Source organism: Shinella sp. GW821-FHT10F02 (genome assembly GCF_058809275.1).
In genome coordinates this window covers 1-57,671 of record NZ_JBXASL010000002.1, presented here as the reverse complement: position 1 = coordinate 57,671, position 57,671 = coordinate 1, and the positions used below count along the sequence as shown (strand labels likewise).

General features: G+C 63.9%; 50 protein-coding genes (1 of these 50 running past the window's edge). 30 read left to right on the top strand and 20 right to left on the bottom strand.

What is annotated here, in order from left to right; translation table 11 throughout:
* A protein-coding gene (locus tag AC1RWL_RS06245) for a glycerol dehydrogenase (protein ID WP_493093913.1) crosses the window boundary here: on the top strand, positions 1–983 show its 3' portion. 106 nt of this gene lie to the left of the window's left edge; the window shows 983 of its 1,089 coding nt (coding positions 107–1,089); the start codon falls outside the window, past its left edge; it ends in the stop codon at positions 981–983.
* Positions 984–1,049: 66 nt separating this feature from the next.
* Here AC1RWL_RS06245 and AC1RWL_RS06240 read toward each other — a convergent pair whose 3' ends face one another.
* The 15 genes from AC1RWL_RS06240 to AC1RWL_RS06170 form a co-directional block, all read right to left on the bottom strand.
* Positions 1,050–1,808 (bottom strand): SDR family NAD(P)-dependent oxidoreductase, encoded by a 759-nt coding sequence (locus AC1RWL_RS06240; RefSeq protein WP_493093912.1) that lies wholly within the window; start codon positions 1,806–1,808, stop codon positions 1,050–1,052.
* 24 nt (positions 1,809–1,832) lie between these two features.
* A complete protein-coding gene (locus tag AC1RWL_RS06235; RefSeq protein ID WP_493093911.1) occupies positions 1,833–3,362 on the bottom strand; it encodes a xylulokinase in 1,530 nt (509 codons plus the stop codon).
* Entirely contained in the window at positions 3,359–4,906 is a 1,548-nt protein-coding gene (locus tag AC1RWL_RS06230; protein ID WP_493093910.1) for a xylulokinase, read from the bottom strand. Before AC1RWL_RS06230 ends, AC1RWL_RS06235 begins: the two co-directional genes overlap by 4 nt.
* Positions 4,907–4,910: 4 nt before the next feature.
* Positions 4,911–5,657: a deoxyribose-phosphate aldolase gene (gene deoC / locus AC1RWL_RS06225; protein WP_439615593.1), complete on the bottom strand. Its 747-nt coding sequence runs from the start codon at positions 5,655–5,657 to the stop codon at positions 4,911–4,913.
* Between the two features lie 2 nt (positions 5,658–5,659).
* Positions 5,660–6,553 carry an SIS domain-containing protein gene (locus AC1RWL_RS06220; RefSeq protein ID WP_256116639.1) on the bottom strand — a complete coding sequence of 298 codons (894 nt, stop codon included), beginning with the start codon at positions 6,551–6,553 and terminating at the stop codon, positions 5,660–5,662.
* A gap of 13 nt (positions 6,554–6,566) precedes the next feature.
* The gene (locus AC1RWL_RS06215; protein WP_493093909.1) at positions 6,567–7,427 is read right to left on the bottom strand and encodes an MBL fold metallo-hydrolase; all 861 of its coding nucleotides are present in this window, start codon (positions 7,425–7,427) and stop codon (positions 6,567–6,569) included.
* A complete protein-coding gene (locus AC1RWL_RS06210; protein WP_493093908.1) occupies positions 7,424–8,359 on the bottom strand; it encodes a phosphoglycerate dehydrogenase in 936 nt (311 codons plus the stop codon). The genes AC1RWL_RS06215 and AC1RWL_RS06210 overlap by 4 nt, the downstream gene beginning before the upstream one ends.
* Positions 8,360–8,363: 4 nt before the next feature.
* The gene (locus tag AC1RWL_RS06205) at positions 8,364–9,317 is read right to left on the bottom strand and encodes a shikimate dehydrogenase family protein (RefSeq protein WP_493093907.1); all 954 of its coding nucleotides are present in this window, start codon (positions 9,315–9,317) and stop codon (positions 8,364–8,366) included.
* Positions 9,314–9,967 (bottom strand): bifunctional 4-hydroxy-2-oxoglutarate aldolase/2-dehydro-3-deoxy-phosphogluconate aldolase, encoded by a 654-nt coding sequence (eda, locus tag AC1RWL_RS06200; RefSeq protein ID WP_493093906.1) that lies wholly within the window; start codon positions 9,965–9,967, stop codon positions 9,314–9,316. Before eda ends, AC1RWL_RS06205 begins: the two co-directional genes overlap by 4 nt.
* A complete protein-coding gene (locus tag AC1RWL_RS06195) occupies positions 9,964–10,608 on the bottom strand; it encodes a glucose-6-phosphate isomerase (RefSeq protein WP_493093905.1) in 645 nt (214 codons plus the stop codon). The genes eda and AC1RWL_RS06195 overlap by 4 nt, the downstream gene beginning before the upstream one ends.
* 31 nt (positions 10,609–10,639) lie before the next feature.
* Positions 10,640–11,404 (bottom strand): SDR family oxidoreductase, encoded by a 765-nt coding sequence (locus AC1RWL_RS06190; protein WP_493093904.1) that lies wholly within the window; start codon positions 11,402–11,404, stop codon positions 10,640–10,642.
* A 1-nt stretch (position 11,405) separates the two neighbouring features.
* On the bottom strand, positions 11,406–12,134 hold the full coding sequence (locus AC1RWL_RS06185; RefSeq protein WP_493093903.1) for an SDR family oxidoreductase: 729 nt from the start codon (positions 12,132–12,134) through the stop codon (positions 11,406–11,408).
* A gap of 16 nt (positions 12,135–12,150) precedes the next feature.
* A complete protein-coding gene (locus AC1RWL_RS06180; protein WP_493093902.1) occupies positions 12,151–13,245 on the bottom strand; it encodes a glycerol dehydrogenase in 1,095 nt (364 codons plus the stop codon).
* 32 nt (positions 13,246–13,277) lie between these two features.
* Positions 13,278–14,048 carry an SDR family NAD(P)-dependent oxidoreductase gene (locus AC1RWL_RS06175; protein ID WP_493093901.1) on the bottom strand — a complete coding sequence of 257 codons (771 nt, stop codon included), beginning with the start codon at positions 14,046–14,048 and terminating at the stop codon, positions 13,278–13,280.
* 237 nt (positions 14,049–14,285) lie between these two features.
* On the bottom strand, positions 14,286–14,996 hold the full coding sequence (locus AC1RWL_RS06170) for a GntR family transcriptional regulator (RefSeq protein ID WP_493093900.1): 711 nt from the start codon (positions 14,994–14,996) through the stop codon (positions 14,286–14,288).
* 121 nt (positions 14,997–15,117) lie between these two features.
* Here AC1RWL_RS06170 and AC1RWL_RS06165 point away from each other — a divergent pair, with 121 nt between their 5' ends.
* The 18 genes from AC1RWL_RS06165 (at position 15,118) to AC1RWL_RS06080 (ending at position 34,504) form a co-directional block, all read left to right on the top strand.
* Positions 15,118–16,197, top strand: a complete 1,080-nt coding sequence (locus tag AC1RWL_RS06165; protein ID WP_493093899.1) for an Ldh family oxidoreductase — start codon at positions 15,118–15,120, stop codon at positions 16,195–16,197.
* Positions 16,198–16,258: 61 nt separating this feature from the next.
* The gene (locus tag AC1RWL_RS06160; protein ID WP_493158282.1) at positions 16,259–17,605 is read left to right on the top strand and encodes an ABC transporter substrate-binding protein; all 1,347 of its coding nucleotides are present in this window, start codon (positions 16,259–16,261) and stop codon (positions 17,603–17,605) included.
* A 145-nt stretch (positions 17,606–17,750) separates the two neighbouring features.
* A complete protein-coding gene (locus AC1RWL_RS06155) occupies positions 17,751–18,650 on the top strand; it encodes a carbohydrate ABC transporter permease (RefSeq protein ID WP_256116659.1) in 900 nt (299 codons plus the stop codon).
* A gap of 10 nt (positions 18,651–18,660) precedes the next feature.
* The gene (locus AC1RWL_RS06150; RefSeq protein ID WP_256116660.1) at positions 18,661–19,521 is read left to right on the top strand and encodes a carbohydrate ABC transporter permease; all 861 of its coding nucleotides are present in this window, start codon (positions 18,661–18,663) and stop codon (positions 19,519–19,521) included.
* A 4-nt stretch (positions 19,522–19,525) separates the two neighbouring features.
* Positions 19,526–19,768, top strand: coding sequence for a hypothetical protein (locus AC1RWL_RS06145; RefSeq protein ID WP_493093897.1), 243 nt, complete (start codon positions 19,526–19,528; stop codon positions 19,766–19,768).
* The gene (locus AC1RWL_RS06140; protein WP_493093896.1) at positions 19,768–20,877 is read left to right on the top strand and encodes an ABC transporter ATP-binding protein; all 1,110 of its coding nucleotides are present in this window, start codon (positions 19,768–19,770) and stop codon (positions 20,875–20,877) included. The genes AC1RWL_RS06145 and AC1RWL_RS06140 overlap by 1 nt, the downstream gene beginning before the upstream one ends.
* Positions 20,878–20,880: 3 nt before the next feature.
* On the top strand, positions 20,881–21,975 hold the full coding sequence (locus AC1RWL_RS06135; protein WP_493093895.1) for an ABC transporter ATP-binding protein: 1,095 nt from the start codon (positions 20,881–20,883) through the stop codon (positions 21,973–21,975).
* The gene (locus AC1RWL_RS06130; RefSeq protein ID WP_493093894.1) at positions 21,972–23,633 is read left to right on the top strand and encodes a GMC family oxidoreductase; all 1,662 of its coding nucleotides are present in this window, start codon (positions 21,972–21,974) and stop codon (positions 23,631–23,633) included. The genes AC1RWL_RS06135 and AC1RWL_RS06130 overlap by 4 nt, the downstream gene beginning before the upstream one ends.
* A gap of 11 nt (positions 23,634–23,644) precedes the next feature.
* On the top strand, positions 23,645–24,172 hold the full coding sequence (locus AC1RWL_RS06125; RefSeq protein ID WP_256116666.1) for a 2,4'-dihydroxyacetophenone dioxygenase family protein: 528 nt from the start codon (positions 23,645–23,647) through the stop codon (positions 24,170–24,172).
* Complete coding sequence (locus AC1RWL_RS06120; protein WP_493093893.1) at positions 24,150–24,941, top strand: SDR family NAD(P)-dependent oxidoreductase; 792 nt, start codon at positions 24,150–24,152, stop codon at positions 24,939–24,941. The genes AC1RWL_RS06125 and AC1RWL_RS06120 overlap by 23 nt, the downstream gene beginning before the upstream one ends.
* A gap of 8 nt (positions 24,942–24,949) precedes the next feature.
* Positions 24,950–25,945 (top strand): zinc-binding dehydrogenase, encoded by a 996-nt coding sequence (locus AC1RWL_RS06115; RefSeq protein WP_493093892.1) that lies wholly within the window; start codon positions 24,950–24,952, stop codon positions 25,943–25,945.
* Between the two features lie 29 nt (positions 25,946–25,974).
* Positions 25,975–27,411, top strand: coding sequence for an aldehyde dehydrogenase (gene aldA / locus AC1RWL_RS06110; protein WP_493093891.1), 1,437 nt, complete (start codon positions 25,975–25,977; stop codon positions 27,409–27,411).
* Between the two features lie 48 nt (positions 27,412–27,459).
* The gene (locus AC1RWL_RS06105) at positions 27,460–28,233 is read left to right on the top strand and encodes an SDR family NAD(P)-dependent oxidoreductase (protein WP_435265568.1); all 774 of its coding nucleotides are present in this window, start codon (positions 27,460–27,462) and stop codon (positions 28,231–28,233) included.
* A gap of 433 nt (positions 28,234–28,666) precedes the next feature.
* Complete coding sequence (locus AC1RWL_RS06100) at positions 28,667–29,854, top strand: sugar ABC transporter substrate-binding protein (RefSeq protein WP_493093890.1); 1,188 nt, start codon at positions 28,667–28,669, stop codon at positions 29,852–29,854.
* A 131-nt stretch (positions 29,855–29,985) separates the two neighbouring features.
* The gene (locus AC1RWL_RS06095; RefSeq protein ID WP_493093889.1) at positions 29,986–31,470 is read left to right on the top strand and encodes a sugar ABC transporter ATP-binding protein; all 1,485 of its coding nucleotides are present in this window, start codon (positions 29,986–29,988) and stop codon (positions 31,468–31,470) included.
* Positions 31,471–31,485: 15 nt separating this feature from the next.
* Positions 31,486–32,529, top strand: coding sequence for an ABC transporter permease (locus AC1RWL_RS06090; RefSeq protein WP_435265565.1), 1,044 nt, complete (start codon positions 31,486–31,488; stop codon positions 32,527–32,529).
* Positions 32,530–32,542: 13 nt separating this feature from the next.
* Positions 32,543–33,436 carry a sugar phosphate isomerase/epimerase family protein gene (locus AC1RWL_RS06085; RefSeq protein ID WP_493093888.1) on the top strand — a complete coding sequence of 298 codons (894 nt, stop codon included), beginning with the start codon at positions 32,543–32,545 and terminating at the stop codon, positions 33,434–33,436.
* Between the two features lie 126 nt (positions 33,437–33,562).
* Positions 33,563–34,504 (top strand): GNAT family N-acetyltransferase, encoded by a 942-nt coding sequence (locus AC1RWL_RS06080; RefSeq protein WP_493093887.1) that lies wholly within the window; start codon positions 33,563–33,565, stop codon positions 34,502–34,504.
* A 75-nt stretch (positions 34,505–34,579) separates the two neighbouring features.
* On the opposite strand, the gene AC1RWL_RS06075 is transcribed toward AC1RWL_RS06080, so the two are convergent.
* The 3 genes from AC1RWL_RS06075 to AC1RWL_RS06065 all read right to left on the bottom strand — a co-directional run bounded on the left by AC1RWL_RS06075 (position 34,580) and on the right by AC1RWL_RS06065 (position 41,461).
* Complete coding sequence (locus AC1RWL_RS06075) at positions 34,580–37,663, bottom strand: efflux RND transporter permease subunit (RefSeq protein WP_493093886.1); 3,084 nt, start codon at positions 37,661–37,663, stop codon at positions 34,580–34,582.
* Entirely contained in the window at positions 37,660–38,736 is a 1,077-nt protein-coding gene (locus AC1RWL_RS06070; RefSeq protein WP_493093885.1) for an efflux RND transporter periplasmic adaptor subunit, read from the bottom strand. The genes AC1RWL_RS06075 and AC1RWL_RS06070 overlap by 4 nt, the downstream gene beginning before the upstream one ends.
* 88 nt (positions 38,737–38,824) lie before the next feature.
* Positions 38,825–41,461, bottom strand: a complete 2,637-nt coding sequence (locus AC1RWL_RS06065) for a glycosyltransferase family 39 protein (protein WP_493093884.1) — start codon at positions 41,459–41,461, stop codon at positions 38,825–38,827.
* Positions 41,462–41,714: 253 nt separating this feature from the next.
* On the opposite strand from AC1RWL_RS06065, the gene AC1RWL_RS06060 reads away from it, so the two are divergent.
* From AC1RWL_RS06060 to AC1RWL_RS06020, 9 genes are all read left to right on the top strand, one after another.
* Positions 41,715–42,554, top strand: a complete 840-nt coding sequence (locus tag AC1RWL_RS06060; protein ID WP_493158279.1) for a MipA/OmpV family protein — start codon at positions 41,715–41,717, stop codon at positions 42,552–42,554.
* Between the two features lie 99 nt (positions 42,555–42,653).
* On the top strand, positions 42,654–43,409 hold the full coding sequence (locus AC1RWL_RS06055; protein WP_493093882.1) for a response regulator: 756 nt from the start codon (positions 42,654–42,656) through the stop codon (positions 43,407–43,409).
* Complete coding sequence (locus AC1RWL_RS06050; RefSeq protein WP_493093881.1) at positions 43,406–44,794, top strand: sensor histidine kinase; 1,389 nt, start codon at positions 43,406–43,408, stop codon at positions 44,792–44,794. The genes AC1RWL_RS06055 and AC1RWL_RS06050 overlap by 4 nt, the downstream gene beginning before the upstream one ends.
* Before the next feature lie 514 nt (positions 44,795–45,308).
* A complete protein-coding gene (locus tag AC1RWL_RS06045; protein ID WP_493094461.1) occupies positions 45,309–46,457 on the top strand; it encodes a patatin-like phospholipase family protein in 1,149 nt (382 codons plus the stop codon).
* 47 nt (positions 46,458–46,504) lie between these two features.
* Entirely contained in the window at positions 46,505–47,359 is an 855-nt protein-coding gene (locus AC1RWL_RS06040) for a DUF3313 domain-containing protein (protein ID WP_493093880.1), read from the top strand.
* 121 nt (positions 47,360–47,480) lie between these two features.
* Positions 47,481–48,707, top strand: a complete 1,227-nt coding sequence (locus AC1RWL_RS06035) for an efflux RND transporter periplasmic adaptor subunit (RefSeq protein WP_493093879.1) — start codon at positions 47,481–47,483, stop codon at positions 48,705–48,707.
* Positions 48,707–51,772 (top strand): efflux RND transporter permease subunit, encoded by a 3,066-nt coding sequence (locus AC1RWL_RS06030; RefSeq protein ID WP_493093878.1) that lies wholly within the window; start codon positions 48,707–48,709, stop codon positions 51,770–51,772. The genes AC1RWL_RS06035 and AC1RWL_RS06030 overlap by 1 nt, the downstream gene beginning before the upstream one ends.
* 173 nt (positions 51,773–51,945) lie before the next feature.
* Complete coding sequence (locus AC1RWL_RS06025; RefSeq protein WP_493093877.1) at positions 51,946–52,563, top strand: methyltransferase family protein; 618 nt, start codon at positions 51,946–51,948, stop codon at positions 52,561–52,563.
* Between the two features lie 108 nt (positions 52,564–52,671).
* Positions 52,672–53,394, top strand: a complete 723-nt coding sequence (locus tag AC1RWL_RS06020) for a response regulator transcription factor (protein ID WP_435265551.1) — start codon at positions 52,672–52,674, stop codon at positions 53,392–53,394.
* A 119-nt stretch (positions 53,395–53,513) separates the two neighbouring features.
* On the opposite strand, the gene AC1RWL_RS06015 is transcribed toward AC1RWL_RS06020, so the two are convergent.
* Positions 53,514–54,362 (bottom strand): MipA/OmpV family protein, encoded by an 849-nt coding sequence (locus AC1RWL_RS06015; RefSeq protein WP_493093876.1) that lies wholly within the window; start codon positions 54,360–54,362, stop codon positions 53,514–53,516.
* 183 nt (positions 54,363–54,545) lie between these two features.
* Between AC1RWL_RS06015 and AC1RWL_RS06010 the strand changes: the two genes are divergently transcribed.
* Together AC1RWL_RS06010 and AC1RWL_RS06005 are read left to right on the top strand one after the other, a co-directional pair.
* Positions 54,546–55,961 (top strand): ATP-binding protein, encoded by a 1,416-nt coding sequence (locus tag AC1RWL_RS06010; protein WP_493093875.1) that lies wholly within the window; start codon positions 54,546–54,548, stop codon positions 55,959–55,961.
* Positions 55,962–56,008: 47 nt separating this feature from the next.
* Entirely contained in the window at positions 56,009–56,401 is a 393-nt protein-coding gene (locus AC1RWL_RS06005; protein ID WP_493093874.1) for a ribosomal maturation YjgA family protein, read from the top strand.
* Between the two features lie 88 nt (positions 56,402–56,489).
* Here AC1RWL_RS06005 and AC1RWL_RS06000 read toward each other — a convergent pair.
* Positions 56,490–57,671, bottom strand: a 1,182-nt coding sequence (locus tag AC1RWL_RS06000) for an NADP-dependent isocitrate dehydrogenase (RefSeq protein ID WP_493093873.1), incomplete at its 5' end; no start/stop codon positions are given.

The window sequence follows — 57,671 nt, the reverse complement described above, 5'->3', positions numbered from 1 at the left end:
TCGACGCCTTCCTCTTCGAGCGTTACGCGGAAACGCTCGGCGCGAACCTGAAGGACGGCTTCGACACCCGCTTCGAAAAATTCGGCGGCGAGTGCAGCGACCGCGAGATCGCGCGCGTGACGGCGATCACGGCCGAACACGGCGCGGATGTCGTCGTCGGTATCGGCGGCGGCAAGACGCTCGACACCGCCAAGATGGCCGCGCACAGGACCAATGCGCGCATGCTGGCCGTGCCCACCATCGCCTCCACCGATGCGCCGACAAGCGCCGTGGTGGTCGTCTATTCCGATGAGGGCGTCTTGCAGGAGGCGCACAACCTGCCGCGCAATCCCGATCTCGTGCTGGTCGATCCGGAGGTCATCGTCGCGGCACCCGTGCGCTTCCTTGTTGCCGGCATGGGGGATGCGCTCTCCACCTGGTACGAGGCCCGCGCCAATATCGAGGCCGGCACGTTCAACTACATTTCCGGCGGTTTCCCGGCCACCCGCGCCGCCATCGCCATTGCCCGCGAATGCCATGCGGTGATCATGGAACAGGCGGTGAAGGCCAAGCTTGCGGCGGAAGCTGGCGTCGTCACGCAGGCGGTCGAGGATATCATCGAGGCGAATACGCTGCTCTCCGGCCTCGGCTTCGAGAATTGCGGTGTCTCCGCCGCGCACGGCATCCATGACGCGCTGACCGTGCTGCCGGAAATCCACGGCCTCCTGCATGGCGAGAAGGTCGCCTTCGGCGTGCTCTGCCTGCTCGTGCTGGAAAACCGTCCGCAAAGCGAGATCGACGAGACCATCCGCTTCTGCCGCACCCTCGGCCTGCCGACCACGCTGGCGGAGCTGAACATCACCGAGGACGTGCCGGCCAAGGTGCGCAAGGTCGCCGAGGCCGCCGTCAAAGGCAACATCACGCACGCTACTCGCGCACCCGTGGGCGTACAGGAAATCGAAGCGGCTATTCTCGCCGCCGACGCACTCGGGCGGGCGACCTGAGCAGCTTCCATACTGCAAACTAAATCGAGACCCCGGCCGAGAGGCCGGGGTTTCTTATTTGTCGCTTTAGAAACCGCCGACGACGAAACCGCCATCGACAGGCAGGTCCGCACCGGTGATGAAGACGGCGGCGGGGGACGCGAGGAAGAGCGCGGTGCCGACGAGGTCGTCCACCGTGCCCCAGCGCTTCAGCGCCGAGCGCTGGGCAATCTTTTCGGCCGGCACGGGGTCGGTCCACAGGCCCTTGGTCATGTCGGTCTTGTGGTAGCCGGGGGAGATCGCGTTGACGCGGATGCCGTCCGGGCCGAAGGCATGGGCGAGGTGGCGGGTGAGGCCGAGCACGCCGGACTTGCTGGCGCCATAGGCCGGCACGAGCGGGTCGCTGACATAGCTGAGCATCGAGGCCGTGTTGAGGATGACGCCCTTCGAGGCCTTCAGCAGCGGCAGAACGGCCATGGCAAAGCGCATCTGGCTGTTCAGGTTGACGTCCATCACCTCCATATAGGTAATATCCTCGAATTCGGCTTCAGGACGGGCGATGCCCGCGCCGTTGACGAGAACATCGAGCTTGGAAAGCGTCTTGGCGAAAGCCTTAATAGCCTCCGGGTCGCGCACGTCGACGCGCTCGAAGCGGATGCCCTTGTTCTCCGCGTCCGCCGCTGCCGCCTTCAGCTTCGTCTCCGAGCTGCCGAGCGCAACAACCGAACCGCCGAGCCGGGCAAAACCCTGGGCAATGGCAAGGCCGATGCCGGACGAGCCGCCGGTGACCAGGATGTCCTTGCCGGCAAACAGGTCCGGGCGAAACGTGTCGATGATGTCCTTCATGATTTCCTCCTCCAATGGGGTGATTCAGGGCCGAGCGCCGGCCGAGCGGATCTGGGCGGCAAGCGCGTCCATGTCGTCGTAGAGCGCCTTGCTGTGATGGTAGAGCCGGTCGAACACCGGCTGGACATGGCTGTAGACCTCGACCCAGGCAGGATCGGGCGCGATTTCATCCGCATAACGGACATAGGCTTCCGCCGCATCCTCCGGCCGGGAAAAGCGGCCCGTCGCGGTCGCCGCCATCGCCGCGCAGCCGACAAGGCCGCATTCCGGCTCCTGCGGCACGAGCACTGGCGTGTCGAAGACGCTCGCCTTGATCTTCAGCCAGAGTTTCGTGCGCGCGCCGCCGCCGGCGGCGATCATGCGCTCCAGCCGCTTGCCGGAGCTCGCTTCCATGATGCGGATATGGCGGGCCATGGCAAAGGCGATGCCTTCAAGGATCGCCCGGTGCAGGTGCTCCATGCCGTGCACCGCGCCAAGCCCGAAGAACTGCGCGCGCGCGTTGCGATGCTGGCCGAGACGCTCGCCGGTCAGGAAGGGCATGAACAGCAACGCTTCGGAACCGGGCGGTGCTTTTTCGGCCCGCTCGACGATATCGCTGTAGCTGAGCGCGCCATCATGGAAGGCGCGGCGCGCCCAGCGCATGCCGTCGCCGCCAGTTTCGAGCAACACGAAGGGCGCCCAATTGCCCTCGATCGTTGCGACGTTTGAGATTTCGGGATCGAGCAGCGGTTTTTCCGCGATCATCGTCACGATCGCGCCGGTGCCTGTGCTGTCCGAGCCGAGGCCGGGCCGGCAGGCGCCCGAGCCGAGCAGTGCCATCGGATAGTCCGCCCCGCCCACCATGACGGGCGTGCCGGCGGCAAGCCCGGTCGCAAGTGCCGCTTCCTCCGTGACATGGCCGATGATGTCGAGCGGATTGCGGATCGGCGGTAGCAGCCGGGCGTCCAGCCCCATGCGCTCGATCATCACCGGCGACCACGCGACCGTCTCCGGATTCATCAGGAAGCTGCACGAAGCATCGCCGGTATCCATGGCAATCTCGCCGGTCAGCCGGAAGTTGATGTAGTCCTTCGGCATGATGGCGACGGCGCTGCGCTTGTAGGCTTCCGGGTCGGCATCGCGCACCCATTGCAGCTTGAAGCCCGGCCAGGCCGGTGTCGGCGTGTTGCCGCTCTCGCCGAGATAGCTTTCGGGTGTGTTCTCGGCCTCGAATTTTCGCACAAGGTTGAGCGTGCGCTTGTCGTTCCAGAGCGGCGCGGTATCGCGGGTCAGTTGGCCCGCATCGTCGAGCAGCACGAGGCCGTGCATCTGGCCGCAGATGGCGACGATGGAGATACGCTCGCGCGCGCCCTCGCTCTTGTCCAGCACGGCGCGAACCGCGGTGCAGGCGCCCTCCCACCAGTCGAGCGGGCGCTGTTCCGCCCAGCCGAATTGCGGAACGATCTGGTCGTGCTCGCGCGCCGCGATCTCGACGATCCGGCCCACGGTGTCGATAAGCGCCGCCCGCACGCTGCCGGTGCCGACGTCGATGGCGAGAAAGAGATCCCCGGTCACGATGCAACCTCCCTGAGCGCGGCGAGTGCGCCCGACAATGCCTGCTGTTGATCGGCGGTCTGACGATAGGCGACAAGCGCGGCCTGGTAGACGGCGCGCGTTTCCGCTGCGGGTTCGCTGCGGCCTTCCGCGACATGCAATGCGCGGATCGGCAGGAAATCCGTCCAGAGCCCCATGCCGACGAACGCCAAGGCTGCTGCGCCGAGTGCGGCGGCCTGCTGGTCGATCTTCGTCTTGACGATCGTGCAGTCAAAGACGTCGGAAAAGACCTGCCGCCAGAAGGCGCTGCGCGCACCGCCGCCCACGATGATCATCTCCGAGCCGATCGCAGTCATGCGGCGCAACTCGTCGAGCGCGACGCGCAGACCGAGCGCCACGCCCTCCAGCGTCGCGCGCAGAATGTCAGCGCGGCCGTGCTGGAGGTCCAGCCCGATGAAGCCGCCGCGCACCGCGGGGCCGCCCTCGAAGCTCGTGCCGCCGCCAAGCGTGGGCACGAAGATCAGGCCGCGTGCGCCGGCTGGCGCTTCGCCGGCAAGGCGGAACAGTTCATCATGGACGTCAAGGCCGGCAGCCTTGGCCGCCTGTTTGACGTCCGGCAGCAGCGTGTCGGTCACCCAGTTGACGCTGGTGCCGGAGGAGAAGATGGAGGTCGCCGAAATGAACATGCCCGGCACCACATGGGCGAAGACGAAGGGGCGCACCCGGTCGTCGAGCAGCGGCTCGGAAGAGGAAACGGTGATCCAGCTGGAGGAACCCATCGAGGCGTAGGCGTCACCCTCCAGGAAGGTGCGGCCGCCGAGCGCCATGCAACTGTTGTCCACGCCACCCGCGACCACCTTGACGCCCGGCGGCAGGCCAAGTTGCTTCGCGACATCGGGCAGGACGTCGCCAAGAATCTCGGTAGAGGCGACGATTGCGGGGAAGAGATCTGGGCTGAGAGCCGCCGCTTCGATCAGCTCCGGTGCATAGCGTCCGGCCGTCAGATCATAGACGCCGGTGCCCGAGGCATAGGATGGGTCGGTGGCGATGCGGCCGGTGAGCCGCAGGTTGATATAGTCCTTGGTGCCGATGATCGTTCTTGTCCGGGCAAAAATGTCGGGCGCATTCCGGCGCAGCCAGATCGCCTTGAACACGGTGTAGAGCGGGGCCGGGAAGCCGTTGCCGGTCTTGCGGTACCATGCGTCCGGATCGACCCGCGTGAAGAAGTCCTCCGCCTCAGCAACGGCGCGGCCGTCCGACCAGAGCGGCACGAACTCCTGCAACAGGGCGCCAGTCTTATCGAGCGGAATGCAGCCGAGGCTGTGGCCGGAGATGGCGATGGCGCGGATGGAGCCGGCATCCACGGCGGGATTGCCGAGCAGCGTCTTCAGGCTCGCGCAAATGGCATCCCACCAGTCCTCCGGGCGCTGCTCGTGGTGCGAGGAGGAGGGGTAGAACGTCTTGTAGGACACGACCTCTTCCGCAATGCAGGTGCCGTCCGGGCGGAAGATCGCCGCCTTGACGCCCCCGGTGCCGAGGTCGAATGCTGCAACGGTATCGGCCATGGTCTCAGCCCGCCATGCCGGTTACGTCGAGGCGGCCGCCGGGCAGGGCGGCGCATTGGCGCACCAGATCAACCGCGACCTTCGTGTTGATACCAAAGCGGGTGACGCCGAGGCGCACCATGGCGGCAATGCTTTCCAGCGAGCGGATGCCGCCCGAGGCTTTCACCTCGACCGCGCCGTCGACGGTGTCGATGATGAGCTTCAGCTTTTCCGGCGTCGTGGCGCTCGGCGTCCAGCCGGTGCCGGTCTTGACGAAGGCGGCGCCGCTTTCGGCGACAATGGCTGAGGCGGTGCGGATTTCGTCGTCCGTCAGATGTGCGAGTTCGAGGATGACCTTCAGTGGCACCGGCGCGATGGCCTCCACCACGGCGCGGATATCGCTGCGCACATAGTCGAGATCGCCGGATTTGAGGCGGCCGACATTGATCATCATGTCGAGTTCCTGCGCGCCGTTTCCGGCAAGCTCCGTGGCCTCCGCCACCTTGGTGCGGGTCGTATGCCCGCCGGACGGGAAGCCGACCGGGCCACCGACGAGCGTCAGCCCGCCTGTAGGCACCAGGCTGCGCAGCAGTGGCACGAAATTCGGCAGCACATGGGCGGCGATGAAACCTTCGGCCACGGCGATGTCCGCCAGCTCCCGCACGTCCGCCTCGGTATGGAAGGCCTGGACGGCGCTGATGTCGATCAGGGCGGCGAGTTCGCGGGGTGAGAGCGATGCCGGCGTCGGGGAGCGGTGGCGGGTGTTGTGCATCTCTATGTCTCGTTGCTCATTCTCAGATAGCGGAGGTTGCGCTTCATGCCGGTGAAGAGTTCGACATGTTCGGCGCCGCGGCGCAGCGCCACGCTGGTGGAAAGGATGTCGATCACCGTCAGCGCGGCGATGCGGGATATGGTGGGCGTGTAGATATTGGTGTTTTCCAGCGTCTCGACCTTCAAAACGAGATCGCAGAACTCGACGAGCGGCCCATCCGCACCGACGATGCCGATGATCTGGCAGCCGTTCTCGCGCGCCCGGCGTGCGGTCTCGATGATCGCCAGCGTCGCCCCCGTATTGGAGATGACGACGGCGACGTCGCCCGGCTTCAGCATGGAGACGACCATGATCTGCTGGTGCGCGTCGGTCTCCGCGCCGCAGGGCACGCCGAACAGCGGGAATTTCTGCTGCGCATCGCGGGCGACGATGCCCGAGGCGCCGAAGCCGAAGAAGTCGATACGGTTCGCCTTGGCGAGCATGTCGACGACCTGGCCGACCTTGACCGGGTCAAGATGGTTGCGCACCCAGTCGAGGCTGGTGATCGTGTAGTCGAAGATCTTCTCCGAGACCTGGGCCGGCGTGTCGTTGCCGTCGATGACCGAATGGGTCGCGGACACGCCGAGCGCCAGGCTTTGCGCGAGGCGCAGCTTGAAATCCTGGTAGCCCTGGCAGCCGACCGAGGCGCAGAAGCGGATGACCGTCGGTTGGCTGACATCCGCCCATTCGGCGGCCTCCGCGATGGTCGCGTTGATGACACGCTTCGGATCGGCGAGCACGAGTTCCGCCACCTTGCGGTCCGACTTGCGGAGCTCTCCGCGCTTCATGCGGATGACCTCCAATATGTTGTTATTGTTGCCGCCAATCGGTTTGGGCTGGAGCGCGCTGGTTGACATGGAGACCCCCGGTTCACTTAGACAATCGGTATTCAACCGACAGCTTTGCCCGATGGAGCCGCGCCCTGCAATCAGCCGCCGCCGATTTGGCATCGATCGTTGCAGGGTCCTCGGTGTTGAAGGCGAACATGCCGTAGTGGTGCGCGATCATGTCCGCCGCGCCGATCCGGTCCGAGAGCGCACAGGCTTCGTCCAGCGTCAGGTTGCCGGCGATGCCGGCTTGCGTGAGCTCAGGCCGGCGGCCATTGACCGGCAGCAGCGCGAGATCGGCCTTGAAGGGCGCGACCTCGTCGACGAGCCCTTCGAAGGGGATCGTATCGCCGGAATGGTAGAGGCGAACGCCGTCGCTCTCGACCACATAGCCCAGAAATTTGTGCCAGCCTTCCGGCGAGCGCTCCAACGTCTCGTGTGCGGCGCGGATGGCGGTGATGGCGAGGCCGGGTAGGGATTCGATACGTTCGCCGGCATCGACCGTGATGAGGCGTTCCAGCCCGACGCCAATACGCTCCTTCGCGGCCTCGATCGCGGCGCGGGGCACGACGAAGCGACAATCCGGATTGGCCGTGGCGATCGGCGTGAGGGTCTGCTGGTCCATGTGGTCGGTATGGTAATGCGTCACCAGCACGAGATCGACCGGGCCGATTTCGGACGGCTGGATGGGGGCGGCCATCAGGCGGTCGTGCTCGAAGCGCTTACCCTGGTATTTCTCCGCGAGGCTATCGGAAAGATAGGGATCGATGACGATACGATAGCGGCTGGTCGCGATGACGAAGCCGGCCTGCCCGAGCCAGTAGAGCCGGACGTCCTCGGCCGGAGGCGTGGAGAGCCGCATGGCGAGCGATTCCGAAAATGGCACGGGCGAAAGCGACGTCATGCTGCGTCCTCCCTGACCAGCGCGGCGAGAAGGTTTTCTACGGCGATGGTCGTCGCCTTGCTGACGCTCTCGTCGGTCAATCCGCCGATATGGCTGGTGGCGATGACGCGGGGATGGCTGGCAAGCGAGCCGGGGGCGGGCGGTTCCTCGACGAAGACGTCGGTGGCATAGGTCTGCAACCGGCCCTTATCGAGTGCGGCGCGCACCGCATCCTCGTCCACCAGCGTTGCGCGGGCCGTGTTGATGAGGATGGCGTTGGGCGGCATGATCGCAAGACGGGCCGCATTGACGATCGGCTTGCCGTCTGCGGGCGCCGGGCAATGTAGCGAGACGATGTCAGCCTCCGCGAAAACCTCGTCTAGGCTCGCCCATTTGAACGGCCCATAGACTTCGACATTCGGGCGGAAGGGATCGTGGGCGACGACATTGGCCCGCATCGACGAGACGGCGCGCGCGACGCGCTTGCCGATCGCGCCGCAGCCGATGATGCCGACGGTGCGTTCGGCGATTTCCTTGCCGCGCGAACGCGGCCAGCCGCCGGCCCTTATGCCGGCCGTCTCGGTGGGGATGTGGCGGAGGGAGGCGAGGATGAGGCCCATCGCGAGCTCCGCCACGCCAACGGCATTGGCGCCTTCGGCCTTGAGCACGCGGATGCCCCGGCCCTTCAGTAGCGACAGCGGAAGGTTGTCGATGCCGGTGCCGTTGCGGCTGATGGCGCGCAGGCTATCGGCGGCGGCAATCACCCGGTCGGAGACCGGCTCCACACCGGCGAGCCAGCCGACGCAGCCGGGCACGAGGTCGAGAAGTTCGGCCTCGCCGGGCATGCGGCCGGGCGTCGGGAACACAAGGTCGAAACCGGCCTGGCGCAGCGGTTCGAGTTCCGGCGGCGGATCGAGCGAGAGCGAACGGGGTGTGACGAGAATACGCTTCACCACATCACCCCTTCGCCGCTTCGATGGCGATGCGCGAAATCTCGTCGAAGGACGGGCCGGAGGTCGGGATGTCGATGTCGAACACTTCGGCGATGACCTGCGTCCAGCCATGCAGGAAATAGGTCCAGCCATCCTCGACCTGCAACCCGCGCGCCGCTTGCTGGTGCCGTGCCTGGTCGAGAAAGACGAGATCGCCGCGGTAGTTCAGGTCCCAGGCGATCGCCCGCTCGGGGAAGAGGCCCGCATCGGTGATCGGCGAGCCCGGCGCGTCCTTGCCGAGGCCGGTGGCGTTGATCACCAGTGAACCGGGTTTCAGCGCGGCCATGGCGGCATCGTTCAGTTCCGGCCGGTCGGCCAGCACGTAGTCGATCTTTACGCGGGCGTTCATGTCCTGGTGAATGCGCCGCAGCTCGTCGAGACGCGGCTGCGACCGGTTGGTGACGACGATGCGGGACGGCACGTCGGCTCCACGGCTTGCCTGCATGAGGTGCCAGGTGATGGCGATGGTGGAGCCGCCGGCACCCATGGAGAGAACCTCCGCGCCAGTGTCGGCAAAGTGGCTGGCCGGCACGAAACCGTCGATCGCCAGGCCCGAGGAAATGGGGTCCTTGGCGTGGCAGATGAGCTTGCCGTTACGTTTCGATAGGCAGCTCGTCTCATGCATCAGCAGCGCATGCGGATCGATCACGTCGAACATGTCGCGTGCCGCATTGAACAGGTCGATCTTGTGCGTGGTGACCAGCGCGCCGAGCGACAGCGGGTCCGTCTTGATGAAGGCGACGGCCTCGCGATAGGCGGCCGGGTCGGCGTGCAGCGGAAAGTCGATGCCCGTCAGCACCGCGTCCTTCAGCCCGAGATGGCGCGCCCAGGCGGGGAAAACCCGCATGATCGAGCTCTTCGCCGTCGTCACGCCGATGAAGTAGAAGGTCGGCTGGATCGCGGGTTGATAGCGGCTCATCGGTTTGCCTCGCGTGCCTCTTTGGCCTTTGCCACCGCGGCGCGCGCCTTAGCCGTGATATCGGCCCAACGGCCTTCGCTGATATCGGCCTTGGTCGCGATCCATGTGCCGCCAACGGCTGCCACCGCGCCGAGCTTCAGCCATTCGTGCATGTTGTCGAGGCTGACGCCGCCGGTCGGTACGAAACGGGTGCCGAGATGCGCGAAGGGCGTGCTGATCGCCTCCAGCATGGCGGGGCCGCCGGCGGCCTTCGCCGGGAAGAATTTTGCCAGTTTCAGGCCGTGGCGGGTGACGGCGGTCAAGTCGGAGGGGGTCATGATGCCGGGCGCGAAGGGAAAGCCCTTGCCGTTTGCGGCCGCAACGATCTCGGCGTCGAAACCGGGCGCAAGGCCGAAGCGGGCGCCGGCGTTGATTGCCGCGTCAAGCGCTTCCGGCGTCAGGATCGTACCGGCGCCGACCAGCAGTTCCGGCCGTTTGTCGGCCATGATGGCGATGACTTCGGCCGCCGCTTCGGTGCGGAAGGTGATCTCGGCTAGCGGCAGCCCGCCTTCGAGAAGCGCATCGGCGAGCGCGACGGCATCGGATGCGCGCTCGATGGCGATGACCGGCACGACGCCAAGCTTGGCGGCCTGATCGAATGGGGCACTCATGCGGTTTCTTCCTTCTCCTGATGGCCATAGAGGGCGGCGATCGTCGCCGCGTCCCGCATCCGCCAGCCGGCATTGTCGACCTGTTTCCAGCCGCCCTTGCCATCGTCCATGATGCGGGCGCGCATGCCGCCGGCTTTGGCGATGCAGTCATAGTCCTGGCCGGAATCAGCGGGGTAGCAGAACAGCATCACCAGTTCCTCGTCGCCGACATTGACGGAGCGGTGGATCCAGTAGGGCGGCACGTAGCAGACCGTCTGGGCGTCGATTTCGACGATGCGGATCTCGCCGTCCGGCGATTCCATCAGCATGAGGCCGCGGCCCTTCTGGCCGTAATAGATTTCCGGCCGGTCCGCCTGCCGGTGGATATGGCCGCGGGTGACGAAATATTCCTGGCCTACCTTGCCCGGCAGCATGCGGGTGACGCCGAAGATAAGGTCGCCAGAGCGTTCGTTGGGGCGAAATTCCGAGACTTCGTAGACGACCGTGTCGTTCCACTCGGCCTGCATGGCGGAGAAGGCATCCGCATCCGCATAGAGACCCTCAAGGTCGCGGAAACGCTTCTGGTAATCGCCCGTGGCATCGCTCATGGCGCCGGTCTGAAGATCGACCTTGCACCCGACGGGCTCGAATAGCTGTGTCAAAACTGGGTCCTCGTCTCTGTCAATTTTTCGATCAAACGATGGTGTAACCGCCGTCGATCATCAGGTTTGCGCCGTTCACCATCGCGGCCGCGCCGCTGGCGAGGTAGAGCACCGAGGCGGCGATCTCCCACGGCTTGGCGAAGCGTCGCGTCGGGATGGCGGCGCGGGCGCGCTCGCCCTTTTCGCCGGCCCAGCCGGTGAGGCCGAGTTCGGTCTCCACCACGGTCGGCGACAGCGCGTTGACGGTGACGCCGCGCGGTCCCCATTCCAGCGCCATGCAGTTCGTCATGCCGATGATGCCCGCCTTGCTGGCGCAATAGGCGACATGGCCCTCGATGCCGATCACGGCGGCCTGCGAGGCCATGTTGACGATGCGGCCGGCTTTGCGCTCCAGCATGCCCGGCGCAACGGTGCGCGCCATCAGGAAGGCGCCCTTGAGATTGATGGCAAGCGTGCGGTCCCATTCGGCCGTCGGATAGCTTTCCGCCGGTGCCAGCGGCCCGATGCCGGCATTGTTGACGAGAATGTCGATGCGGCCGAAGGCCTCGGTCACCGCTTGAACGGCGCGCTCGACGCCCGGCTCGTCCGTTACGTCCACGACATGCGCGATGTGGTGGGCGCCGAGCGAGGCGGCGACATCGGCAACGGAGGGATCGCGGTCGAGCAGCGCGACACGCGCCTTCTTCGCCGCGAAGGCTTCGGCAATCGCCCGGCCGATGCCGGTCGCCGCACCCGTGACCACTACGGTCTTGCCGCTGAAATCCAGCAGGTCGTCGAAGGAGGGGGTGTCCGTCATGTCAGAATTCCTGGCCAGTATGGGTGATCGTCATCTCCTGGAGATTGACGTCCTGCGGAAGCTGGTAGGCAAAGAGCATGGTGCGGGCGATGTCGTTGACGTCGAGGCCGCCATTCAGCTGCTTGCGGCCGTTGTCCCAGAATTCGTAGGCGTTCTGGTGGGTGATGGTCTTGTCGATCTCCGACTTGGCGACGCCCGGCGAGATGACCATGACGCGCACCCGGTGGGCCGACATGGTCTGGCGCATCCCCTCGCTCACGGCATGCACGAAGTGCTTGGTGCCGCCATAGACATCATGATGCGGATAGACCTTTCGGCCGGCAATCGACGAGACGTTGATGATCGTGCCGTGGCGGCGCTCCTTCATGCCGGGGGCCACCGCATGCATGCCGTTCAGCACGCCGAGGCAGTTAATATCGACGAGGTCGCGCCATTGCTCGGGGTCCTGCTCGTCGAGACGCGCGAGACGGGAGATGCCGGCATTGTTGATCAGGCAGTCGACCGGGCCGAACTTTGCCTCGCCCTCGGCGATCGCTGCTACCAGTGCCGCATGGTCGCGCACGTCGGCGTTGACGGCCAGCGTGTCGGGAAGGCCCATCGCCTCGATCAGCTCGGGGCGGCGGGCGATGAGGAGCAGCGGATAACCAGCGGCGGAAAAGACCCGGGCGGTTTCCTGGCCGATGCCGGCGCTGGCGCCGGTGATCATGACGAGGGGTTTTCTGTCGGTCATGGCTTACCTCCGGCGGTCAAGCGATGCTGCGCGAAAAAGCGTCGAGCGCCAGGATCGCATCGCGGACCGCAGGCACGGTGATGGTGACGGGCGTGGCATAGATGATGTTGCCCGGCCGGCAGGCGGCCTCCGCAACACGCTCGATCTTAGCGGGCACGTCGTCAACGACGCCAAGGTCCGAAAGCTTCGTCGGCAGGCCGACGCTGCGGCAGAAGCGGATCATCGCCTCGATTTCGGCATGATCGCGGTTTTCCAGCATCAGCAGGCAGAGCGTGCCGAAGGCGACCTTTTCGCCGTGGAAATAGCCGTGGATCTCTTCGAGCACGGTCAACCCGTCATGGATGCCATGCGCGGCCGAGCAGCCGCAATTCTCGAAGCCGAGACCGGAAAGCAGCGTGTTCGCCTCGATGATGTTTTCCACCGCCTGGGTCAGCAGACCGGCCTCGACGGCGATCTTGGCCTTCACGGCATCGCGCATCAGCACGCTCTGGCAATGCCTGGCGATCGCCATGCCGGCTTCGGTGGTCGGAAAGCCGCCGGCGACATAGTTGTTCGTGCGCGATTCGATGTTGGAGCGAGCCTCGAACCAGGTCGAAAGCGCGTCGCCGATGCCGGAGACGAGGAAGCGCGCGGGGGCTGCCGCGACCAGCGCGGAATCGACCACGACCACATCCGGATTGCGGGGCAGGCGGAGGGAGTCTTCGTAGACGCCGTGTTCCGAATAGCGCACGGCAATCGCGCTGCAGGGCGCGTCGGTCGAGGCGATGGTGGGTGCGATGACGATGCGGGCGCCGGTGTCGATGGCGACGATCTTGGCGGTATCCGCCGTCTTGCCGCCGCCAACGCCAACGAGAACGTCGCTGCCATGCTCGATGGCGATCGCCCGCACACGCTCGATTTCGGACGTGCAGCATTCGCCGCCGAACCGCTCGAAGCGGATGTCGAGGGCGTCGCCGGCGCTCGTGCCGATGCGCTCGCTGAGCGTGTCGAACAGCACGCGGTCGATCAGCACGAGGGCGCGTTTGCCGAGCGGTACCAGGTAGCTCGCTAGCTTGTCGATCTCGCCTGCGCGCTGGATATATTTGTTCGGACCGCCGAATGCGCGTGCCATTCAATTGCTCCCGTATCTCTTTGCTGTGAAGGTCAGTGGATGGTGTAGCCGCCGTCGATGGTGAGCACCGAGCCGGTGACGTAGCTGGCGGCATCGGAGGCGAGGTAGAGCACGGCTGCGGCCACTTCGCTCGGCTTGCCGGTCCGGCCCAGCGGCGTCATGCCGAGCCAGATCTTCGACCACTCCGGGTCGTCCAGCCCGCCCTGCGTCATGGCGGTTTCAATGTAGCCGGGCGCCACTGCATTGATACGGATGTTGTTCTTGGCGAATTCGCCGGCCAGCGACTTGGTCAGCATGTGCACACCGGCCTTGCTGGCATTGTAGGCGACCTGGTTCTGCGGAAGATTGCTGATATAACCGGAGATCGAGCCGATATTGACGATCGACCCGCGCCCCGCCGCAACCATCGTCTCGATGGCCGCCCGGCAGCACCAGAAGAGGCCGGTGAGGTTGGTGTTGATCACCTCGTCCCAGGTCTCTGGCTTGACGTCGAGGCTGTCGCCATGGCGCGCGATGCCGGCATTGTTGACGAGGATATCAAGCCCGCCAAGCTCGGCGGCCGCCTGCTTTACGAGCGCCTGGGCGGCGCTCTCGCTGGAAATATCGGCGGGCAGGTAGAGCGCTTCGATGCCCTTGCCGGCCAGATGCCGGACGGCTTTTTCACCCTCGTCGCGAGAGCGCGCGGAGATGGCGATGCGTGCGCCGGCCTCCCCAAGCGCCTCGGCGCAGGCAAGTCCGATGCCTCGACTGCCGCCCGTCACCAGCGCGACACGACCATCCAATCTAAAAAGCTCAGCGTACACGATCCCCTCCCGGTAGCGCCCTCCTTGGCGCCTCTAAAAATGTAGTTTAGCTACCTTGACAATCGAGTGTCAATCCGAAAATCTATGTCTCAGGGATGGAATTTACCGAAATCAAAAGGAAGTGCGGCCGAATTCGCGCCGTGATTTCGATAAAATGTAGCTTAGCTACGGGAGGACAGCAAAATGGGCGTTCAGCCGCGCTACCGTTTTCGGTCGGGCGACGTGGGTGGCGATGTGTCAGCGGCGCGTCGTTCGGCGCCGTTCCTTGGCCGGCGCCACGGCGGCTTCCGCCTCCCGCGCCGTCACCGCAGCCAGATAATGTTCCCGCGTCGCCTCGATGTGCTGGCGCATGAGGTTCACGATGGCCTCGTCGTCGCCAGCCGCGACCAGCTCCGCCAGCCGCACATGCTCCTCGAACGAGGTGGCGTTAAGCGAGGGAGCGAGCGACAAGCGGTTGCGCAGCGCCTGCACCCGGAAGGCGATCAGCTCGTAGGCCTCCATGAGATAGGCATTGTCGGCAAGCTCGAAGAGCACCCGGTGGAAGCCGCCGTCGAGCGTGCGGTAGAGCTCCGCATCGTCGGCGTCGAGCGACTTGCGCATCTTCTTGACGATGTCGGCCCATTGTTTGGCAAGCGCCCGTCGATCGGTGGCAAGCGCCATGCGGAGGGAGGCGAGTTCCAGCACCTCGCGCAGTTCGGAGAGTTTTCGGACCTGGTTTGCATCCATGTCGAAGACGAACGAGCCGCGCTGCGGATGCACCTCGATGAGACCCTGCCGCTTCAGCACCATCAGCGCTTCGCGCACAGGCGTCTTGGAGACGCCGAGCTCGGTGGCGAGTGCGATTTCGGAGAGCGGTTCGCCGAGCTGGAACACGCCGCGCACGATGCGGTTGCGTATTTCCTGCGCCGCCAGGTCGGTCAGCGACGGACCGCGGTCGAGTGTATTCATAGGGTCTCCCTTCCTTGCAGGGGCCGACGCGGGTTCACCGAGCCCCTCAACTATTTACACTGAGATATTAGATATGATACGCCAATTCTCGTCGTCTGCAATCTCCTAGGTTGGGTCCGATATGTCCGTCCAGACTCTAGTTGCCCCCGATTTGCTCCAAGCGCGAGTCGAAACTGCGCTGCGCAACGCCGGCGCGTGCGACGCATCCGCCGCTGCCGCCGTGCGGGCGTTGATGCATGCCTCGCGCATCGGGGTCGACAGTCACGGCGTGCGGCTGGTGGTCCACTACGACAAGGTTCTGCGTGGCGGACGGGTCAACGGAACGCCGAACATCACGGTCCGCAAGACGGCGGCTGCGACGGCGATCGTCGATGGCGACAATGCGCTTGGCCACCATGCGGCCTATGTCGCGATGGACACGGCGATCGAACTGGCGCGCGACAGCGGCATTGGCGCGGTCGGCGTCATCAACTCCTCGCATTTCGGTGCGGCCGGTGCTTATGCGCGGGTTGCTGCGGAAGCCGGTATGATCGGCTTTGCGACCACCAATTCCGACAGTGTCGTGGCGCTCTTTCAGGGCCGCGAGGCCTTTCACGGCACGAATCCGCTGGCCTTTGCGGCCCCCAGCGGCGGTGAAAAGCCCTGGTTGCTCGACATGGCGACCTCGTCGATCCCGTTGAACCGTCTGCTGCTCTACAAGTCGCTCGGCGTGCAACTGCCGCAGGGCGTCGCCGTTGACGAGGCCGGCGCGCCGACCACGGACCCGGCTTCGGGCAAGACGCTCCTGCCGCTCGGCGGCGTGGATTTCGCCTTCAAGGGGGCTGCCCTTGCCGGCGTTGCGACGCTGCTGTCGGCGGTCTTGCAAGGCATGACGCTCGACCACGCTTTCATCCCCATGGTGGGAGGTGACGATTATTCGACGCCGCGCCAGATGGGGCATTTCCTTCTCGCCATCGATCCGGACCGCTTCGGCGGCCGGGACGTCTTCCATGCCGGCATGGCCGCCTATCTGGCGGCTTTGAGGAGCGCGCCGGCGCAGGAAGGCGGCGAGATCCTGGCGCCCGGCGACCGCGAATGGCGGGTCGAAGCCGAGCGCCTCGTGGCCGGCATTCCGGTCGATCCCGATACCGCGGCGTTCCTGGAACTGCCGCGGAGCCCGGCCGGACCGGCCGGACATTCCAAGGAGAACACAGCAGCATAGCCAATCACGCGCCGGGGCAGGGAGCCCACGGCCGTCAACCGGGAGGAATGAAATGAAATCCATGCTGAAAAAGGGTTTGCTGGTCGCAGCGCTGATGACCTCGACGGCGCCCGTCGCCATGGCGCAGGAATGCGTCGATGCGGACCGCGTGCCGATCACCTGGTCGACGATCGCCGGCTTCTACACCGATGCCATGGCGAATCTCGTCGCCGGCTTCGAGGCGAAGAACTGCGTCAAGGTCAATGTCGTCAACATCGACAACTCGCAGCTCTACAACAAGCAGGTCATCGAGATGGTCGGCCAGACCGGCGCCTATGACGTCGTGACGCTGGAAACTTCCGAAAAGGCGGAATTCGCCGAAAACGGCTTCATCCTGCCGATGACGGACTATTTCGCCGACAAGAAGGCGCAGCTCGACGACGTGGCGCCGACGCTCGCAGCCCTCACGACGCAGTACAAGGGCGACGTCTGGGGCCTGCCGTACTACACCTACACGGCCGGCTACATCTATCGCGCCGACTTGTTCGAGGATGCGACCGAGAAGGAAGCCTTCAAGAAGCGCTTCAACTACGATCTCGCCGTGCCGACCACCTGGGCGCAGCACCGCGATATCGCCGAATTCTTCACGCGCAAGGCCGGCGAGAACCTCAAGGGCGAAGCGCTCGCCAAGGACTTTTATGGCGTCGGCCTGATGGCCGGTCCCTTCCCGGAAATCCAGGACGAAATGTCCGGCGTGCTCTGGTCGCAGGGCGCGGACTGGCTGACGGACGAGGGCAAGGTGCCGGTCGACGCGGTCGAAAAGGCGATGAACGACTATCTGGCGCTGATGAAATTCGCCCCGCCGGCGGCCCTCACCGTCACCTATGACGGCGTAATGAACCAGATGAAGGACGGGCAGATCGCCCAGACCTATTCCTTCTTCCTCGATCAATGGCCGAATGCCGTGACGACCGAAACCAGCGTGCCGGGCGCCAAGATGGGCGTTGCCGAAGCGCCGGAGAAGAAGGCCTATATCGGCGGCTTCCTGCTTGCCGTCTCCGCATCGTCCGCCCATCCGCAGGAGGCGATGGACTTCGTCGCCTATATCGGCGGCCATGATGCGCAGATGGAGTTCGCCAAGGCGGGCGGCACGTCGACGCTGATGAGCGTGCTCTCCGACCCGGCCTTCGCCGTGCCGGAAAGCCGCACGAAGACCGGCCACTTCTCGACGCTGCTGAAGATCTTCGATTCCATGAAGGGTTTCCGCTCTAACCTGTTCGACACGCCCTTCGGCGCGAAGATCTACAACACGATGCAGATCCCGCTGCAATCGGCGGCGGCCGGCCAGATCGACGCCCGCGCGGCGGCCGAACAGCTCGCTGCCGAAGTCGAGAAGATTTGCGGCGGCCCGTGCCCGATCGGCAAGTGATCGAAGCATCGATCCAAGCTTTGCATGGTGGGCACCCGCCCACCATGCAGTTTGATTTGAGAGGCGGGTTTGCCCGCCCAAAAGTTTCTTCTGGAGGAGTTTGATGTCGCAGTCGCTATCCGTGTCGGCGTCGCAGGAAAAAGGCGTGGCAAGTCCAACCGCCATGTCCGATCGTTGGTTCTCGATCCTTCTTGTCGTGCCTGCGATGTTGGTCATCCTTGTCTTCGCGCTGCTGCCGCTCGCCTATGCGCTCGACGTGTCCTTCCGGTTCGCGGACCTGACGCGTGGCCGCATCGGCGATTTCGTCGGCCTCGACAACTACCGGACGGTCCTGCATGACAGCGCCTTCTGGAGTTCCGTCTGGGTCACGCTGAAATTCACGCTGACGGCCGTCACGCTCGAAATGGTGCTGGGCATCGCCATCGCCTTCCTGATCCACGGCGCAACCGTCGGCAAAGGCGTCATCCGCAGCCTGATGATCCTGCCGCTTGCCACTTCGGCGGCGGTGACGGGCCTGTTCTGGCGCTATCTCTATGATCCGCAATTCGGCCTGATCAACTATTTCCTCGGCCTCATCGGCCTGCCGGAGCCCAACTGGCTCGGCGACTATACGATCGCGCTCTGGTCGGTCATCCTGTTCGACGTCTGGCAATGGACGCCCTTTGTGGCGCTGATCGCGCTTGCCGGTTTGCAGGCGCTGCCGAAGGAGCCGTTCGAGGCCGCCGAACTCGACGGTGCCAGCACTTTCCGCGTGCTGCGCACGCTAACCTTTCCGATGCTGAAGCCGGTGCTGTTCCTCGTCCTCGTGCTGCGCACCATCGACAGCGTGCGCCTCTACGATGCGGTGGCTGTGCTGACGCGCGGCGGACCGGGCACGGTGACCGAGACCATGACCTTCTATCTCTACCGCACGGGGCTGAAGCTTTTCCGGATGGACTATGCCTCCACCATGGCGATCTTCTTCCTCTACGCCATGCTGGTCGCAAGCCTCTTCGCGCTTCGCCCGCTGCTCACCCAATTTTCGTCGCGCGCATCCGAAGGCTGAGGAGATCGCCATGCTGCAACGTGAATCAAGCTTCCCCAAGGAAGCGCTCCGCTACGGCCTGATCGTCATCGTGCTCGGCTTCATCGTGTTTCCGATCGCCTGGATGATCATCACGTCGTTCAAGCCGGCCGATGCCATCATGGTGTCGCCGCCGCGCTTCCTGTTTACCCCGACGCTGGATAATTACGTCCACGCGATCTACGACAAGAACTTCCTGTTCTACATCAAGAACACGCTGTTCATCTCCGTCGCCTCGACGATCATCGTCGTGATTACCGGCTCGCTCGCCGCCTACAGCTTCGCGCGCTACAATGTCGGCGACGGCCACATCCTGTTCTTCATCCTGTCGACCAAGATGTTCCCGGCGATCGCCGTCATCCTGCCCTACTTCCTGATCTTCCGCGAAGTCGGCAGGACGGGCGCCGGCAAGTTCCTCGGCATCGGGCTCGACCAGCCGGGCGCGCTGATCATCTCCTATACGGTGTTCAACCTGCCCTTTGCCATCTGGCTGCTGGTATCGTTCTTCCAGGATATTCCGCGTGAACTCGAACATTCCGCCCGCCTCGACGGCCTGTCGCGGCTGAAGGTTCTGGCCAAGGTCGTCTGCCCGCTCGCCGCCCCCGGCATCGCGGTCACCGGCGTCTTCACGCTGATCTTCAGCTGGAACGAGTTCCTGTTCGCCTACATCCTGACCCGCAAGGCCGCGAGCACCGTCACCGTCGGCGTCGAATCCTTCTTCACGCTGCAAGGCATTCTCTGGGGGCCTGTTGCGGCCGCCGCCACCATCAGCGTCCTGCCGATGCTGGTCTTCGTGCTCGCCATGCAACGCTACATGGTGCGCGGCCTCACCTTCGGCGCTGTGAGAGGATAAGATCATGAGCTTCAGTCAAGGCTGGGATACCGGCTTTCGCGTCATCCTTCTCTATGTCGGCGTCGTCTTCGTCTGGCTCGGCTTCATCGAGCCGTATTTCGCCAGCCAGGCGATGTCGGTGGTCATCATGAACATCGTTGCTTTCGTGATCTCGGCGGCCTTCGTCGTGCGCGCCCGCAACCGCTTTATCGCCGAGCGCCAACAGGCGGAGGCGGAAGTTGCCGCCCTCATGCAGGAGGACGTCTGATGTACGAACTGAAATCGGTCCACAAGCGCTACGGCCTCGCCAAGGTCGCCCTTCGTAAGATCGATCTTACGGTGCGCGACCGCGAATTCCTTGTGATCTACGGGCCGGCCGGCGCCGGCAAGAGCACGCTGCTCAACATCCTCGCCGGCATCACCAAGCCGACCAGCGGCGACGTGCTGCGCAACGGTGTCTCCATTCTCCGCGTGCCGCCGGAAAAGCGCGATGCGGCGATGGCCTTCGAAAACTATGCGCTCTATTCGCATCTCTCGGTCGGCGAAAACCTGGCCTTTCCGCTGAAGGCCCGCGGCATCGGCCGTGCGGAAGTGGAGGAACGCGTCAAGCGGATCTCCGGCATTCTGGGCATCGGCCACCTGCTCGATCGGCGCCCCGGTTTCCTCTCCGGCGGCCAGCGCCAGCGCGTGGCACTCGGCCGCGCGATCATCCGGCCGGCGGACATTTATCTGCTCGACGAACCGGTCGGCCATCTCGATGCGAAATTGCGCCACAAGATCCGCGCCGAACTTAAAGCGCTTGCCGAGGACTTGTCGGCGACCGTTGTCTTCACCACCACATCCTCGCGCGAGGCCCTGGCACTCGGCGACCGGGTTGCCGTGCTGAACGCCGGCAAGCTGGAGCAGCTCGGCAAGCCGGCGGATCTCTACCACCGCCCGGCAAACGCCTTCGTCGCCTCCTTCGTCGGCGATCCGCCGATGAGCTTCATTTCGGTGCAGCCTCGTCGGCACGACGGCAGGGTCGATTTCGTGACGGCGGATGGCATGCCGGTCGCCTCGCTTGCGGCCGAGGCCGTCAGCGACCTCAACGAGGAGGTCGGCTCGAAGATCCAGGTCGGCTTCCGTTCAAACGAGGTGCGGATTGCCCGGGAGGGCGACTCCAATGCGCTGCGTGGCCGCGTCGATGTCATCGAAAACCTCGGCTACATGAAGATCGCCCTTGTCGGCATCGGCAATGACCAGGTCTCCGTCTCGGTCCCCGCCGGCACATCGCTCGGTGTGGGCGAAACCGTCGCCATCGCCTTCCCGCGCGACGCCGTCCACTTGTTCCAGAATGCCCGGGCGGTCACGCACGCCATGCCTTCCGCAGGAGTTTGACCCATGGCCTCCATAAAAGCCGAAAAACTCGTCAAGCGCTACGGCGCCGTCCAGGCCGTGCACGGCATCGATTTCGAGATCGCCGATGGCGAATTCGTCGCCATCCTCGGCCCCTCCGGCTGCGGCAAATCCTCGACAATGCGCATGATCGCAGGTCTGGAGACGGTCACCGAAGGCTCGATCTACTTCGACGGCAAACGCGTCAACGACGTGCGCGCCCGAGACCGCAACGTTGCCATGTCCTTTGAATCCTACGCGCTCTACACGACCATTTCGATCTACGAAAACATCGCCTTCCCGCTGCGCTCGGCCAATGTCGACAGCAAGGAGATCGATCGCCAGGTCCGCGACATTGCCGAGAAGATGGAGCTGACGGCGCTGTTGCATCTCAAGCCCAAGGGCCTTTCCTCGGGCCAGGCGCAGCGTGTCGGCCTGGCGCGCGCGCTGGTGCGCAAACCCGAAGTGTTCCTGCTCGACGAACCGATTTCGCATCTCGACACGCGCCAGCGTTATCGCATGCGCCGCTTCATCAAGAGCCTGCACCAGAAGTTCAACTATACGATGATCTATGTCACGCATGACCAGGAGGAAGCCTTGGCGCTCGCCGACCGCGTCATGGTGATGAGCGACGGCGAGATCCAGCAGATGGCGGTGCCGGACGAGGTCTATGCGCGGCCGAAGAACGCCTTCGTCGCCGGCTTCGTCGGCGAGCCGCCGATCAACTTTTTCGATTGCCGCGTGGCGGCGGCGGATGGCGGCTGGTCGATCGAATTCGAAGGCCGCAAGCTTGCCTTGCCGCAGCGCCTGCATGCGGCGGCACAGGATATCGGCGATGGCGGGCTTGCTGCGATCCGCCCGCACTTCCTGTCGATCGGCGGCGACAGTCCGCTCCGTCTCGATGGCAAGGTCTTCATCACCGAGGAATTGCAGGACCAGAACCTGATCTTCGTCGATGTCGGCGAGGCGCGCTTCACGCTGGTCGCCCATCCCTCGGTGACGCCGAAACGCGGCGAGGCGGTGCCGGTGTCGATCGATCCCGATCACCTGTTGCTCTTCCCGCGCTCACAGGCCGGCAAGGTGGAGAGTATCGTCGCATGAGCTACGACCACATCGTCGTCGGCGGGGGAACGGCGGGCTGCCTTGCGGCGGGCAAGCTTGCGGGCGAGCACGGTGCGCGCGTGCTCGTGCTGGAAGCCGGGCCGGATGACCGAAACCCGCTGATCCGCATGCCGGCCGGCTTCGTCAAGCTGCTCGGCGTCGAGAAATATATGTGGTTCTACAAGTCCGTGGCGCAGGCGCGGCTCGGCGGCCGCAGGCCCATCGTGCCGCAGGGCCGCGTGCTCGGCGGCGGCTCGTCGGTCAATGCCATGGTCTATATGCGCGGCCAGCCTGCCGACTACGACGGCTGGGCCGACGAGATCGGTGACGAACAATGGTCTTACGATGCGCTGCTGCCCTATTTCACGGGCATGGAGGACAATGCGCGGCTGAACGACGATTATCACGGCGTCGGCGGCCCGTGGAAAGTCTCCGATCTCGACCACATCTGCGAACTCTCCCGCGCCTTCGTGCTGGCCGCCCAAGGCATCGGCCTGCCACACAACAGCGACTTCAACGGCCGCAGCCAGCGTGGCGTCGGCGCCTATCAGGTGACGACCCGCGATGGCCGGCGCTGCTCCGCGGTCGATGCCTTCCTGCGGCCTGCCATGGCGAGTGGCCGGCTCGACGTAAAAACCTCTTGCCTCGTCCATTCGCTGATCATCGAAAACGGCCGCGCCGTCGGGGTGCGCTATTCGCAGGGCGAGGGGCGGACGGTCGTGGAAGCCCGCTGCGATGGCGAGGTGCTGCTTGCCGCCGGCGCCATCGCGACGCCGAAGCTGCTGATGCTCTCCGGCATCGGACCAGCCGATCATCTCAAAACCCACGGCATCAACGCGCTCGTCGATCTGCCGGGCGTCGGCGCCAATCTTCAGGACCATACCGAGACGCCGGTCGTGGCGCTCTGCAATGGTCCCTACGGCTATTATGGCCATGATCGCGGCTGGAAGCAGATGCGCAACGGCCTCGAATATCTTGTGAACCGCACCGGACCGGTGACGTCCAACGGCGTTGAGGCCGGCGCCTTCTTCGATCCCGACGATCTCTCCAACGATCCGAAGATCCAGCAGTTCTGCGTGCCCACCGTCTATCTCGACAAGGACCATACCGACCAGCAGGCAAGCCATGGCCTGACGCTCAATTCCTGCGTCGCCAAGCCGCGGTCGCGCGGCTCGGTGCAGCTTGCCTCCGCCGATCCGAAGGACCAGCCGCTGGTTGATCCGAACTATCTGGCCGACCCCGAAGACTTGCGCCTGTCGATCGGCGGCGTGCGGCGTGCGCGCGAAATCCTGCAACAGGAGCCGCTGCGGTCGATGATCGCACGGGAAATCTTCCCCGGCCCGGACAAGGTGTCTGATGCGGAGCTCGCCGAACACGCGAAGCGCTTCGTCAAGACCGTCTATCACCCGGTCGGCACCTGCCGCATGGCGCGCGAAGGCGACGCCGGTGGCGTGCTTGGCGCCGACATGCGGGTGCGCGGCGTCGAGGGGCTTCGGGTCATCGATGCCTCCGCCATCCCCACCATCATCTCCGGCAACACCAATGCCGCCGTGCTGGTCGTCGCCGACAAGGCGGTGGAATTCATCACCGGCGCAAAGCGCCGCCAGCCTGCGGGCATCGCGCCACGGCGCGAGGCCAGCACCCTCCAGACAGCCTGAGGAAGACGCCGATGCCTCCCATGAAGACCGATCCCAACCCGCGCATGCCCTACCAATTTCCCATGCCTAAGGAGTCGCTGCCGGATATCGTCATCCCGGACGCCATTCCCCTCGACGACCGGGTCTGGGTGCCGCAGGGCACGAATGTCTGGTTCCGCCCGCTCTGCCTCAACCGCTCCGCCGGCTACTGGATGAACCTGTTGAAGGTGCGCAAGTCCGGCGTGCTCAGCCGCCACCGGCATCCCCAGGCGGTGCACGGCTTCGTGCTGAAGGGCCGCTGGCATTATCTGGAACATGACTGGGTCGCTGAAGAGGGCGGTTACGTCTTCGAACCGCCGGGCGAGACGCACACGCTGGTCGTCCCCGACGATGTCGAGGAGATGATCACCTTCTTCCAGGTCAACGGCATTATGTATTACGTCGATGCTTATGGCGAACCGCTCGGCTTCGAGGACGTCTTCACCAAGATCGACATGTGTCGTGCGCATTACGAGGCAGTTGGGCTGGGAGCGGATTATGTCGACCAGTTCATCCGCTGACGGGCGGACCGGCGCGATCGGCAACCCCGCCGCCTACCTGCGCCCCGGCCTTTTCGAGGGCCGTCAGGTGCTGGTGAGCGGCGGGACCTCCGGCATCGGTGCTGCGATCTGCCAGGCCTTCGTCGCGCTCGGCGCGGATGTGGTGGCGACGGGCGTCACCGACGCCGAGATCGCCGCCGCCGGAGACCGGCCCGAGATGAAGGGCGTGCTCTTCGCCACGCTCGACGTGCGCGACAAATCGGCCGTCGATGCCCTCGTTGCGGGCCTGCCGCGGCTCGATCATGTGGTGAACTGCGCCGGGGTCATCCGGCGCAATGACGAACTGGAACCGGACGTCTTCGCCGAGGTCGTCGACATCAATCTCAACGGCTCCATGCGCGTCTGCGCCGCCGCCCGCCCGCGCCTTGCGGCCACCGGCGGCACGATCGTCAATACCGCTTCCATGCTGTCCTTCTTCGGCGGCGGGCTGGTGCCCGGTTATTCGGCCTCCAAGGGCGGCATTGCGCAGCTCACCAAGTCGCTGGCAATCGCCTATGCGGCTGATGGCATTCGCGTGAATGCGATCGCGCCCGGCTGGATCGCCACGCCGCTGACCAAGGGCCTGCGCGAAAACGCGGAGCGCAACGCGGCCATCGTCGCGCGCACGCCGCTCAATCGCTGGGGCGAACCGGCCGAACTTGCCGGCGGCGTCCTTTATCTCTCCTCGCCGCTTGCGAGCTTCGTTACCGGCAGCGTGCTGGTCATCGACGGCGGCTACCTGATCACATGAGGCACCCTATGAAGGCGATTGTTGTTTCCGATGCAAAGGCCCGGCTTGACGATGTGGCCCTGGCCGACCTGCCGATCCCTGAGCCCGGTCCTGGCCAGTTGCGCATCAAGGTCATCGCCGTCTCGATCAACCCGGTCGACTGGAAGCTGGCGCTCGATCACAAGCCGGAATGGATCTATCCGCATGTGCTGGGGCTCGATGCCGCCGGCATCATTGACGCGGTCGGTCCCGGCGTTGAAGGCTGGAAAGTCGGCGAACGGGTGGTGGTGCACAACAACCTCTGGAAGTCCGGCGTCTTTGCCGAATATTGCCTGGCACCGGCCCACGCGACATCGCGCCTGCCCGAGGGCATCAGCTTCACGGATGCGGCAGCCGTTCCCTGCGCCGGCTACACCGCCTATCAGGCGCTGTTCCGCAAAGCGCGGATCGAGGCGGGACAGACCGTTCTCATCCAGGGCGCCAATGGCGGCGTCGGTGGTTTCGCAACACAGCTTGCCCATCAGGCGGGCACGAAGGTCATTGCGCTGACGCGGGCCGAGCACTTCGATGCCGTGCGCGCTTTCGGTGCCGATATCGTCTTAGACTATCGCGATCCGGACCTGCTGCAGAAGGTGAAGGCCGAGACGGAAGGTGGTTATGGCGTGGACGTCATGGTGGAAGTGGCCAACCCCGGCGACGCCCGCAAGTCGCTCGCTTTCGTGCATTATAACGGGCATCTCGTCTCGGTCGATCCGCTGCCCGTCATGACCGACGTGCCGTCCTACACCTATGCCGCCTCCATCCACGAGATCGGGCTCGGTGGCGCCTACAATGCAGGCCATGTGCCGACGCAGCGGGATTTCGCCCGCATGGGCGATGACCTGATGGCGCGTCTGGCGGGAGGCAAGCTCGATCCGATGGTGGAGGAGATCGTCACGCTCGAAGACATTCCGGACGCCTTGCAGCGCCTGCGCGCTCGCGCGGTGACGGGCAAGATCGTCGCCCGCGTCGCGCCGGATGCCTGATGACAACACAGCAATACGGGAGGAAAGACATGCCCAGGAACACCCATTACATCGACGGCCGGTTTGTCGAGGACAGCGCTTCCGACCGCATCGCCGTCTACAATCCGGCAACCGAGGAGCAGATCGCGGAAATCCCCGATGCGTCTGCCGAGACAGTCGATGCCGCCGTGGATGCGGCGCGCAAGGCACAGCCCGCCTGGGCCGACCTTCCGCCGATCGAACGAGCTGGTTTCGTCAAGGCAATCGCCGGCAAGATTCGCGATAAGGTTGATGTGCTGGCCGAGACGATTTCCCGCGAACAGGGCAAGACGCTTGGTCTTGCGCGTGGCGAAGTGCTCGGCATGGCCGGGTTGATGGACTACATGGCCGAGTGGGCGCGCCGCATCGAGGGCGAGATCATCGCCAGCGATCGCAAGGGCGAGACGATCTATCTGAACCGCGTGCCGATCGGCGTCGTCGCCGGCATCCTGCCCTGGAACTTTCCGTTCTACCTGATCGGCCGCAAGCTCGCGCCGGCGCTGGTAGCGGGCAATACGATCGTGGTGAAGCCCAGCGAGGAGACGCCGCTCAACGCCTTCCTCTTTGCGGAAATCGCGGATGAGGTGGGGCTGCCGAAAGGCGTCTTCAACATGGTTTCGGGCCGCGGCCGCACGACGGGTGCCGCCCTTTCCGGCCATACGGGCATCGATCTCGTCAGCTTCACCGGCAGCGTGCCGACGGGCGTCGCCATCATGGAGGCGGCGGCTAAGAACCTGACGCGGGTCAATCTGGAACTCGGCGGCAAGGCGCCGGCCATCGTGCTGAAGGATGCCGATCTCGACCTCGCGGTGGAGGCAATCACGGCATCGCGCATCATCAACACTGGGCAGGTCTGCAACTGCGCCGAACGCATCTTCGTCGAGCGCCAGGTGGCGGACGATTTCACCGAGCGCTTCATCAAGCGCATGGCCACCGTCAGCTATGGCGACCCGCTCACCGAGCGCGATGTCGACATGGGGCCGCTGGTCAATGCGGTACAGCTTGGCAAGGTGGAAGCCATGGTCGATCGGGCACGGCAGGCGGGCGCTACCGTGGCGCTTGGCGGGCAGCGTGCCGATCGTAACCGGGGCCTCCATTACGAGCCGACGGTGCTGACGGGCTGCACGCCGGACATGGAAATCATGCGCAAAGAAATCTTCGGCCCCGTCGCGCCGATCGCCGTCGTCAACGATGCCGACGAGGCGGTCTATCATGCCAACGACACCGAATATGGCCTGACATCCTCGCTCTACACGCAGGATCTCAACAAGGCGATGCAGGTCACGCGGCGCCTGCAATTCGGCGAGACCTATATCAACCGCGAGAACGGCGAGGCCTATCAGGGTTTTCATGCCGGCCGCAAAAAGTCCGGCATCGGCGGGGCGGACGGCAAACACGGCTTTTACGAATATATGGAGACGCAGGCCGTCTACATCCAGCACGGGTGAGGATGGCCGCGAGGCACGGGCCGCGACCTGCGGCCAGAAAGGAACGGGATGTATCTTCAGAAATTCGATCTGTCCGGCCGCGTGGCGGTGGTCACCGGCGCCGGGCAGGGGATCGGGCTCGCCTGCGCCGAGGCGCTCTGTGAGGCGGGTGCGCATGTCGTGCTCACCGATATCAGCGTCGAGCGCAGCGAAGCCGGCCGCGCGGCGCTGGCCGCCAAGGGCTATTCCGTCGAGGCGGACGTGATCGATATCGGCGACAGCGCGTCGGTCAATGCGGTGGCGGACCGGCTGGCAAGTGCCGGCCGGGCGGCGGATATCCTCGTCGCCAATGCCGGGATCGCCCAGGCAGGCGTGCCAGGGGAGGACCTGTCGGATGCCGATTGGGAGCGGATGATCAACATCAACCTCAACGGCGCCTTCCGCTCGTGCCGGGCCTTCGGAAAACACATGTTGGCGAAGGGCAAGGGATCGATCGTCACGATCGGTTCGATGTCCGGCACCATCGTCAACCGGCCGCAGCAGCAGGTCCATTACAATGCGGCAAAGGCCGGCGTGCACCACATGACCCGCTCGTTTGCCGCCGAATGGGCGACGCGCGGCGTGCGGGTGAATTCCGTGGCGCCGACCTATATCGACACGCCGCTCCTGACCTTCGCCAAGGAGGACAAGCCGATGTACGAGCAATGGCTGGACATGACGCCGATGCACCGGCTCGGCCAGCCGGACGAGATCGCCGCGATCGTGCTGTTCCTCGCCTCCGATGCCTCCAGCCTGATGACGGGTTCGATCGTCACCGCGGATGCCGGTTACACCTGCTGGTAAGGCCACAGCCAGGAGCCATCGCGCTGCCCGCGCTGCGATTTCGCGGCGCGGGTAGAAGATTTGCCAAAGCTTTCGGCCTTGAATCATTATCCTGACATGCTATACGTACAACATGACAAATTAGGCGTTTAGCCTGCGCGGCCCGTAGCTGGACAGAGCCAGCGCGCAAGAATTTGGTGCGCCTCGCACCCGAAGAGAATTAAGTAGCTTAACTACATTATAGCGTGGCCGATTGGTTGAATCCGATCCGTCGCGACGCCGGTTTTGCATCAAAATCGCCGAAACTCACGCAAGTGATTGTGATCATAATAGCAAAAAATGTAGTTGAATTACCTTATCGCTTTGTCTAGCATCCGATTAACGTGAGGGGTGGGAGCGCCGATCGGCGCCCATCGCGCGCGTTGGAGGAGATTTTTTCGACAGGGAGGGAGCTATGTTCAAGACGCTCGCAAAAGCATCATTGTTTGCTGCGGCCGCGACTGTTGCACTCTGGCCGGCATTCAGTGCCGCGCCGGCCATGGCACAGGAAGGCGACAATATCGACATCACGATCGGCTGGGTGCCGCCGGACATTACCGGCGTCTTCAAGACCGCGACGAACTTCTTCGAATTGGCCGCCGCTGACGCCAACAAGAATGGCTTCAACGTCACGGTCCTGACCAAGTCGCCGACCAGCCCCACGGCCTTCGCCGAGCAGGTCAGCATCATCGAGGACATGATCCAGCGCAAGGTCGACCTGATCGCCGTTTCGCCGGCTGAGGTCGCCACCGTCAAGCCGGCGCTCGTGCGCGCCACCGAAGCCGGCATCCCGGTCATCATCGTCAACCTGCTCGAGCCGATCGACGGCGTGAACGTCTCGTCCTATATCGGCTTCGACAACACGCAGGGCGCGGAAGTCAGCGCCTATTCGGTCGTCGATTATTTCGGCGGTCCGGGCGTGTTAGGCACGGGTGACAAGGTCACTGTCGAGCCCGGCGCCTATCTCGACCTGAAATTCTGGCAGGATCTCGCCGCAAAACTTTCGGATGAGGACAAGGCCAAGATCAAGGCGCGCGGCGCCATCATCGAGGGCGTTGCCGGCGGCTTCTTCTCGACGGCCCGCCTCAACGGCTTCCGCAAGGTGCTCGAACAGTTCCCGGGCATCGAGATCGTCGGCGGCACCTGCGCTGGTGACTGGAACCGCGAAAAGGGCACGCGTTGCGCCGAGGATATCCTTCAGGCCAACCCGGAAAACCTCGACTTCATCTGGGCGGCATCGAACGAAATGGGCCTCGGCGCCATGCTCGTCGCCGGCTCCAGCGGTCGTCTCGAAACCGTGCAGGACGGCGCGAACATCGGCGACAAGAAGGTGGCGGTCTTCACCAATGACGTGACGCCGGAATCGGTCGACCGCATTGCGGAAGGCAAGATGATTGCCGAAACGACCCATGGCTTTGCCGATTGGGGCTGGTTCGGCACCAAGTTCGCCGTCGAGCTCGCCTGCGGCCTCGAAGTGCCGAAGACCTTCGATATCCGCCCGCGGACCGTCTACGAGGCGAATGCGCGCAACTTCTACCCGGAGCCGAAGCTCGAAGCGATCGACTGGAAGACCATCCGGACGAATTGCAAGAAAGCCAACTAAGGTTTCTCCCAGGACGCGGGGCGCATCTTCTCTTGAAGAGGTGCCCCGCGCCGCCGTTCGCCTGCAAGGCGGGCGCGGTATGCGGAGATGAAGCGGCACGCTCGGTGCCGGTTGAATGGTAGTCGAGGCGCATGGACCAGCACGAAATCCTTCTGAAACTCGAAAATATCGAGAAGCGTTTTCCCGGCGTCGTGGCCTTGAAGTCGATCTCGCTCGACGTGCGCGCGGGCGAAGTGCAGGTGCTTCTCGGCGAGAATGGTGCCGGCAAGTCGACGCTGATGAAGATCCTCGCCGGCGAACATGCCCCGACTGCCGGAGACATCGAGATCGGCGGCAAACGGGTTTCGGCCCTCACGCCGACGCTCGCCACGGAACTCGGCATCGGCCTGGTGCATCAGGAACTAAGCCTCATTCCGGCGCTGAGCGTCACGGAAAACATCTTTCTCGGCGGCTTGCCACGTAATGCCTTTGGCAAGATCAACTGGGGCAAGGCCCATAAGGCTGCGCGGCACGCGCTGGAAGCGCTCGGCGTCGCGATCGATCCGACGGCCGAAGTGCGTACGCTCGAAGTGGCTGAGCAGCAACTGATCGAGATCACCCGCGTGCTGGCGCGCGGCCCCCGCATCCTGCTGCTCGACGAGCCCACTTCCGCGCTGTCGGACAGCGAGCGCAGCCGGCTATTCGATGTCATCCGCCGCCTCAAGCAGCGCGGCCACGGCATCATCTATATTTCGCACCACCTGTCGGAAATCCCGATGATCGCCGACCGTGTGACGATCCTGCGCGATGGCATCGTCGTCGACACGCTGCCAGCTGAACAGGCGGACGAGGAGACGGTGATCGGCCTGATGGTCGGCCGCAGGCTGGAAGAACAGTTTCCCAAGGAGACGGTGACCCTCGGCGCGCCGGTGCTCGCCGTCGAAAACCTCGCCTCCGGCGGCACGCTGAAGGACCTGTCCTTCTCGCTTCGCCGCGGCGAGATCCTCGGCATTTATGGCCTGATGGGCGCGGGACAGGCGGAAATCGCCGGCGCCTTGTTTGGCTTGCAGACGGTCAAGGCCGGGTCGATCGAGGTCGAGGGCAAGCGCGCCGATTTCCGCCATTCCTCCGATGCGATCGCGGCGGGCCTTGGCCTGATCTCGCGCGATCGCCGCCAAAGCCTCGTGCCCATGCAGCCGGTCGGCCCCAATCTCAGCCTCTCCTGGCTGGCCGGCAAGTCGCTGCTGTCGCGGCTCGATCTGGTGCGCGAGCGCGAGGAGGGCAATCGCTATATTTCGGACCTGCGCATCCGGCCGGCCTCCACCACGCACAAGCTCTTCTTCTTCAGCGGCGGCAACCAGCAGAAGGTCATCCTGGCGCGCTGGATGTCGAGCGGTGCGCGGATCCTGATTTTCGACGAGCCGACGCGTGGCATCGATGTCGGCGCCAAGGCGGAAGTCTTTGCGGTGATGAGCCGGCTGGTGTCGGAAGGCGCATCGATCCTGATGATCTCCTCGGAACTCAACGAGTTGATCGGCATGGCGGATCGCGTGCTGGTCATGCGGGGCGGGCGGCTTTCGGCGGAGTTGCCGCGGGACGAGATTACGCAGCAGAACATGCTGCGCTATGCAAGCTAGGAAGTGGGAGACAGCATGAGTGCGGAAAAGAATTCGGACACGCCGGCAGCGGCCGTGGGTGGCCGCGGGGCGAAGATCAAAGGGGTCGTCTTCCAGGCCGGTCCGCTGATCGCGCTCGTGTTGCTGATGGCCTATCTCGCCTTCGCGACGTCCAACTTCCTGACCTTCGACAACCTCTCCAACGTGGCGCGCCAGTCCGCCTTCGTCGCCATCCTGGCAGTGGGGCAGACCTTCGTCATCCTGACCGGCGGCATCGATTTGTCCGTCGCGGCCATCGCGGCGCTGGCGGGGTCGATTACGGCGGTCCTGCTCACGCAGTCGCTGGTGCTGTTCGGCGTCGATCTCGGCTTCGTGCCGCCGCCGGTGGCAATCCTGATTGGTCTTGCCGTCGGCGTCGTCGCGGGCGCGCTCAATGGCTGGCTGATTTCCACGTTCAAGATCCCGGATTTCATCGCGACGCTCGGCACGATGACCGCGTTCCGCGGCGCCGCGCTGCTGGTGACGGATGGCATGCCGGTGCCCTCGTTCAATGCCACCCGGCAACTGCCGGAAACGCTGACCTGGGTCGGCGGCGGCCAGCTCTTCGGCGTGCCGGTGAGCGCGCTGATCGCGCTCCTGTGCGCGGTCGCCGGCTGGTATGTGCTGCGCTACACGGCGCTCGGCCGCGCCATCTATGCCGTCGGCGGCAACCGCGCAGCCGCCCATTCCTCCGGCATCAGCATCACCCGCACCAAGATCATGACCTATGCCATTTCCGGCCTCTTGGCCGCGATCGCCGGCATCATCCTCGTCGGGCGGCTCAACTCCGGCAATGCGCTGATGGCGGAAGGCGAGGAACTGCGCTCCATCGCCTCCGTCGTCATCGGCGGCACCAATCTCTTCGGCGGCGAGGGCGGCGTGTGGGGCTCGATCATCGGCGCCACCATCATCGGCGTGCTCGGCAACGGCCTCAACCTGCTCGATGTCAGCCCGTTCTGGCAGCGCATCGCGCAAGGGGTCGTCATAGTGGTCGTCGTCATCTTCGACCAATGGCGCCGCCGCAGCATGACACGCGTCTGACGAGGAGGACATCATGAACAAGCTTGGGCTGCACGCCAATGTCTGGGTGCGCGACTGGAGCCGCGAGGAGTGCATTCTCGCGGTGAACAAGACCGCCGAACTCGGCTTCGACATCATCGAAATCTCTGCGCCCGACCCGAAAGCCATGGACATCGCCTTCACCGCAAAGGAGTTGCAGAAGGCGGGCATCCGCGCCAACCTGTCACTCGGCCTCGATGCCGCAAGCGATATATCGAGCGGCGATCCGGACCGCGTGCGGGCCGGCGAGACGCGGCTGCGCGAGGTCATCGCCGCTGCCGCCGAACTTGGCTCGTCGCATGTCTGCGGCATCCTCTATTCCGCCTTCCAGAAATACAGCGAACCGCCGACTGCCGCAGGCATTGCCGGCGCCGTCGACGTCCTGTCGCGTATTGGCGAAGAGGCCGGCCAGCACAGCATCACGCTCGGCCTTGAAGTGGTCAACCGCTACGAGACGAACGTGCTCAACACGGCCGGTCAAGGCGTCGAGCTGTGCAAGAGGATCGGCCTGCCCAACGTCAAGGTCCATCTCGATTCCTACCACATGAACATCGAAGAAGCCGATGTGGAGATGGCGATCGTCGATGCCGGCGAGCACCTCGGCTACTTCCACATCGGCGAATCCAACCGCGGCTATCTCGGCGCCGGCTCGGTGGATTTCGTAGCGATCTTCAACGGGCTCGCCCGGATCGACTATGCCGGCCCCATCGTCTTCGAATCCTTCTCCTCCACTGTCGTCGGCCAGCCCCTCTGCGGCATCCTCGGCATCTGGCGCAACCTTTGGGCCGATGGCGAGGACCTAGCACGTCACGCGAAGGCCTTCATCACCGCGCACCAGCAGTCGGCCAGGGAAGTCGGCAAAGAAGCGGCGAGATCGGCGCTTCCGTGAGGATTGCGCGCCGTCGCCTCCGATGTGTCTAGCGGCTGTCTCCGTAGGCAAACTTCGAAGTTCTGCATCCTTGCTTTCTCAATTAATATAGTTGTATCATGCAACCATATTAATTGAGAGTCCTGAATGATCACCTCCCCACGCCTGGTTGAAGAGATCCGCGCCGCCTCGCGTTCGATGGTGCGAGAATGGGGGTTTATGGGCGGCGATTTTGCTGGGACGGATCTGTCCCCTTCGGCCGTCCATGCGTTGATCGAGATCGAACAGGGCGGCATGACCGCGCGCGAGCTTGGGGCTCGCCTCCGTCTCGAAAAGTCGAGCGTCAGTCGGATGCTGCGCAAGCTGGTGGAAGCTGGCGATGTCAGCGAGGACGCGGGGGAAGAGGACGGCCGCGTCAAGAGGCTATCGCTGACACCCGCCGGCAAACAGCGCGTGCAGGCGATCCATGCCTATGCGGGTGCGCAGGTTGCCAATGCCCTCGGCCACTTGGAGAGGGGGCAGGAGCGCACGGTACTGGATGGTCTGCGGCTCTACACGGCGGCACTTGGGGCCGCGGCTGGCGAAGGGATTGCGGCTCCTGCCATCGAGATCGTCAGGGGATACCAGATCGGGCTCATCGCCCGCATCACGCAAATGCATGCGCTCTATTATGCAAGGACATCCGGCTTCGGCCAAAAGTTCGAGAGCGTCGTTGCCGGCGGCCTGGCCGAATTCTGCAACCGTTTGGACAACCCTCGCAACGCGATCTGGACCGCGATGCGCGGTGGCGAGATCATCGGCTCGGTTGCGATCGACGGTGAGGACCTTGGCGAAGACAAAGCGCACCTGCGTTGGTTTATCGTCGATGAGGGTGTGCGTGGCGGCGGTGTGGGCCGCAAGCTGCTTTCCGCCGCGCTCGGCTTCGTGGACGCGCAGGGTTTCGCGGAAACACATCTCTGGACGTTCAGCGGTCTTCTGGCCGCCCGCCACCTGTACGAGGATTTTGGTTTCACATGCAGGCAAGAGCAGTCTGGTGCTCAATGGGGCAGGCAGGTCATGGAGCAACGCTTCGTGAGGCCGCACCCTTGACGGCAAGCCCTGCTTGCAGGCTCGATCACCTCACCGTCTTCTTCTCCAGCATGCAGGGCGCGGTCGCCGAAATGATCACGCTCGGCGAGGATCGTCGAACGGCGCCGTTTTCGTAACCCCGATGAGCCGCTTGAGCATCTCAAGGACATCGTCGACGAAGGTGAAGATGACCGGGATGACGACGAGGCTGAGCAGGGTGGAGGTCATCAGGCCGCCGATGACGACGATTGCCATCGGCTGTCGGAAGCTTCCGTCACCTCCGCTGAGGCTGAGCGCCACGGGCAGCATGCCGCCGGCCATCGCGATCGTCGTCATGACGATCGGGCGGGCGCGCTTGTGGCAGGCGTCGACGAGGGCGTCGAACCGTGACAGGCCGGCGCGGCGCGAGACTATCGCGTATTCGACCAGCAGGATCGAGTTTTTTGTCACCACGCCCATCAGCATCAGCAGGCCGATCACCACCGGCATGGAGAAGCCGGTTCCGGTGACGACCAGCGGCAGCAGGGCTCCGCCGAGCGACAGCGGAAGCGCCATGAGGATTGTCAGCGGCTGAAGGAAATCGTGGAAGAGCAGGACCAGGACGGCATAGATGCAGAAGACGCCGATCGCCATGGCGATGGCGAAACTGCCGAAAAGCTCCGAACTGCGCTCCAGCTCGCCCTGTTCGACGAGTTTTACCCCATCAGGAAGGTCACGAAGTGCCGGCAGCGCCTGCGCCTCGCGATAGACGTCGCCCAGGATGCGCCCGTTCAGTTCCAGAGACAGCGTCACGTTTCGCGAGCGGTCGATGCGGCTGATCTCCGACGGGCTGCCGCCGATGCGGATATCGGCGACGGAGCCGAGATCGACGCTGCCGCGGCTACCGGCAACGCGGATGTTTGCGATGTCGTCGAGCGTCGTTCGATTGCCGGGGTCGAACCGGACGCGGATGGCGAGTTGTCGTTGCGGCAGGTTGAGCTTGGCGAGTGCGGCAGCGTAGTCGCCATTCGTCGTAACGCGGACCGCCTCGGAGATCGCCTCCGCTGTGACGCCGAGGGCCGCAGCGCGGTCGAGATCCGGGATGATCTGGATTTCGGGAGCCTGCAGGGAGGCGCTGGAGGTGACCGCTCCGATGCCCCGGAGCGTGCGCAACTGGTCTTCTAGCGCGCCGGCGGTCCGGTCGAGAGCATCGGGATCGTCGCTGGCAAGCGTGATTTGAAGCGTCGTACCATTGCCGCCCGTGCCGACCTCGACCCTGATGCCCGGAAGAACGGCGAGGGCCTGGCGGATGTCGTTTTCGATTTCGCTCTGCGTGCGGTCCCGTTCGCCGATTTTCTTGAGGTCGACGACGAGCGAGGCCGTTGCCGTATCGACGGTCGTGGAGGCGTCGAGCAGGTCGCCCGATGAAACGCTCCCGACGGCGGAGAACACGCGGGTGACGCCGGGCAGGCCGGACACGATCTCCGCCGCCCGCCGCGTGGCCCTGTCCGTCTGCTCGATTGTGCTGCCGGGTTGCAGCGTCAGGGTGACCTGCGTCTGCGCATCGTCCGACGCGGGCAGGAAACTGGTGCTCAGCAAGGTGATCGTCGAGAGCGACAGGGCGAGAAAGATGCAGACACCGAGGATCGTCAGCTTGCGATGGCCGAGGCAGGTCTTCACGAGCGCCATATAGGTGCGCATGATCCAGCCATCTTTTACAGGGACGGGATGCGCCTTCATCATGTAGGCGGCCATCATCGGGGTCAGCAGGCGTGCGACGAGCAACGAGGCGAGAACCGCAACGGCGGCCGCCACGCCGAACTGGCGGAAGATGAGGCCCGGAATGCCGCTCATGAAGGCGGTGGGCAGGAAGACCGCGACGAGCGTGAAGGTCGTGGCGATGACGGCGAGGCCGATCTCGTCCGCCGCTTCGAGGGCCGCCTCTTTTGGCGTTTTGCCCATTTGCAGATGGCGGGCGATGTTCTCGATCTCGACGATCGCGTCGTCGACGAGGATGCCGACCACCAGCGAGAGCGCCAGCAGCGTCACAGTGTTCAGGCTGAAATCCGCAAAATACATGACTAGGAAGGTCGGGATGACGGAGAGCGGCAGCGCGACCGCCGAGAGGAAGGTCGCCCGCCAGTCCCGCAGGAAGAGCCAGACCACGACGACCGCCAGGATCGCGCCCTCATAAAGCATGTTCATGGAGCCTTCGTAGTTTTCGACGATCGGCCCGATCGTGCTGTAGGCCTCGACGATCTCGACATCGGGATTGGCGGTGGAAAAAGCCTTCATCGCCCTTTCGATGGCGGCTGCGACGCCCGTGTCCGAAAACCCGTTCGAGCGCTTGACCTGGACGGCGATCACGGCTTCGCCGTCGAGATAGGCGATCGAAGACCGGTCGGCAAAGCTGTCCGTCACGCTGCCGATCTCGTCGAGCCGCACCAGATGGCCGCTCGGAAGCGGGATGGGCAAAGCCTTCAGCGCCTCGATCGAGGACGCGGCGCCGAGCGTGCGGATCGCCTGCTTGGCCCCGCCGATCTGCGCCCGCCCGCCCGAGGTGTCCGACTGCATCGACTTCAGACGATTGGAAACGGTCGCCGCGCTCAGATCGAGCGAGGCCATGATGCCGGCGTCCAGATCGACATGCACTTCGCGATCGACGCCGCCGAGCCGGCTGACCTCGCCGACACCGGGGACGGCGAGCAGCGCCTTCGTCATGGCATTTTCGACGAACCAGGAGAGTTCCGTCTCGTCGAGCTGGGCGGAACGCACCGCATAGGTGAGGAGAGGCGAGCCCTGCACGGTCACCTTCGTCACGCCAGGCGTCTGCATCTGGGAGGGCAGGTCGCCGCTTGCGCTGTCGACGGCGTTGCGCACCTCGTTCAGCGCCGCCTCGCTGTCCTTCTCCAGCTGGAAGGAGACGGTGATGGAGACGGCGCCGTCGGTGATCGTCGTCGTGATGTGGTCGAGCAGGCTCAGCGCGGCGAGCTTGTCTTCGATCTTGCGTGCGACTTCCGTTTCCAGCTGGGCGGGTGCCGCGCCTTCGAGCGTGGCGTTGATCTTGATCGTCGGCAGTACCATATCGGGAAAGTTCTGGACCGCCAGCCGGTCGAAGGCGAGAAGGCCGCCCGCGGTCAGCAGGATGAACAGGAGTATGGCGGGAACGGGATTGCGGATCGACCAGGCCGAGACGTTCATCGAATGGTTTCCTCCACCCGGACAAGCGTTCGGTCCGAAAGAAACGCGCCGCCCGCCGTCACGACATTGGCCGAGCGATCGGCGCCGGAGAGAATTTCCACCTCGCTGTTCTTTCGGCGCCCGGTCTCCACGCGGATACGGGACGTGCGCCGGTCGGCATCCACGGTGAAGAGGTAGCTGATGCCATCCCGCAGCACGAGCGCCGATTCCGGTACGGTGAGGGCCGGCGTGCTATCGAGCTCGATCTGGCCGGTGGCGTAGAGGCCGATGGGCGGGCGGGCCTCGGAAGGCAGCGTCACATAGGCGAGCGCACGTCCCGTATCCGTGCTGACGGTCGGCCCGACGAGCCGGACGGTTCCCTTCACGCGTCGGCCATCGGGACCGATGATCGTGGCGGTCAGGCCCACCTTGATGCGCGGCAGATAGCGGGCGGAGACTTCCGCCTGCCATTCGACGCGCTGCTGGCGGATGAGGCGGAACAGCTCCGTGCCGGAGGAAACGACGGCGCCGAGCTGGGCGGAACGCGACGTGATCAATCCGTCGTCGGGCGCCACGATGATCGTCTGGGCAAGCTTGATCGTCTGGCTGTCCAACAGGGCTTGCGCCACCTCGACGCCTGCCGTCGCCGTTTGTTCGGCAATCAGATATTCGGTGATCTTCTCATCCGACAGCGCGCCGCTTGCCTGCATCTTGCGCGCCCGGTCGGCATTGGCTTTTGCCTTGGCAAGATCCGCCCTGGCGCTCGCGAGTGCGGCCTCTTCCTTGCGCAGTTCCGCCCGCACGGCCTCGTCGGCGAGCCTGACGAGGGGCTGTCCCTTGGAGACCACCGCGCCGACATCGACAAGCACATCGGTCACGCGCAGACCGCCGGTCTCCGCGGCGACGACCGCCTCGTGCCAGGGCTTCAGCCAACCACTTGCTGGCACCGTTTCGGGCCATTGGCGCTCCATGGGTTTTGCCACCGCGACGGTCAGCGCGACCGCCGCCTCATCCTGTGGCGCGAGCGCGGCTTCGGCGGCAGAAACGGGATTCACGCCGAGGAAAAGCGCAAGAAAAAGAGGTGTCGGTCGCATCGTGCGGGTTTCCTTTCGGTTTTTTGGGAAGGCTCGCACGGATGTAGCGGATCGCATGTGAAGTGCGGTCAAGTTCGGTTAAGATAGATTAAGTTGGCTGGCGAAACCCGTAGCCCACGCGATAGAAGAACGTGCCCGCCACGCTGCCATTCTTCTGCGCGGCCCGTCTCTCGACGGGGCCGATAGTGTCGAACCACTTTGCGAGCCCGTCGCCGGAGACGCTGTTTTCCTTCAGGCCGTACAGGATGACGACGCGGCCCGCGGATGCCTTTCCGGCGTGCCAGGTGCCGAACATCAGGCCGTTCTGTCCGAAAAGATTCTGGCTGGTGATGTCGTCCAAGGCTGTTCGCCCTTGACCGTAGAAGCCGAGTTGGCTCGCGATATTGTAGGCATCCATGCCGACGAGCAGCGGCGAATATCCGGTTTCGGCCGCAACCTTGGTCCTGATCTGCTCGGCGCCGGCGGAAAACTCCTCCCAGGCGACCGGCAGGCCGCGCAAGGTGCCGGAATAGCCGATGAACGGAAGGCCCAGCGCCAGGTAGTGCAGGAACAGGGCGAAGCACAGGATGCTCGTTGCCGTGCCGACTTTCAACGCCGCAACCAGTCTTGTCCTGCGCCCTTGTTTCACGGCGTCTGCAACGATCTTCGCCATCGCCGGCAGCAGGGCAAGCCAGAGCGGCCCGGTCCAGTTCAGCTTGACGCCGTGCAGCAGGCTGAAGCCAAGGAAGACGGAGAGCGGGACGAGGGTGAAGACCAGGATGAACGTGGCAGGCCCGCGCATGGCGAGATGGTCGACAAGGCGCACCAGTCTGGCCATCGTGATGCCTGCCAGTGCGAGCCCGACGGGGCCAAGCAAGGCTGTGATGAACATCGAAAGCGTGTGCGTGGAGAAGCGGATATCCGCCAGCCATCGCCGGCTTCCCTGGAACTGGAAGGACGCCCAGTCGTGGGTGGCGTTCCAGAGGATCACGGGCGAAAACAATGCGACGGCGATGGCTGCACAGAGATAGGGCCATTTCGACAGCAACCAGTGCCGGGATTGCGGATGGATGATCAGGAAAACGATTGTCGCCGGCCCGAGCAAGGCGATCGTGTATTTCGACAACATGCCGAGGCCGATGCAGATACCCACTCCGAGCCAGGCTCTTCGGCGCCGTCCGATCAAGGCGCGTTCCAGGAAATACAAGGCTCCCGCCCAGGCAGCGGTCAGCGGCGCGTCCGGCGTCATGACGGTACCTATCGCAAAGAAGAACGGGAGAATGGACACGAGCAGCAGGGCCAGGAAGGCGGATGTGCGGCCGAACAGGTTGTCGGTAAGGCGAAAGAGAAAGAACGCCGTCAGCAGCCAGCACAGTGTTGCGCCCGCGCGCACGCCGAATTCGGAGTCTCCGAAGATCGACGTGCCGAGCCATATCAGCCACGCGACCATCGGCGGGTGATCCAGATAGCCCAAGGCCGGATGCTGGGCATAATTCCAGTAATAGGCTTCCTGGGGGATGAGGTCGATGCTGCCCTGGTAGACGATCCGGATCATGACGACATAGACGGCAACGGCGACCGCGGCGAGTTTCCAGCGGGTCGTCGAGGGCAGGAACGTATCGCTGCGGAAGACGTAGAATTCGTTTCCGACGTAGCTGACGATACCGCCGCCGGCGATGCCCAACATCAGCACCCACAGGAAGGGTAGCCCGAGATCGGAGGCCGTCGCGATGAAACCGCCGCGCATCGCCAGGGCCAGCACGGAGAGAAGCAGAAAGCGCGCGAACCGCGTGCTGTTCCCGGCGCGGTCTTTGAAGGACCATTCCGCGTGGGCTAAGTAGTTGAAGAGGGCCGCAAAGCAGAAACCGGACATGTGCGCGACGGTGATGTCGGCGCCAAGAATGCGCATCATCGATACGATGGCGAAATCCAGCACGAAGCCGGCAAAGCCCACCACCGCAAAACGATGAAAGGTGTCCGAGGTGTCCGTTCCCCTGGAAAATCGCACCAGCTGGCCGAGATAGGCCGCGAACTGGCGCGCGCCGATCTTCGATTTCCCCTTGATCCGGTCGGTGAAGGAGATCGGGACCTCGGTAACCGTCAGGGCGTCGCCGCCGGCGAAAATCGCCTCCAGGCCGATCTTGAAGCCTTCGGCATGGGAGCCGGCGGCCAGAAGACGGTCCCGCTTTACGGCGAAAAAGCCCGAAAGCGGATCGTTCACGTCGGTGAAGGGCGAGGCGAATGCGCCGCCGAGCCGGGAGAGAAGGCGGCGGTGGAGCGGCCATCCGACGGTGCGCCCACCCTCGACATAGCGGCTGCCGACGGCCATGTCGAAGCGCCCGGAGGAGAGAGGACGGACGAGATCCGGAATGGAGTTCGCCGGATGGCTGCCGTCCGCGTCGAGAACGACGAGGATCGGAAACCGCGCCTTCTCCGCTGCCGAAAACACGTCCTCCGCCAGTCCGCCGGGACCGTCGTTTCTGACCAGGCGAACCGGGTGCCGACTTGCCCAGCGGTTCACCCTTTCGCATGTACCGTCGGTCGATCCGCCATCCGTGACGATGATCTCGAAATTGAAGTGTTCACGCACGCTGTCGACGATGTCGCCGAGGATGCGGTCGATGTTCTCCGCTTCATTCAGCGTCGGCACGATGATCGAGACGGCGGGGCGGATGTCCTGAACATCCGATAGCTGGAAGGCCTTGACGTGTTCCGCCTCATGCGACGGCATCCGATATGAAAACATGGAGCTCTCCGGGCAATGCAAACGCGCGATCGGCAATCCGACGACGCCATTGCCTGGAACTAGCTGCTCCCCCGGCCGGATGGTTTTAAGACTTATTAACGTTTGCTCGGAGTTGTTGCCTTGGCAGGCATGGGAGAAACATCTCTTAACAAGACAAAACCCATCCCAAAGCGAATCCCCACCAATGTCCGCCCCGCGGCCCTTACGGCCTGCAGAGTGATACGCACCCAGGAGCGGAACATTGTCTTCCAAGATGAAACACACGAGCTTGATCGTATTGTCGGCGCTGATTCTTCCCCTGGCACTGCGGAATGCAGCAAGGGCGGCTGACGCCAACACGCTGGCCGGCGATCCCAGCGGCGAGGTGCAGCCGGAATTCGACGCCGAACGGTTCGGCGGCTTTCGCGGCAAGCTGCACGACTGGGAGTTCGTGCTCGGCGGGGGCGCGATTTATGCGCCCAAATTCGAGGGGTCGAAGGATTTCAAGGTCATGCCGGTCCCGTTCATCTCGGCGACCTTCAACGACTATGTGCACATCAATCCCCAGGGCCTCTTCGTCGACGTCTACAAGGCCGAGAATTTCACCATCAGTGCGAAGGGTGGTTACGACCCCGGTCGCGATGAGGACGACAGCCGCCATCTGGATGGCCTTGGGGATATCGGCGCCGGTGGCGTGCTGGGCGGCGTGATCGCCTACCAGCTCGGCCCGGTGGAACTGACGGCCGAGATCGACAAGACCTTCGGTGGCAGCGACGGGCTCACCGGGAAATTGGGGGCGGAAGTCTCGCATTTCTGGGGGCAGTTCATCTTTTCCGCCGGCGCATCCGCCACCTGGGCGGACAAGAAACACATGAAGTCCTATTTCGGCGTCACCTCCGCCCAGTCGGCCAGGTCCGGCCTTGCCAGATACGATGCCGGGGCGGGTTTCAAGCGCATCGATCTGACCGCGTCCGTCACCTATATGGCGTCCGAAAACTGGTTCGTCAGGGGCCAGGCCGAACTCGGCATCCTGACCGGTGATGCGAAAAACAGCCCCATAGTCCAGAAAGACACCCAGCCGTCGGTCATGATGTTCGTGGGCTACAAGTTCTGAGGCGCGGCAGCGGCGGAGCCGCAGCAACAAAAATAAACACAATTGTTGCTGACAGCCACGATGGCGGGCGGGATAGTCTTTGCCGGGAGGGCGACAGGAATGGCTGAGGTCATGAACAACACCGCGAGCAATGTTCTCGCCCAGGCGTCGGCCCGCATCCTCGTCGTCGAGGACGATCGCGATATTGCGAGCATGCTCATCGAGCTTATGCGGGAGGCCGGATACGCCGCCGAGGCGGTCGGATCGGCGCTCGAAATGGACCGCCTGCTGAGAAAGAAGGAGTTCCAGCTCATCATCCTGGATGGAATGCTGCCGGGTGAGGATGGCTTCAGCATCTGCAGGCGAATCCGGTCGTCCGATACGATACCCATCCTCATGCTGACAGCCCTTTCGAAAGAAATCGATCGGGTCGTCGGGCTGGAACTGGGCGCGGACGACTATGTCACGAAGCCGTTCAATTCCAGGGAGTTGCTGGCAAGAGTGAAAGCGCTCCTGCGGCGGTCGTCCTATTCGATGCAGCTCAAGCCGAGCCTGGAAAGCATGACATTCGCCGGCTGGCGGATCGATCCCGTCACCCGCGAACTGACCGACAGCGACGGCGTGCATGTGTCGCTCACCACGGCGGAATTCGATGTGCTGCTCGTGTTCTGCCAGAACCCGCGGCGCGTCATGACGCGGCAGGACATCTTGACCCGCACGCATGCCGGATCCGCCGGACCTGTCGAGCGCAGCATCGATGTGCATGTCAGCCGCGTCCGACAGAAGATAGAGCCGAACTACAAGGACCCGACCTTCATTAAAACCGTTCGCCTCGGCGGCTACATCTTCACGCCGGAGGTGGAGGTAGAAACATGATCGACCGCTTCCGCAAGGCGTCCATACGGTGGCAGTTCATAGCGGTGGCGTTGTTTCCGATCCCGGTGATCATCGTGTTTATCATTGCGATGCTGCCCGAGCCGCTCATTTTCTACAATGAGAAGCTGCTGATGGTCAGGCGCACGCAAATCGAGATGATCGTCACGCAATTCAGGAATGCGGGCGACAATCCCGAGGTGCAGGATCTCGTGCGCTCCAGCGCGCCTCTCGGCCTCGAATTGACGGTCGTGCCGTGGAGTGCCGCGAGCGAAGCGCAGGCGCGCGAGGAGGATACCCATGCCGTCTCGGACGAGCTTCGCCGCCTCCTGCCTGACGATTTCGAAGCGGTGGCGCTGCAAAACCCGCCGGGAAGCGAGCGGCACAATTCGGTGGCGGTGCGCCTTGATGCCAAGCGTGCTCTCGTTATCGGCTTCTCCAAGGCCTACAATTCCCCGTCGTTTCTCAGTCTGGTTCTGGAATTCGTCGCCAAGCTCACCATCCTGATGCTGCCGATGCTTCTGCTGGTGCTCTACATGGGGCGCATGATCACGTCGCCTCTCGTGTGCTTTGCGGATGCCGCAAAAAGATTGCGTCTCGACGATAACGAGGACGAACTGTTCACGGCCGAAGGCGCCAAGGAACTCCATACGCTCGCGACGTCGCTCAACAATATGCGACGCCGTATCCGTAAAATGGTCGATGACCGGACGCGGATGCTGACGGCCGTGAGCCACGATCTGCGAACACCGCTGACCCGGCTGCGCATGCGCGTGGAGCGCTCCAGGGACCCCGCGTCACGGGACGCAATGCTTGCTGATATCGAAACGCTGACCACCATGATCGAGGAAAGCCTGCAATATCTGAGCAGCAATGCGACCGCCGAGCCGATGAAAAAGGTTGACATTTCCAGCCTGCTGCAGACGATCACCTCGGGATTCTGGGATCTTGGCCATACGGTGCGCTACAGCGGACCCGAGCGGCTCGGATATCTGTGCCGGCAAAAGGCGCTTGTGCGCGCGATCACCAACATTGTGGAAAATGCAGTGCGGTTCGGTACGGTCGTCAGCGTCGAATTGCGCAGCAATCCGCAAGGCGGCGCGGTGATCACCGTGAGCGATAACGGCCCCGGCCTTGAAGAAGGTCTTGAAGAAAAAGTGCTGGAACCCTTCTTCAAGGCCGACGAGGCGCGGTCGCCGAATTCCAATAGCGGTTTCGGATTGGGGCTTTCGATCGCCGACGAAGTCGTAAAAGGCCACGGCGGTTCGCTCGCGATGGAGAATATCCTGCCGCATGGCCTGCGCGTGACGATACATCTGCCGTCGATCCAGGCCATCTCGGTTCAAAGCAGCACCCGTTTCGTCGCAAAAGGGAAAGCCATCGCCTAAGCCTCCGGCCTTGGCGAAGCCCTCTCTCGTGCGACCATCCCCGGAAAGGCGCAGGCGTGCCTCTCGGCCGTTCGCGCACGGGCTGCGTCGCGCAGCAGTTGCCGCATCTGTCTCAAGGACACTCCGTCTGCCCGCATCATCTGCCGGATGAGCGGGTCCTTCAGAATCTCTGCCATCGTCATTTCGCGCTCGGTCATCGTGATCTCCGTTCTGCTGCCGTTTGGATAGCCGCGGCACAAAACCTCGCGATGTCAAAACGGGGACGAAACCAAGGCGTTTGGTGAAGTTTTGTTGCCGGGCGCCAAAGCCCGCGCGCGCTAACATCTCTTAACAACACGAAACCCAAGGCAATGATGAATCAGACCTAATGCCGTTAGATGCGATTTCGAAGGAAGCTTGGCATGAGACAACGGCGGCCCGCCGCGGCTGAAAACCAATGGTCTATCGGCGCTCGACAGCCCTTCTCTTTCTTCACCTGAGAGCGGCGAACGTGCATCGCTGCATTGCCATACTCATGCTGGTTTTCCTCGCCGGCTGCGTGGCGCCGGACCGCATTGCCTACGGGCCGCGTGCCGCGGCAAACGCGACGATCGAGGGGTTCGAGCATATCCGCATCTATGCGGATACCGGGCGGGACCTGCCCGATGCGCGGGGATGGCTGCCGGTCCCGGCCCGCAACGAAATCAACTATCTCGTCCTGTCCGGCGGCGGCGCGGGCGGCGCCTTCAGCGTCGGCGCACTGAAGGCCTGGTCGGATAAGGGCGGTCGGCCGCAGTTCGACATCGTCAGCGGTGTCAGCACGGGCGCGTTGATCGCGCCTTACGCTTTCCTCGGCTCCGCCTACGACGATACCCTCGTCGACCTCTACACGAGCGGCGTCGCAAAGGAGCTGATCGATGCGGATTTCCTGCCGAAGGGCCTGCTCGGCGCGAGCCTCCTGAAACAGGCGCCGCTTCGCACGATGGTGGAGCGCTATCTGACGCGCGACATCCTGGCGAAGATCGCCGCGGAGCATCGCAAAGGTCGGCGCTTGCTTGTCCTGACCTCAAACCTCGATTCCCAAAGGGCGGTGATCTGGAACATGGGCGCCATCGCCAATAGCGGCCGGGCCGATGCCCTGAAGCTGTTCCAGGACGTAATCATCGCCTCGGCAAGCATTCCCGGCCTTTATCCCGCCGTCCTCATCAAGGCGACATCCGAGGGCAGGGCATTCGAGGAGATGCATTCCGACGGCGGCTCCGCCTCACAGATCCTCACGATTCCCGAAGGCTGGATGGCGAGCTCCGACAAGGTCGATTGGCCAAAAGGCTTCAGGTTCAACATGTTCATCATCGTCAACAACGCGCTCATTCCGGAATTCTCGACGACGACGAACAACACGTTTGCCGTCATGGCGCGGGCGAATTCCGCCCTCATCAAGGCACAGACGCGCAGCGCCCTGCTCGCCACCTATGTCTATGCGCAGAAGACCGGCATCCGGTTTCATGTGGCCTCGATAGACACGCAGGTCCCCTACAAGATGACCGACCCGTTCAACACCAACTACATGCGCGCCGTCTACAATCTTGGTTATGCAAAAGCGGCGAGCGGTAGCCTGTGGAAAGACAGGCCGTCCTTCAGCGAACCGTTGAGGATCGCCCAGCCCTTGGAGCAGGCGCCATAATGCACTGGCCCGTCATCCCTTTCAAAAATCCCGACAGGAGACTGAAAATGCTGCATCTTTCCCTTCGCCGGCACCGACCGCTCGGCGCTGCGCTTCTGCCCTGCCTCGTCCTGTCGATCCTTGGCGGCTGTGCCTCGGTGCCGCTGGAGCAGGCGAATTCGCTGGCATCCTATGAAGGCCTCACGCCGGTCGACGGGCGCCTGAGAAGGGCGAGGTACAAGGCCATACCCGGCGATCTCGGGACGATCCGGACGGTCTATATAGAACCGACCCAGATCTCGGCGACCGCCGCACTGTCGACGCAAAAAACCTCGGAACAAGCCTTGGTGGCGAATGCCATCAGTCGCGCGCTGTGCATCGGCGTCAGCGACCGGTTCGCGGTCATCGAGCGGAAGGAGGATGCGGATCTCGTCGTCCATGCCACCATCGTCCGCATCGTGCCGACCAATGCCACGGTCGCCGGCGTCTCGACGGTCGCCTCGCTCGGCTCCTCCTTCGTGCTTCCCGTAAGCGTGCCGAGATTGCCTTTCGGCCTCGGCGGGCTCGCCGTCGAGGCCGAGGCGACGACCAGGGAGGGTAAGCAGCTCGGCGCGATGGTCTGGGCCAAGGGGGCGAATTCCCTGACCACGGATGCGCGGGTGTCCCAGGTCGGGGATGCCTATTCACTCGCAAGCAGTTTCGGCAACGATTTTTCAAAGATGCTGGTCACGGGCAAGACGCCGTTCAAGGGCCTGCCGAAGCTGCCGTCCACCCAGAAGCTGAAATCCAATCTGGGCGGCAAGCCTAAATATCTGGCATGCGAACGCTTCGGCCGGGCGCCCGGCCTGAAGAATTTTGCCGGCGCGCAACTCGGCATGCCGCCCTCCTGGACCGACAAGGCCGGCGCGGAGCAGAAACGCTAGCGCGGTGCCCAAGCGCAATCTTTCGTAATGCGATGAAACACCGGCAGCGTCCTGGATCGGTAGCCTTTGATCCGGATCATGCCGGGGCGATGTGCCTTCGGATCAATCGGAAGGTGGTTTCATGCGTGAGAAATCCAGCTCACATTCAACGCGCGCCCGTTTGCTGCTGGGCGTCCTGCTGCTGTCTTGCCCCGTGACGCTGAAAGCCCAGGAGCAGATGCCCGTAACGGTCGTCGTTGCCCGGCAGAGCACCGTGACCGAGCAGGTTTCCGTTGTCGGCTCGGTGGTGTCGCGCGAGGAAGTGCAGGTGCATTCCTTCATCCAGGGACAGGAGATACGGCAGATTCTCGTCGAGGTCGGGCAGTATGTCGAAAAGGGTCAACCGCTCGCCATGCTCGACACGACCGACGCCCGGATGCGGCTCGATCGCAATGCCATCAGCATGCTGCGCGCCACGGCAGCCGTTGCGGTGGAGGCCGCCAGGGTGGATGTCGCGCGGGTGACGGAAGCGGAAACCGCCAGCGTTTTCGAGCGCAGCCGCGTGCTGCATGCCAGAAACGTCATCTCGCAACAGGTGCTGGATCAGCATCGCAACGCCCATGAGAGGGCGGCCGCTGAACTGGGCCTGGCGCAGCAGTCTCTGGCCCTCGCAGAGGCGGAAGCCGCTTTGGTGACCCGCGAACGCGCGGAAATCGAGCTGACGATCGTGCGCAGCACGGTGCGGGCTCCGATGGCCGGGCTCATCCTCAGCCGCACGGCACGCCTCGGCGCGATGACGTCGGACGCTGCCACGCCGATGTTTCTCATCGCGGAGGAGGGGAGCATGGAATTCGTCGCCTCCGTGGTGGAAACGAATTTCGTTCGCCTGCAAAGCGGCATGCGCGCCGATGTGACACTTCCCGGCCACGAGGGTCCGGTTTCCGGCACGCTGAGGCTCAAGGCCGCGCAGCTCGATCCCGCGACCCGTAGCGGTCAGGTTTATATCGCGCTCGACAGGCGGGATGGCCTCACGCCCGGCGTTTTCGCGCAGGGACGCATCGATGTTTCCGAACGCCGGAACATTCTTCTTCCGGGCAGCGCGGTCAAAACCGTGCGCGGCGCGGACACGATCTTCGTCGTGACGGAAGGCGCCGTGGATGTCCGGCCCGTCACGGTGGGTGCCCGTCAGGGCGGCCTGGTGGAGATCACGCGCGGCGTCGATGACGGGGAGATGGTGGTTCTGAAAGCGGGCGGGTTCCTGAAGGCGCAGGACAAGGTGCAGCCGGTCGTCGCCACGCTGGATGTCGCTCCGGCGGACAGACTGGCCGCCTCGCTGCCGAGCGTCGATGAAACAAGGGAGATCCGGTGATGAGCGCCAACATTTCCGCCTGGGCCATTCGAAACCCGCTGCCGTCGTTCCTGCTCTTCGTGGTGCTGACCGTTGCCGGGCTCTATAGTTTCTCCCGTTTGCCCGTCACCTATTTCCCGGCGATCGTCACCCCGCTCGTGCGCATCACCGTCGAGCAGTCCGGCGCCACGCCGGTCGAACTCGAAACCGAAGTGACGCGGCCGATCGAGAACGCCGTCGCATCCCTGCCTGCCGTCAAGGAACTGACGTCGACGGTCGACCAGGGCCGCTCCGTGACCACCGTCGAGTTCGAGCTCGGCCTGGTCTCGCCCGACCGGGCGATGGACGATGTGCGGGATGCGGTGGCGCGCGTGCGGGGCGACCTGCCTGATGGCATCGACGAGCCCGTGATCGAACGGCTGGAAGAGGAAGCACAGTCCGTCGTCACCTACGCCGTTTTCAGCCAGGACATGACGGTCTCGGACCTGTCGTGGTTCGTCGACGACGTGGTAGCGCGGGATCTCCAGGGACTGCGCGGCGTCAGCCGGGTCGAACGCATCGGTGGCGGCGACCGGGAAATCCGCGTCGAACTCGATGCCGACAAATTGCAGGCGCTGGCACTCACCGCCGGCGCAGTCAACGAAACGATCCGCCAGAGCCAACTCGAGCGATCGGGCGGGCGCCAGGAGATCAACGGCCGCGAACAGGTCCTGACGACCGCCGCCTCTGCCGAGACCGTTTCGAGCCTGGCCGAGTGGCGTCTAGCGCTGGCCGGAGACAGTTCCGTGCGGCTTGCGGACATTGCAAGCGTTCGCGACACCATTGCCGAGCCGCGGTCCTTTGCGACCTTGAACGGCGAGGAGATCGTGAGCTTTGCCGTCTCGCGCTCGCAGGGCGCCAGCGAGGTGGGCGTCGCCGAGGTTGTTGCGGTCGCTGTTGCCGAATTGGCGGTGAAGAACCCGGCCGTCCAGTTCCGGCTGGTGGATGACAATGTCTCCTACACGACGGGCAATTATCGTTCAGCGATGAACACCTTGCTGGAGGGCGCAGCACTTTCCATCGTCGTGGTGTTCCTGTTCCTGCGCGACTGGCGGGCAACCATCGTTGCCGCCGTGGCGCTGCCATTGTCGATCATCCCGACCTTCTTCGCGATCGACCTTCTCGGCTTTTCGCTCAACATCCTCAGCCTGCTGGCCATCACGCTGGTGACGGGCATCCTCGTCGACGATGCTATCGTCGAGATCGAGAATGTCGTCCGCCATCGCAACATGGGCAAGTCCGCCTATCGTGCGGCGCTCGACGCCTCGGACGAAATCGGGCTTGCCGTCATCGCGATTTCCGCGACCATCATTGCGGTCTTTGCGCCCGTCGGGCTGATGAGCGGCATCGTCGGCCTCTATTTCCGCGAATTCGGCCTGACCGTCGCCATCGCCGTGTTCTTCTCCCTGCTGGTCGCCCGGCTGATAACACCCATCCTCGCCGCCTATTTCATGACCGGCCGCCCCCGAACGGAGGCGCGCGACGGCGCCATGCTGCGGGCCTACCAGAGCCTGTTGAGGGTGAGCCTGCGCTGGCGATGGGCGACGATCGGCGGCGCTTTCGGCCTGTTCGCGCTCTCCGTCATGTCGCTCGCATCGGTGCCGACGGCCTTCCTGCCGGAGGAGGACATGGGCCGGCTGACGCTGACTGTCGAGCTGCCGCCGGGCGCGACGCTGGAAGAGACCCGCGCCATCACCGATGAGATTGCGGCTCGCGCGGGTGCGTTTCCCGAGGTGGAGGGTGTTTTCGCACGCGCGGGCGCCAGCATGAACGGGCAGCAGGATCTGCGCTATGCCGTGATCCTGATCGACCTCGTGCACAAGACGAAACGGGACCGCTCCTCCTTCGCCGTCGAGGCGGACATGGAAAACAAGCTCGCCTCCATCGCCGACGTGCGTTTGAGGTTCCTCAACAATCGCGGCGGCCGCGACCTGTCCTTCGCCGTTCTGGGAAGCGATGGAGAGGCGGTGCAACAGGCCGCCGATGCCATCCTGAACGAGATGTCCGGCGATCCGAGTTTCATCAAGCCCGCAAGCGACAATGTCGCCACGCGCCCGGAACTGCGGATGTCCGTGTTGACCGACAAGGCCGCGCTGCTTGGCGTGACGCCCGCCGCGATCGCCGACACGATCCGCCTCTCGACGATCGGCGACACAGACAGCAGGCTGGCGAGCTTCATCGACGGCTCCCGCCAGATCCCGATACGCGTCGTGCTCTCGCCCGACGCACGCGACCGGCTGCCCATCCTGCAAATGCTGTCCGTGCCATCAGACAAGGGCAACCATATCCCCCTGTCCGCCGTGGCGGACATCGGCTTCGACGAGACGGTCGCCGCGATCGATCGTTTTGACCGCCAGCGCCGGATCGAGATCGGCGTGGACCTGAAGGACGGCATGACATCGGGACAGGGCCTCGACCGGCTGATGCAGTTGGCGAGCGTGAAGGCCCTCCCAGAAGGTGTCCGCCTCCAGGCGACCGGCGATTCCGATTCCGAGGGCGATGTCTTCGAGAGTTTCTTCGTGGCGATGGGATCGGGCATCATGCTGGTTCTCATAGTGCTGATCCTGCTGTTCCGCAGCGTTCTGGCGCCCTGGACCATCCTCGCCTCCCTTCCCCTGTCGATCGGCGGCGTGACCGCCGGGCTTCTTCTCAGCGGCAATACAATGTCGCTTCCCGTGGTCATCGGCATCCTCATGTTGATGGGCATCGTGACCAAGAATGCCATCATGCTGCTCGATTTCGCGATCGAGCGCGAAGCGCATGGGCTTTCCCGTACGGAGGCCATCGTCGAGGCCTGCCTGGAGCGGGTGCGCCCCATCGTCATGACGACGCTTGCGATGGTGGGTGGAATGGCGCCCTCCGCCTTCGGATTGGGCGACGGCGGCGAGTTTCGCGCACCCATGGCGATCGCCGTCATCGGCGGGCTGCTGGTGTCCACGGTGCTGTCGCTGATCGTGATCCCGTCGCTGCACCTGGTCATGTCCGGCCTGGGCGATCGCGTGAGCCGGACGTTCAGGCCGATGGTCCGTCCAGCCGAGACGCAATAAGGCGTACAACTTCTTAATCCGTCGAAACAAATCTTTAAGCCGGCGCAATCCCGCTCGTGGGAAGGAAATCCATCGACTTTCCTTCAAGCACGGACATTGCGACATGCTCTTCATCGTTTGCCGATCACGGAAACTGCACCCAGCTACGGGCAAACGGGCAGGGGAGGCGGATCATGGCTGAGGTCCGTGCTCCCTTCCTGCAGCAATACCGCATCAACACGCTCCGCCTCTTCGGCGCCGTCGCGTTCGCACTGCTGGCCGTGACGGCGTCGCCTCCCGGTGCGCCGCTTGTGAATTCGTTGTTCGAGCTGACGGGATTGCTGGCGATCTTCACGGCCATTGCCGGCCGCGTATGGTCGCTGTTCTATATCGGCGGCCGCAAGAATGCGGAACTCGTCACCGACGGCCCCTATTCGATCACCCGCAATCCCCTTTACCTGTTCAGCCTGATCGGCATCGCCGGGCTCGGGGCGCAGACCGAGAGCCTGTTGTCGATGGTCGCGATGACCGGCATCGCCTATTTCGCCTTCGACATGGCGATGCGGGGCGAAGAAGCCTTCCTCGCCGGCCGTTATGGCCACAGCTTCGAGCACTATCGCCAGGTGACACCAAGGCTCCTGCCGGATTTTTCGCGGTGGCGGGAAGCCGATGATACTCCCTTGCGCTCCGAAAAAGCCGTCAGCGGCCTCAAGGACGGCGCCGTCTTCCTGGCCGCCTGGCTGGGCATCGAGCTCATCAAGATGGGGCAGGCGGCGGAATTGCTGCCGGTCTTCTGGACATTGCCGTTCTAGCGCCTGCCGCGCCGCCGCCCGATTTCGCCGCAACAAAACGTAACAAAGCGAAATGTTTGTCGCCCGCGTGATAAGCATTATATGCGCGTTCAGGTTGGGAAGACGAGAATGCAATCGAGTTCCGCAAATGCAAGAATCCTGATTGTCGAAGACGATCCGGAGATCGGCAGTCTCCTCGCGCTGACGGTGCAGGAGAGCGGGATGATCGCGACCGTCGCGGAAGACGGGCGGGTGATGCAATCGCTGCTGCGCAACAACGAATTCGACCTGATCATTCTGGACGTGATGCTTCCTGGCGAGGATGGCCTCAGCATTTGCCGGCGCATCCGCTCGGAGAAGACCACGCCGATCATCCTGCTCACGGCGCTCGGGGAAGAGATCGATCGCATCGTCGGGCTGGAAGTGGGCGCCGATGACTATGTCACCAAGCCGTTCAGCCCCCGGGAGATCGTCGCCCGCATCCGCAGCCTTCTGAGGCGGGCGTCCTATGGACTGGCGAACAATGTAGATCAGCGCAAGCTGCGCTTCGATGGCTGGCAGATCGATCCGCTGCGCCGGCAGTTGCACGATCCAAGCAATGCCAGGGTGGCGCTGACCACGACGGAGTTCGATCTGTTACTGGCTTTTTGCCGGAATCCCGGCCGGATCATCACCCGCGAAGAGCTTTTGTCCCTGACCCATAGCGGCCTTGCCGGACCGATCGAGCGCAGCATCGATGTGCATATCAGCCGGCTGCGCCAGAAGATCGAAGCGGACCCGAAGACGCCGGCGCTGCTGCACACGGTGCGGCTCGGCGGCTACATGTTCACGGCCCGGGTCGAGCAATCCTAGGACCAATCGACATTCAGCCCATGCCTGCCTGCAAACGGCAAGGGTTGAATGTCGATTGGTCTTGGCCGTTTGCCTTGGGCAAGAAGCCGGAATTGCTCCGGCTTCTTTGATCGCTTCGATCAGAATTTGTAGCCGACGAAGATCGAGGCCGAGGGCTGAAGCTTCTTTTCCACGATCGGGCTGTCGGCGGCGTCTCCGGTCAGGATACCCAGCGCTGCCTCGCCCCGCACGAACCAGTCTTCACTGAGCCCATAGGTGGCGGATGCCGATACGTTGACGCGCTTGATACCGGCTTCCGCCTTGTATTCGGAAAGGCCGGATGCGGCCGCCTGTGCGGCGTTCACGCCGAAATAGGCCTGCATGTGCTTGTCGTTGGCAACGACAACCTCCGCCCCGGCACTGATCATCAGCCGCTCGGTCACGGGCGCCGAATATTCGACGCCGACCGTTCCGATGAGGCTCTCGCTTCCCTCGATCGTCTGGTCGAGCGTTGCGTAGAACTCGAAGGCGTTCCAGGTATAGGCCGCCTTGGCACCGACGGTTGCGGCGAAGTCGATGTCGCCGAGGCCATTCAGGCGGTCGTGATCATCCTGGTCGCGCCCGGTTTCATAACCGACCTTGCCCGCGAGCGAGAAGCCGCCGTTGCGAAGCGCGGTAATGGTGGCGCCTGTCGGATCGATCTCCAGCCATTCGCCATAGGTGAAGATGACGAGCGGAACCGGGCTGACCTTGAACTCGTCGCTGCCTTCATATTCCGGTTCGTAGATGCCGCCGGCGCCGATAATGAGGCTCCAGCTCGGTTTGACGGCCTCGTTGTTGAACCGCTCCTGGTCGAAGGGCGGCTCCTGTGCCTGGTCCGCGAGACTGGCATCGGCAGCCAGCACGGTGGATGCCGTTCCGAGCGATGTGAACGTGGCGAACAACGCGCTCCGGGTAAGGCGCCAGTCGATATACTTGGTACAAAACATGAGTGCTCCAGTGATTTGACACGGGATGCCGGCCGCAGCGGCGAACCGTGTGTGCAACCTCCTTGTCTTTTCATGGATCAGGATTGGGCTGGATGTTGTTGTGTTACGGTTTGTTGCCGACGGGCGGTGGCTCGGATCGGCGGATGTCCGGCCTTAATAAATCGACACAAAACGTAACGCAGTTTGGCCGCGCGGACCTGTTTCCATTACCCTATCGATGACAGTGTCGGTTGGACAGGCAGAGTGTGTGCGCGGCGAAGGCCTGCGCGAGGAGGCGCGTTGAGGTTTCGCTTATCCAAGTTGATTTCGACGATTCATGGACAGATCACGATCATCGTCTTTCTCGCCCTCGTCATGGTCATCTCTGCCGGCTCCGCACTTGAGCGCTGGATGCGTTCGGACTTCAAGATCATCGACCTCGAGAATATTTCCGAGCGCGTCTCCGCGATCGGTTCGGTGCTGGCTGAAGCCAAGCCATCGGAGCGCGTGACCATTCTGGAGATCGCCAATCGCGGCGATTGGAAATTCTCGATTCGTCCTCTCTCCCTGTCGCAGCAGTTCACCACATCCTCGCCCACCGAGCCCTTTGTTGACATGGTCGTGGACTGGCTGTTTCCACCGGACGACGGCGCGGAGCCGCTTGGGGGCTGGCGAACCTTCATCGACGGCAAACGCATCATCGCCGCCAAGATCGACGATAGCGAGATGCTGGTTCTAGAAAGCCTGCCGGGGCCTTTCCTGCGCGGCGATGCCTTGAATCTGGGTTCCAACTACCTTCTCGCGGTTGTGATCCTGATGATCCTGTTTTCCGCCTTCGCTGTCTGGACGATCACGCGCCCGTTGCGCCGCATTGCGGCGGCGGCGATGCGGGCGGATCTCTCCGTCGGCCCGGCCCTGTTCGAGGAGCGTGGAAGCGAGGAGATCGTGGCCTTGGCACGCGCGCTGAATGGCATGCAAAGACGCATCTCGACGATGGTTGATTCGCGCACAAGAATGCTGCGCGGCGTCAGCCACGATCTGCGCACGCCACTCACCCGGTTGCGGCTTCGCGTCGAGCGCGTGGACCAGGAGGAGGTGCGGGAGGCCCTGCTTGCCGATGTCGAGCGCATAGACCGCCTCTTGAAGGAAAGCCTCAGCTATCTGCGCGACAACCATCGGACCGAAGCGTTCGAACGCGCCGATCTCGCCTCGATCATCCAGACGGTGTGCGACGAATTCGAGGACATCGGCCACGATATTACCTACCGCGGACCGGCCCGGTTGATCGCCAATTTCAAGCCGCTCGCGATCACGCGCGCGGTGACGAACCTGTGCGAGAACGCGACCAAGTTCGGCAGCAGCGTGCGCGTCGAGCTCGGCGCAAGCGCGGGCATGGCGACGATCGATGTCGCCGACGACGGCCCCGGCATTCCCGCCGAGCATCGCAGCCGGGTGCTGGAGCCGTTCTACAAGGTCGATGCGGCCCGAGGAGGAACCAACGTCGGCTTCGGCCTTGGCCTCTCCATCGTCGCCGAGATCGTGCAGGACCATGGCGGGAAACTGGAACTTCTCGATCGGCATCCGAATGGGTTGATCGCACGGATTGCAATCCCGACCTGACGGAGCGGGAACTCGACAGCCGAACCCGGGCGGGCTAGATCGTGATCATGAGTTTACGCTTTGATCTCGTGTCTTTCCTGCGCGCTGCCGTCCTGTTCGTGATTTTGGTGTTGCTGGCGACGTTCGGCCGGGATCTGGGTTGGGTTCGCAGCTTTTTCGGCGATGTGCTGGCTGTGGCATGGGTCTTTTACGCCATACGGGCCGTCGTAAACGCGAGCGCCCGTTCGATAGCTTCCATCGCCTTTGCCACCGGCGTCGCGGTGGAACTGGTACAATTCCTTCTGACCAGCTTCGATGTGCAGATACCCAACCGAATCCTCCGTATCGTCTTCGGGGCGACGCCGGACTGGTGGGATATTCTGGCCTACGCCATGGGTGCGGCGCTTGTCCTTGGTGTGGAGTTCCTAAGCTCGAAACGTAGGTCGGGATTTCAGGGCTAGCCTTGATTGCCTTTCGGCGGCACTGACTTGTCAGCTAGTTCAAAAACAAAAACGGCGGGGAGGGTGCCCCGCCGTTTGTTGGAAAGGCTCAGGCCGCCATGGCCTTGCGGAGGTTCTCGTCGATCTTGTCGAGGAAGCCGGTGGTGGAGAGCCACGGCTGGTCGGGGCCGATGAGAAGGGCGAGGTCCTTGGTCATGAAGCCGGATTCGACCGTGTCGACGCAGACCTTTTCCAGCGTATCGGCAAAGCGCGCGAGCTCGGCATTGTTGTCGAGCTTGGCACGGTGCGCGAGGCCGCGCGTCCAGGCGAAGATCGAGGCGATCGAGTTGGTCGAGGTCTCCTCGCCCTTCTGGTGCTGGCGGTAGTGGCGCGTCACCGTGCCGTGCGCGGCTTCCGCTTCCACCGTCTGGCCATCCGGCGTCATCAGCACGGAGGTCATCAGGCCGAGCGAGCCAAAACCCTGGGCGACGATGTCGGACTGCACGTCGCCATCGTAGTTCTTGCAGGCCCAGACATAGCCGCCGGACCACTTCAGCGCCGAGGCGACCATGTCGTCGATCAGGCGGTGTTCGTACCAGATTTTCGCTTCCTTGAATTTCTCGGCGAATTCCTTGTCGAAGACCTCCTGGAAGATGTCCTTGAAGCGGCCGTCATAGACCTTGAGGATGGTGTTCTTGGTCGAAAGATAGACCGGCACCTTGCGCTGCAGGCCGTAGTTCAGCGAGGCGCGGGCGAATTCGGTGATCGAATCGTCGAGATTGTACATGCCCATGGCGACGCCGGCGGACGGCGCATCGAACACGTCGTATTCGATCTCTTTGCCGTCCTCGCCGACGAACTTCATCGTCAGCTTGCCCTTGCCGGGGAACTTGAAGTCGGTGGCGCGGTACTGGTCGCCGAAGGCGTGGCGGCCGACGATGATCGGCTTGGTCCAGCCGGGTACGAGGCGCGGCACGTTCTTGCAGATGATCGGCTCGCGGAAGATGACGCCGCCGAGGATGTTGCGGATCGTGCCGTTCGGCGACTTCCACATCTTCTTCAGCTTGAATTCCTCGACGCGTCCCTCATCGGCGGTGATGGTGGCGCATTTCACGCCGACGCCGTGTTTGCGGATCGCGTGCGCCGCATCGATCGTCACCTGGTCGTCCGTCGCATCGCGGTTCTCAATGCTGAGGTCGTAATAGTCGAGATCCACGTCCAGGTAGGGATGGATCAGCTTGTCCTTGATGAACTGCCAGATGATGCGCGTCATCTCGTCGCCGTCGAGCTC

Excerpts from the sequence above, each read along its gene's own strand:
- AC1RWL_RS06160 (WP_493158282.1), top strand. The coding sequence starts at position 16,259 with ATGCTGAAAAAGGGTTTGCTGGTCGCAGCGCTGATGACCTCGACGGCG.
- AC1RWL_RS06220 (WP_256116639.1), bottom strand. The coding sequence starts at position 6,553 with ATGTCAACCAGCGCGCTCCAGCCCAAACCGATTGGCGGCAACAATAAC.
- AC1RWL_RS06095 (WP_493093889.1), top strand. The coding sequence starts at position 29,986 with ATGGACCAGCACGAAATCCTTCTGAAACTCGAAAATATCGAGAAGCGT.
- AC1RWL_RS06125 (WP_256116666.1), top strand. The coding sequence starts at position 23,645 with ATGCCTCCCATGAAGACCGATCCCAACCCGCGCATGCCCTACCAATTT.
- AC1RWL_RS06100 (WP_493093890.1), top strand. The coding sequence starts at position 28,667 with ATGTTCAAGACGCTCGCAAAAGCATCATTGTTTGCTGCGGCCGCGACT.
- AC1RWL_RS06045 (WP_493094461.1), top strand. The coding sequence starts at position 45,309 with ATGCTGGTTTTCCTCGCCGGCTGCGTGGCGCCGGACCGCATTGCCTAC.
- AC1RWL_RS06050 (WP_493093881.1), top strand. The coding sequence starts at position 43,406 with ATGATCGACCGCTTCCGCAAGGCGTCCATACGGTGGCAGTTCATAGCG.
- AC1RWL_RS06105 (WP_435265568.1), top strand. The coding sequence starts at position 27,460 with ATGTATCTTCAGAAATTCGATCTGTCCGGCCGCGTGGCGGTGGTCACC.
- AC1RWL_RS06040 (WP_493093880.1), top strand. The coding sequence starts at position 46,505 with ATGCTGCATCTTTCCCTTCGCCGGCACCGACCGCTCGGCGCTGCGCTT.
- AC1RWL_RS06080 (WP_493093887.1), top strand. The coding sequence starts at position 33,563 with ATGATCACCTCCCCACGCCTGGTTGAAGAGATCCGCGCCGCCTCGCGT.
- AC1RWL_RS06030 (WP_493093878.1), top strand. The coding sequence starts at position 48,707 with ATGAGCGCCAACATTTCCGCCTGGGCCATTCGAAACCCGCTGCCGTCG.
- eda (WP_493093906.1), bottom strand. The coding sequence starts at position 9,967 with ATGAGTGCCCCATTCGATCAGGCCGCCAAGCTTGGCGTCGTGCCGGTC.
- AC1RWL_RS06120 (WP_493093893.1), top strand. The coding sequence starts at position 24,150 with ATGTCGACCAGTTCATCCGCTGACGGGCGGACCGGCGCGATCGGCAAC.
- AC1RWL_RS06145 (WP_493093897.1), top strand. The coding sequence starts at position 19,526 with ATGAGCTTCAGTCAAGGCTGGGATACCGGCTTTCGCGTCATCCTTCTC.
- AC1RWL_RS06065 (WP_493093884.1), bottom strand. The coding sequence starts at position 41,461 with ATGTTTTCATATCGGATGCCGTCGCATGAGGCGGAACACGTCAAGGCC.
- AC1RWL_RS06215 (WP_493093909.1), bottom strand. The coding sequence starts at position 7,427 with ATGACGTCGCTTTCGCCCGTGCCATTTTCGGAATCGCTCGCCATGCGG.
- AC1RWL_RS06205 (WP_493093907.1), bottom strand. The coding sequence starts at position 9,317 with ATGAGCCGCTATCAACCCGCGATCCAGCCGACCTTCTACTTCATCGGC.
- AC1RWL_RS06240 (WP_493093912.1), bottom strand. The coding sequence starts at position 1,808 with ATGAAGGACATCATCGACACGTTTCGCCCGGACCTGTTTGCCGGCAAG.
- AC1RWL_RS06140 (WP_493093896.1), top strand. The coding sequence starts at position 19,768 with ATGTACGAACTGAAATCGGTCCACAAGCGCTACGGCCTCGCCAAGGTC.
- AC1RWL_RS06025 (WP_493093877.1), top strand. The coding sequence starts at position 51,946 with ATGGCTGAGGTCCGTGCTCCCTTCCTGCAGCAATACCGCATCAACACG.
- AC1RWL_RS06005 (WP_493093874.1), top strand. The coding sequence starts at position 56,009 with ATGAGTTTACGCTTTGATCTCGTGTCTTTCCTGCGCGCTGCCGTCCTG.
- deoC (WP_439615593.1), bottom strand. The coding sequence starts at position 5,657 with ATGCACAACACCCGCCACCGCTCCCCGACGCCGGCATCGCTCTCACCC.
- AC1RWL_RS06090 (WP_435265565.1), top strand. The coding sequence starts at position 31,486 with ATGAGTGCGGAAAAGAATTCGGACACGCCGGCAGCGGCCGTGGGTGGC.
- AC1RWL_RS06190 (WP_493093904.1), bottom strand. The coding sequence starts at position 11,404 with ATGACGGACACCCCCTCCTTCGACGACCTGCTGGATTTCAGCGGCAAG.
- AC1RWL_RS06035 (WP_493093879.1), top strand. The coding sequence starts at position 47,481 with ATGCGTGAGAAATCCAGCTCACATTCAACGCGCGCCCGTTTGCTGCTG.
- AC1RWL_RS06015 (WP_493093876.1), bottom strand. The coding sequence starts at position 54,362 with ATGTTTTGTACCAAGTATATCGACTGGCGCCTTACCCGGAGCGCGTTG.
- AC1RWL_RS06180 (WP_493093902.1), bottom strand. The coding sequence starts at position 13,245 with ATGGCACGCGCATTCGGCGGTCCGAACAAATATATCCAGCGCGCAGGC.
- AC1RWL_RS06070 (WP_493093885.1), bottom strand. The coding sequence starts at position 38,736 with ATGCGACCGACACCTCTTTTTCTTGCGCTTTTCCTCGGCGTGAATCCC.
- AC1RWL_RS06060 (WP_493158279.1), top strand. The coding sequence starts at position 41,715 with ATGAAACACACGAGCTTGATCGTATTGTCGGCGCTGATTCTTCCCCTG.
- AC1RWL_RS06170 (WP_493093900.1), bottom strand. The coding sequence starts at position 14,996 with ATGAATACACTCGACCGCGGTCCGTCGCTGACCGACCTGGCGGCGCAG.
- AC1RWL_RS06020 (WP_435265551.1), top strand. The coding sequence starts at position 52,672 with ATGCAATCGAGTTCCGCAAATGCAAGAATCCTGATTGTCGAAGACGAT.
- AC1RWL_RS06165 (WP_493093899.1), top strand. The coding sequence starts at position 15,118 with ATGTCCGTCCAGACTCTAGTTGCCCCCGATTTGCTCCAAGCGCGAGTC.
- AC1RWL_RS06130 (WP_493093894.1), top strand. The coding sequence starts at position 21,972 with ATGAGCTACGACCACATCGTCGTCGGCGGGGGAACGGCGGGCTGCCTT.
- AC1RWL_RS06075 (WP_493093886.1), bottom strand. The coding sequence starts at position 37,663 with ATGAACGTCTCGGCCTGGTCGATCCGCAATCCCGTTCCCGCCATACTC.
- AC1RWL_RS06230 (WP_493093910.1), bottom strand. The coding sequence starts at position 4,906 with ATGGCCGATACCGTTGCAGCATTCGACCTCGGCACCGGGGGCGTCAAG.
- AC1RWL_RS06055 (WP_493093882.1), top strand. The coding sequence starts at position 42,654 with ATGGCTGAGGTCATGAACAACACCGCGAGCAATGTTCTCGCCCAGGCG.
- AC1RWL_RS06135 (WP_493093895.1), top strand. The coding sequence starts at position 20,881 with ATGGCCTCCATAAAAGCCGAAAAACTCGTCAAGCGCTACGGCGCCGTC.
- aldA (WP_493093891.1), top strand. The coding sequence starts at position 25,975 with ATGCCCAGGAACACCCATTACATCGACGGCCGGTTTGTCGAGGACAGC.
- AC1RWL_RS06115 (WP_493093892.1), top strand. The coding sequence starts at position 24,950 with ATGAAGGCGATTGTTGTTTCCGATGCAAAGGCCCGGCTTGACGATGTG.
- AC1RWL_RS06185 (WP_493093903.1), bottom strand. The coding sequence starts at position 12,134 with ATGACCGACAGAAAACCCCTCGTCATGATCACCGGCGCCAGCGCCGGC.
- AC1RWL_RS06085 (WP_493093888.1), top strand. The coding sequence starts at position 32,543 with ATGAACAAGCTTGGGCTGCACGCCAATGTCTGGGTGCGCGACTGGAGC.
- AC1RWL_RS06150 (WP_256116660.1), top strand. The coding sequence starts at position 18,661 with ATGCTGCAACGTGAATCAAGCTTCCCCAAGGAAGCGCTCCGCTACGGC.